Genomic DNA, 57,671 nt, shown 5'->3' with positions numbered 1-57,671 from the left:
GGTAAGGGCGGGCCGGCAATGGCTTTGCATCTGGTCGATGCGGGCCTCGGCAAAGCCTGGATGCACCGCATAGGCCGCGGATAACAGTTCCAGTGCCGAGCGAACGGTGATATTGCCGTTGTCCTGGCTTTCGATCTCGGTGGCGCCGATGACATAACGGCTGTTCTCTCTGGGAACGATATACAGCGGATACCTGGGGTGCATGAGCCGTACCGGCCGGTTAAGACGAACCTCATCTGCGGTGACTCTGATCACTTCGCCGCGCACGGCCCGTAAGCTCGGGATTGCGGCACCGGTGCCTCGACAATCGATAATCAGGTTGAAGGCGTCGCGGCGATGGCGAGGTTCAGGCTTGTGCTCGGTCTGATGAGCCGATACATATCCGTTATCGGTGCTATACACATGCCAGTTGCCATGAAAACGAATACCTGAGGACTGAATGGCCCCCTGGGTACTTTGCAGTAAGCTGCGGTTGCATAGCTGCCCTTCACCGGGAAGCAGTAAGCCTTGCGTGAAACGGCCCGCCAGCTCCGGCTCCCATTGGGCGATGGCCTCGGCGTCGCAGTCTATTGCCTGAAGCCCGACAAAGTGGCGACGTCTGTGAGACAGTTGCTGTCGAAATTGCGCCAGGCTGCCTCTGTCTTGTTGATGGGCTATCACCAGTGAGCCTTTCTGCTGGAAAAATACCGGCTGCGGGAGCGTTGCTAATAGCTCTGACCACAGGGGTATCGCCTTTAGGCCCAGACGAACAACCAGATTGTCGCAGCTCACCGACTCGCTGGCGGGGGCCAGCATACCGGCCGCTACATGGGCGGCGCTCTGCTGACCGTCAAGATCGCCCCGATCATACAGGTGCAATTCAGCGCCGAGTTCCTGTAACGCCAAAGCAGTCAACCGGCCCATAAGGCCGGCGCCAATGACGGCAATGCGGGGGGGCTTCATTGGACCTCGTGGTATAGCTTGGCGCCCGAGCTCCTGAATTCCTGCGCCTTGTCTTCCATGCCCCGGGTAATGTCGGTTACCGGAATGGCCTTGTCATGTTCACCCTGTCTCAGTTCCTGACTGAGTTTCATAGAACAGAACTTGGGACCACACATGGAGCAAAAATGGGCCACCTTGCCCGAAGGCTGAGGTAAAGTCTCGTCGTGGTAAGCGCGGGCGCGTTCGGGATCCAGGCCCAGGTTAAACTGGTCTTCCCAGCGAAACTCGAACCTGGCCTGAGACAGAGCATTATCGCGGATCTGAGCACCGGGATGGCCCTTGGCCAGATCGGCGGCGTGGGCGGCGATCTTATAGGTGATCAAGCCTTCCTTGACGTCTTCCTTGTTGGGCAGGCCCAGGTGCTCCTTGGGGGTCACATAGCACAGCATGGCGCAGCCGTACCAGCCAATCTGAGCTGCACCAATGCCTGAGGTGATATGATCGTAACCTGGTGCAATGTCGGTAGTCAGTGGTCCCAGGGTATAGAACGGTGCCTCATGGCACTCTTCAAGCTGCTTATCCATATTTTCCTTGATAAGCTGCATGGGCACATGGCCCGGGCCTTCAATCATGGTTTGCACATCGTGTTCCCAGGCGATTTTGGTCAGCTCGCCCAGAGTCTTAAGTTCGGCAAACTGAGCCTGGTCGTTCGCATCGTAAATTGAGCCGGGGCGCAATCCATCGCCCAGTGAGAAGGCGACATCATAGGCCTTCATAATCTGACAGATGTCTTCGAAGTGGGTATACAGGAAACTTTCCTTGTGATGGGCCAGACACCATTTGGCAATGATCGCACCGCCTCTTGAAACGATGCCGGTGCAACGCTCGGTGGTCATGGGAATAAAAGGCAGGCGCACGCCTGCGTGGATGGTAAAATAGTCCACGCCTTGTTCGGCCTGTTCAATCAGAGTATCCCTGAACACTTCCCAGCTAAGATCTTCGGGCACCCCGCCAACCTTCTCCAGTGCCTGATACAAAGGTACGGTTCCCACCGGTACCGGGCTGTTGCGGATAATCCATTCTCGGGTTTCGTGAATATAGCGGCCGGTGGAGAGATCCATGATGGTGTCGGCACCCCAACGGGTGGCCCAAACCATCTTCTCTACCTCTTCTTCGATAGAAGAGGTCAGAGCGCTGTTACCGATATTGGCGTTGACCTTGACCAAAAAATTACGACCGATGATCATGGGCTCGGATTCCGGATGGTTAATATTAGCGGGGATAATGGCACGTCCTGCCGCTACTTCCTCACGGACAAACTCGGCAGTGATTTGCTCGGGGATCCGCGCACCAAAGCTTTGTCCCGGATGCTGTTGCTTCAGCACCTGCTGCTTGATTCGTTCCCGGCCCATATTTTCTCGAATGGCGATGTATTCCATCTCCGGGGTGATGATGCCTCGCCTGGCATAGTGCATTTGGGTGACATTTGCGCCCGGTAAGGCTTTGCGAGTGTGGCGTTCACCGGGGAAGCGAAGCTCTTTGAGGTAATCGTCAGTAAGGCGTTCACGGCGATAATCCGACTCGGTCTCTGTTTGCGGTTGAGTGTCCTCACGGGCCTTGATCCATCGCTGGCGCAGCGGCTTGATACCCTGGTAAACATCGAGATGTTGTTCACGGTCGGTGTAGGGCCCAGAGGTATCGTAGACCGGCACGGGGTCAGGCTGATACTGGCCTTCATCGGTTTGCATGGCCGTCAGGTGAATTTCGCGCATACCCACGCGAATGTCGTGCTTAACGCCGGATACGTAGATTTTTTTGGAATTGGGAAAAGGGTTAGCCTTAAGCTGGTGAATATAGGCTTGTGCGGCCTGCCGTTGTTGTCGTCTCTCTGACATGATTGATCCTCAGTTGATGTGAAGATCTTGTCAGAGAGCCGATCGGCGTCTGATTGATAAGAATAGGGATCGATTCCCCAGTCTTGTTCCCTCCGCAGGTGTTAGCCTGTTCAGGTTCAACGGATCCCGCTAATGCGGTCTCAGCCCTTTCGGGCACTCCGACAAGATATGTGTCTTTACCCTAACGTCAGCTGCGTCGGAAAGCAAGTGAAGAGAATCTTACCGGTGGTGAACGGTCCTTATGGAATACTCAGATAGGGCAGACGATGAGTTTGCCATTGGCCATTATGTTGTTGGCAAAGGCCAAATCGAAATGCTGGTGGGATACCAGGCCAATGATAACGCAGATCACTGAACCAAAAGCAGGTTGATGAACCAGCGGGCGAGTGAGGTGGAAGAGGGCCGAGATGATACAGTACCGGGTACTGGGCAAAGTCTCTAAAAGGAGCAAAGTTAGGTTGATGCCAGGCGGCTTTTGCTAAGGCGTTGTCCTTACCAGTATTCGGCCAAAGAGGTTTCCATTGCCAATCCGGACTATGGCTGGGCTGGTAGGTAGTGGTGAAGCCTGACAATCGCTGTGTAGCATCCAGGGGTAATGGGATGAAGTTGGTCCGGTAAAATACTCTCGCCCGCCAGTTACCTTGCGCTTTGTGAGTAATGGCTTGCCACAGCAGAGGCGAAAACGGCTGCGGGAACAAACGTATGTCTGATGGCGTTGTATTCGAAGGTAATTGTTGCGATAGCTCCTGTCGGATCTGTTGCTTGATGCCCACTACGACCAGAAGGTACGCCACAGGGAGGAACCAAACCAGTAGGACACTTTTGCAGGACCGGTGTTTTACTATCAACCACAGACACACCAATAGTATCAGGGTGAAATAACCATCCACGACCAACAGCAGATTTGCACTGACTCGCACATCACTGAATGGCTGAAACCATTGGGTTCCGAAAGGCGTCAGAGCATCAAGAAAACAGTGAGAGAGCACGCCTGCTGTGGCAACAAGCCATAACAGTACGAATGGATAGCGATGCGCTGTCAGAAGGTAAGCCGCAGCGGCGATAGTCAGACTCCACAAGGGTGCCAGGAACAAAGAGTGAGTAAAAGAGCGGTGCCAGTAGGCTAAAAAGGCCAGTGGATCGACCCAAAACAGAAGGTAGTCCAAGTCCGGTATTAATGCTGCGAGAACACCCAGTTGCCACCATAAATGGCTTTCTGAGTGATTTTGCGGTGGCCTGATGACAGAGACACTTCTAGCCAGAGCTGCGCCGACAATACCGTGAGTGATGGGATCCATTAACTATTGGGGCGGAGCTAAAGGTTGCAGTCGCGCTTGCAATTGCGCTTTTAGGTGGGGGGGATTCAGCTTATCGTCCGAAAGAAACCGGCCAAAGGTGATTACGTATACCGAAGTGACACCGAGCTCTGTCACAATGCGGGAGAGGCCTTGTGGTTGCCACCTCGCTGCCGTTAAAAACCACTGCACGGTGCGGCTGATGCGAGTAATACCATGCGCCTGAAGATGAATGTGACCGGGCTCTAATTTGTAGCCCAACATTTCCCGTACCAGAGGTTTGTAGGGGGCCAGTGTCTCAAGCCAGCTCGATATGCAATGGGCTAATCGAGCCTCGGCAGTTTGCTGTATAAAACCGGGCTTCTGAGAGGCATCCAGCATATTGGTATCGGCCCGGTCAAACAAAAGATCAGCAAGATCATCCCGTGAGCGAACACATCGGTACAAATCGCTCAAGCTTATATCAAGACCTATAGCCAGCTCATTGATGTTGAAGTCTTCCCAAGAAGTACTCCTTGCCAGTTCCAAAGCTTTATTCAAAACAGTATCGTCGCTGAGCATGAGAATGTTATGCAAGTTCGTTATTTATTGCAGTATAGACGTTAAAGCGTTGGCTCAGGTCCTGAGCAGCATCAACACTAGATGTGTTGACTCGATTTGCGAGTCATTTTTTGAAACATTTCTCCGTTTGTAATTCTGAATGAAAATACGTCTACTGGCATTATCAAAAAAACAGGAATCCAATATGCTCAGGTTAGTCGCGATCACCGTTTTCACTTTGTCATTGCCAATGGACCTTTGTGCTAAAACAATGACAACCAGCCAGTTTATTGTGCAGAGTAATGAGGTGGTGTTACTGGATATTGATACCATCAACACCTCACTGAAAAAACAAGGGGCTGAAGGAAAGGCACATTCCGTGAGTGTGGATAGAGTAAATGGTGCCAAACTTCGAGGACTGCGCTTCGAGTCTGACAATGCGCAAAGAGAGATCCTGTTCTACCCCGGTAATGGCATGTCATTGGAGCGCGCTCATGGTCTGTTAAGGGCTCTGGCTGCACTTAACGCCAATGTAACCTGGTTTGATCCTAGAGGTCTGGGTGCCAGTGATGCTATTCATCCGATCACTGTTGAGAACCTGAAAGCAGATGCATTGCGGGTCTTTGATGCTGCCAGGAAGGCTTTTTCAGCCGATTTGCCGGTGGTGATATACGGCGTTTCTGTTGGCACAAGTCTAGCCAGCTATGTAGCGGCTCATCGAAACGTTGAAGGCTTGGTGCTGGAAGGCGCGTATGTTTCTGTCAGTGAATTAATGGCTAATCTTGCGCATGTAGGTCTAGACGGCGATCCAAGTCATGAATTGAGCCAGCTCACTCCGGCACCAGCACTAAAACGCTTCGAGGGGCCTCTGTTATTATTGGTAGGCAGCCAGGATGATGTCACGCCAGCGTCCTTTGCATCCCGGCTATTGACTATAGCTGCGAGTAATTACAAGCAGCAAGCAGTAATTACTGCGGCACCACACGCGATGGCGCTAACAAGGCCCTCCGTACTCGACCATTTAATGCCCTTCCTAAACCGGTTATCCGGTAAATGACGCTCTACTAATGGGCCTGCTCGGCGGTTTTTCGGATCTTGGTAACGATAGCGCGCAGGCCGTTACCTCGCGTCGGTGAAATGTGACGCTCTAAGTCCAGTTCGTTAAAGTAAGCGTCGATATCGAAATCGAGAATGTCTTGGGGCGTTTTGTTGTTATACGCGGCCATGACCAGTGCCAGCAGGCCCTGAACGATAATGGCGTCCGAGTCCACTCTAAACTGAAGTTTACCGTCTTGTTGCTCGGTAATCAGCCACACCTGGCTCTGGCAGCCGGGCACCAGCTTATCTTCGGTGCAAGCCTCTTCCGGTAAGCCGGGCAGAGCCTTGCCAAGATCGATGATATACTGGTAACGCTCTTCCCAGTCGTCAAAAAAGCCAATGTCGTCAATGATTTCGTCAGTGGAAGGTAATGGCATTGGAGATCCTACACTCAGTTTCTGGTTACAACAGTGGCCAGGCTAGAAGAACAATCCTGCTTCCAGCTGCGCCTCTTCACTCATCATCTCACGGGACCAGGGGGGATCAAATACCAGCTCCACATTGACCTTGTCCACATTGGGTACCATCGCGACACGGTATTCTACATCACCCACTAAAACCGGACCCATGCCACAGCCAGGCGCGGTTAAGGTCATCTGAATATTAACGGTGCTGTTATCCTGATCGATGGCAACCTCATAAATCAGTCCCAAAGACACCAGGTTAATTGGGATCTCGGGATCATAGATGGTTTCCAGCGCTTGATACACCTGATCTTTGCTGATGGTGTCATCACTCGGTGTCTCGAATTCGAGCTTCTGGGGCTTGCGACCCAGAGCATCGGCGTCAGTACCGTCGATGCGCAGCATATTACCCTGCCAGGTGACGGTAAAATTACCGCCCAGATCCTGGGTCAGGGTCACAAATTCACCGCCGGGAATAGTCTTAGGTTCACCGGAGGGCACGCGACGGGCCATGCAGTCGCGCTCCATCACCACCATTTTCTGCTGCATGCTTAGCCTACGTTAAAGCTTTCACCGCAGCCGCACTCGTCGACCACGTTGGGATTATTGAATTTCACCACGCCGTTGACGCCTTCCTGCACGTAGTCGATCTCGGTATTGCGAACCAAGTCCACCGCTTTGGCTTCCACCGCCAGAGTCAACTTGTCGCTGATAGCGATCTTGGTGTCACCCTCTTCGGCGGTATCGGCGAAGTCCAGCACATAGGCATAGCCGGTGCAGCCGCTGACCTTAGTGGACAGTCGGATGATCTTATCCGGATGGCTGTTCAGTTTGCCTTCAAAATGGCGAATGGCCGCCTCGGTTAAGCTGACCACTGACTGATTGGGTGTAAAAGTTTCGACGGACATAGTACCTCCTCGGTCAGGCCAACATCATCTGGGCTTTTTTCAGCCCTTTAAACAGTTGGTCGACTTCTTCAAGGGTATTGTAAATGGAAAAGCTGGCCCGAGCGGTGCCCGGTACACCTAAGCGCTTCATCAATGGCTGGGCGCAGTGATCGCCGGTGCGAATGGCGATGCCCTGACGATCCAAAATAAATCCGATGTCGGCCGGATGAGCGCTCTGCATTATAAAACTCAGTATGCCGGTTTTATTGGGGGCAGAACCGACGATAGTCAAGCCTTCAAAGGCGTCGGCCTGTTCAGTGGCCGATTGGATCAGAGAGGCTTCATGGGTCTTAACGGCGTCCAGATCCAGTTGGCTGAACCAGCCGATGGCTGCAGCAAAGCCGATGGCGCCAGCAATATTTGGGGTGCCCGCTTCCAGTCTGTTAGGCAGCTCACCCCAGACTGCATCCTGATAGGTCACTCGACTGATCATTTCGCCACCGGTCTGCCATACCGGCCAGTCCTCTAATACGGATTTTTTACCCCAAAGGGCACCAATACCAGTCGGCCCGAAGACCTTATGGCCGGAAAAGGCATAAAAGTCACAGCCGATATCCTGCACATCCACCATGCCATGAGCAATGCCCTGAGCGCCATCTATAAGCACCAGCGCACCCTTAGCTTTGGCGGCAGCGGTCAACTCCTTAACCGGGTTGATGGTACCTAGTGCATTGGAGATATGCGGCATGGCCACAAGCCGGGTGTTTTCGCTGAGCAGGGCCTTAAAGGCATCCACATCCAGCGCACCGTTGTCGAAGATAGGTGCGACTTTGAGCGTTGCGCCTGAGGCTTTGCAGGCTTGCTGCCAGCTCACCAGATCGGCATGGTGCTCCATCTCGGTCACCAGAATTTCATCACCGGCGTTAAGCTGCTGACGAATACCGTTACCCACGATGTTAATGGCTTCGGTGGTGCCACTGGTCCAGATTAATTCTTCACGGGCACTGGCATTGATAAAGCGGGCAATGGTTTCACGGGCCTTTTCAAACCGGCGCGTGGCCTCGTCAGAGAGTTGGTGAGCGCCACGGTGCACATTGGAGTTTGTGGTGGAGTAGTAATCCACCAAAGCATCGATCACCGCCTGCGGCTTCTGCGTAGTGGCAGCATTATCCAAGTACACCAAAGGGTTACCATCCACCTGACGGCTTAAAATAGGAAACTGGGCGCGCAGGGCAGCGACATCAAAACTCATTTGACTTCCATCTCCTCAAAGCGTGCCTTGAGTCTGGGTTGCAACCATTCAGCCAGAGCCTTATTGGGCATCTGGTTGACCAGTTCCTGGATGAAGCCGAAATTCAGCATTACCAAAGCCTGCGAGCGCGGAATACCGCGGGTCATCAAATAATACAGGGATTGTTCGTCAATCTCGGCCACCGTAGCGCCGTGGGCACACTGTACATCGTCGGCATAGATCTCCAGCTCCGGCTTGGTATTGATCTGGCCGCGACGGGATAGCAACAGGTTGCGGTTATTCAGCTCTGCAAGGGTCTTTTGTGCACCGCGATGAATATGGATGCGACCATTGAAAACCGCCTTAGCTCTATCGCCAACAATACCCCGAGCGTTTTCCTCGGTGGTGCCATTGGGCATGGCATGTTCGATGGTGCTGTGCAGATCGAAGTGCTCGCCTTCACCCAGCAGGTAGACATTGTTGAACTTGGCCTTGGCGTGCTCGCCGCGATGAGCAATGTCCACATCCAGCCTCGCCAGCTGGCTACCAAATCCGATCAGCGTGCTGTTAAGACGGGCTTCATCGTAAAGATCGAAATGACTGCCGCCAATGTGCACAGCCTTTTGTGTGTGCATGGCCAGGCGATAATGTTCCAGCTGGGCCTTCTGGCCCAACTGATATTCGGCGAAGCCGGTACTAAAACTGCTGTCTTCACCCAGGCCTTGTTCGATGACGCAGGCTTTTGCTTGGTCACCCAAACGCACGAGTACACGCTGGTGAGACTCTTCTCCGGCGCCGGTAAGATTCACAATACGCAGCGGGGTCGTGAAGGACACACCGGCGTCGATGTCAATAATCAGCCCCTGACGAACCAGGACATCATTAATCAGCCCAAACAGGTGACGACCGGGCTTCACCTGACTGAATACCGCCTCGGCAGTGGCCTGTCCCTGTTTACTGGCATTGGCCAGCGACTCAATGCGCACGCCAGCAGGAAGCTCTAAGCTCGACAAGTCGGTTTTCAGCTCACCATCGGCAAAGACCAGATCAATGCTGTCTAAACCATCGATAACAGGCAGCTCAGGTATCGTGCCTTTGGTCGACAGATCCAAGTCTTCCAGTGGCTTCAAGGAAGTGTATTTCCACGCCTCGGTACGGCGGGTAGGCCAGCTGGTCTGTTTAAGCTCGGCCAGGGCCTTATCTCGAACCGGGCTAAGCCAGTCATTGACCGCACCGCGATCGATGACGTCGGTTAACCATTGGCTCATGCTTCGGCCTCCTCGGTATTCTTATCGCCCAGCCAGGCATAGCCAGAGGCTTCCACTTCTTTGGCCAGTGAAGCGTCGCCGCTTTTGACAATCTTACCCTTGGCCAGAATATGGACATAGTCCGGCTCGATGTAGTCCAGTAGACGCTGATAATGGGTAACCACGATAAAGCTGCGCTCGCTGTTGCGCTGACTGTTCACACCGTCGGCGACGACCTGAAGCGCATCGACATCCAGGCCGGAGTCAGATTCGTCGAGAATGCACAGGCTTGGTTGCATCAGAATCATCTGCATGATCTCATTGCGTTTTTTCTCGCCGCCTGAGAAGCCTTCGTTAACGCCACGTTTCAGAAAATCCAGCGGCAGGTGTACCTGCTTGCAGGCCTCCTTGGCTTTTTTCAGAAACTCGGCCGAGGTATAGGCCTCTTCGCCTTGTTGCTCGCGCACGGCATTGACCGCTTCTTTCATGAACTCCATATTGGAGACACCCGGGATCTCAACCGGGTACTGAAAGGCCAGGAACAGGCCTTCACGGGCCCGCTCTTCCACGTCCATATCCAGCAGGTCCTTGCCGTTAAACTCAACGCTGCCCTGGTCTACTTCGTAGCCATCGCGGCCTGACAGTACATAACCCAGGGTACTTTTACCTGCACCGTTGGGCCCCATGATGGCGTGAACTTCGCCTGGCTTAATCTCAAGGTCCAGGCCTTGTAAAATGGTTTTGTCTTCTACACTGGCGTGCAGATTCTTAATCGTTAACATGGTTTACCCCACTGAACCTTCAAGACTGATTTCAAGCAATTTGCCCGCTTCCACAGCGAACTCCATGGGCAGCTCTTTGAAGACCTCTTTACAGAAGCCATTGACGATCATGGATACGGCCTTCTCCGCGTCCATGCCGCGTTGCTGACAAAGGAAGAGCTGGTCTTCACTCACTTTGGAAGTGGTGGCCTCATGCTCAACTATGGCGCTGGGATTGCGGCTTTCGATATAAGGGAAGGTGTGCGCGCCGCACTGATCGCCGATAAGCAGAGAATCACACTCGGTAAAATTACGCGCACCATCGGCTTTCGGTCCCATCTGAACCAGACCTCGGTAAGCATTGTTACTGCGCCCGGCTGAGATGCCCTTGGAAATGATGGTGGATTTGGTGTTCTTACCCAGATGAATCATCTTGGTGCCGGTATCGGCCTGTTGTCTGCCGCGAGTCAAGGCGACCGAGTAAAACTCGCCGACACTGTTATCACCTTTAAGCACGCAGCTTGGGTATTTCCAGGTCACCGCCGAACCGGTTTCTACCTGGGTCCAACTGATCTTGGCATTGGCTTCGCAGAGGCCGCGCTTGGTCACAAAGTTATAGATTCCGCCCTTGCCGTCTTCGTCGCCCGGGTACCAGTTTTGTACCGTGGAGTATTTGATTTCGGCATCGTCCAGGGCCACCAGTTCAACGACGGCGGCGTGCAACTGATTCTCATCACGTTGCGGTGCGGTACAGCCCTCCAGATAACTGACGTGGCTGCCTTCATCGGCCACGATTAAGGTACGCTCAAACTGACCGGTATTTTGTTCATTAATACGGAAATAGGTAGACAGTTCCATCGGGCAGCGCACGCCCTTAGGTATATAGACAAAGGACCCATCGGTAAACACGGCACTGTTGAGCGCGGCGAAGAAATTGTCGGAGCGGGGCACCACGGTGCCTAAGTATTTTTTTACCAACTCTGGGTACTTGTGCACTGCTTCGGATATGGGGCAGAAAATGACGCCCGCCTCTTCTAACTTTTCCCGAAAGGTGGTGACCACGGATACCGAGTCAAAAACGGCATCAACAGCGACACCAGCGAGCATCTCCTGTTCATGCAGAGGGATGCCCAGTTTTTCATAGGTGCGTAACAGCTCAGGATCGACCTCGTCCAGAGACTTCGGTTTATCCTTCATGCTCTTGGGGGCTGAATAGTAGGAGATATCCTGAAAATCGATTTTCGGATAATGAACATGGGCCCATTCAGGCTCTTCCATTTTCAACCAAGAGCGGTAGGCACGCAGACGCCAGTCGAGCATCCACTCAGGTTCACCTTTAACGGCGGATATCCGGCGGATGACGTCCTCGTCCAAACCGATGGGGAAGGTTTCCGATTCAATTTCGGAGACAAACCCAGCGTCGTATTTGCGGGATAAGGCCTGATCGATCTGTTCGCTCATGATGGTCTCACTCGTTATTCATGCAAATGCAGTGGCGGCTGAGCATAAAACTGCCCAACACGCTAAAAATTCATCTCGATTGTATATTACCTGAGTGTTTTACTCAAGTATTGTTGGCGCAGGGGCAGGAGGGATTGGGTGCCCATAAGTTCGGCGGGCGAAGTCTGCCCGAATGCCGACCAATAATCAATCACTAATCGTTTATTACACAACTTAAAAGAGGCAGTGGCTCAGAGGGGCAAAGGTGAAGCAGGTAGGGTTCGTCAAACTGCCGATAGAGGCGCTGCAATTCGCCATTGGCTTTCATTCGGGTCAGTTGTTGGTCCCAGAGCGCGGCTAAATGTCGGCCTTGGGGGGTGTCGGCAAACCCGGGGTAGAGCGGCAGTAACCCAAACGTGGTGATGGTCAGTCGCGTTGGCGTTGTCGGGCGCTCAGCTAAGAAAGCCTGCAGGGACGATTTGTCGTCGAGGACAAATTTAAGTCGGCCACCTCGCAGCATTCTCAGACCAACCTCAAGGGAGGACAGTGAGTAGATATTGTGTTTAGGAATTTGGGGGTAGTAGGTTTGGTATTCGTAGCCTTTTATCCAGCCCAGGGGGTGATGGAGCAGAGAGTCGGCCAGGTTAAAGGGGGTTTCCTGGAGGTGCAGGGCACTGACTTCATCCACATCGAAAAAGTGATTGGGGTAGAGTGCCTCCGGGACCTCATTTAAATATGAGCCCAGCCAGAGGTCGGCTTTACTCGTTCTAACCGCCTGTACTGAACGATAGTAAGGCAGATAAATGAATTCAATCTCGTGGTCGGGAAAGGCACGGCGAATAATTGCTTCATAAAGGCCATCGCTTTGAGGCGTGGTAAAATGGGGGGGCCAGAGCTCCGAGGTAACCTTGATGGACTGCGCCGAAACGCCCCAACAAAATATCAACAGAAAAAGGCAATAAAAGCGGTAAATTAGTTCATCCCCCAGATTTGCACTTAACCTTATTCTAACACTGTCGGAAAATTTCCCCTAAGCATTAGTCAAAGACACTTTTTTTGCCTATAATCCGCGCTCGATTTTTGTCCCTACTGTTTTGGAGAGTGAAATATGGCGCTGGAGCGTACTTTTTCTATCGTTAAGCCTGATGCCGTAGCAAAGAACGTGATCGGTGCGATCTACAACCGTTTTGAAACGGCTGGCCTGCGCATCGTTGCTTCTAAGATGCTGCACCTGAGCAAAGAACAAGCCGAAGGTTTCTACGCCGAGCACAAAGAGCGTCCTTTCTTCGACGCACTGGTTTCTTTTATGACTTCTGGCCCGGTGATGGTTCAGGTCCTGGAAGGCGAAGACGCTATCCGTAAAAACCGTGAAATCATGGGTGCAACTAACCCAGAAGAAGCGTTGGCAGGTACTCTGCGTGCCGACTATGCTAAGTCAATCGACGAGAATGCAGTACATGGCTCTGATGCGCCTGAGTCTGCGGCTCGTGAAATTGCGTACTTCTTCTCTGACGAAGAAATCTGCCCACGCACTCGTTAAACGAGCGCCTGAGCGGTCAAAAGGGAGCTGAGGCTCCCTTTTTTATATCCAGGGGTGAAGAGCGTTGCGCAAAGCGTACGAGGGGTGACTTAACGTCACGCCGAGAGCGATGAACGCGAGGCCGTGGATGGCCGAGCTGGAATATCGCCCCATGGAAGGGTGACTGTAAAAGTATTAGAAGCGTTGCGCAAAGCGTACGAGGGGTGACTTAACGTCACGCCGAGAGCGATGAACGCGAGGCCGTGGATGGCCGAGCTGGAATATCGCCCCATGGAAGGGTGACCGTAAAAGTATTAGAAGCGTTGCGCAAAGCGTACGAGGGGTGACTTAACGTCACGCCGAGAGCGATGAACGCGAGGTCGTGGATGGCCGAGCTGGAATATCGCCCCATGGAAGGGTGACCGTAAAAGTATTAGAAGCGTTGCGCAAAGCGTACGAGGGGTGACTTAACGTCACGCCGATAGCGATGAACGCGAGGTCGTGGATGGCCGAGCTGGAATATCGCCCCATGGAAGGGTGACCGTAAAAGTATTAGAAGCGGTGCGCAAAGCGTACGAGGGGTGACTTAACGTCACGCCGAGAGCGATGAACGCGAGGCCGTGGATGGCCGAGCTGGAATATCCATCCATGGACGGGTGACAGTGAGAGCCCACAGGAGCAGCTTTAGGCCATCTCTATATCCAGAAGAGAGCCTTTTCCCGAGCAAGAGAAGTTTGCCTTAGACTGGTATTTCTGTTCGAAAAATGTACAATTCGCCGCACATTAATTTAGAGGTAATCGAATGCGCGATCAAAAGACCAATCTGCTGAATCTCAACCGACAGGGCTTGAGAGATTTCTTCGCCGAGATAGGTGAGAAGCCCTTCCGGGCCGATCAGGTGATGAAATGGATCTATCAGCATGGTTGTGATGACTTCGAGCAGATGACCAACTTAAATAAGAAGTTACGTCAAAAGCTCATCGATCGCTGTGAGATCAAGGCGCCGGAAATAGCTCGGCAGCAGCAGGCCAGTGATGGCACAATCAAATTTGCTCTTGAGTTAGAGGGGGGACAGGAAGTAGAAACCGTCTGGATCCCCGACGGCGACCGGGCCACCCTGTGCGTATCGTCGCAGGTGGGCTGTGCTCTGGAGTGTACCTTCTGTTCTACTGCTCAGCAGGGGTTCAATCGTAATCTGACGGTATCTGAAATAATCGGTCAGGTATGGCGAGTGGCAACCACTCTTGGCTTGTCCAATGACTCGGCCAAACGGCCGGTGACCAATGTCGTAATGATGGGCATGGGTGAACCGCTGCTTAACTTAAAGCATGTGGTACCGGCCATGGAGCTGATGATGGACGATTATGGCTTTGGCTTGTCCAAGCGTCGGGTGACGTTAAGTACATCGGGCGTGGTGCCAGCGCTGGATAAGCTGGGTGACCAGATCGATGTGGCGCTGGCTATTTCATTGCACGCCCCCACTAATGAGCTGCGTGATGAGATCGTACCGGTCAATAAAAAATATCCCATCGAAGAATTTTTAGCGGCGGTGAATCGCTATTTGGGTAAGTCCAACGCGAATCACGGTAAAGTCACGGTGGAGTATGTGATGCTAAACGGCATCAATGACTCCATGGAGCAGGCTGAGCAACTGGCCGAAGTGCTTAAAGATACCCCGGCCAAGATCAATCTGATTCCCTTTAACCCATACCCGGGTTCGCCCTACACCTGCTCCAGTAACTCTCGCATGGATCGGTTCGCCAAGGTGTTGATTGAAAAGGGCTTTGTCACCGTTGTTCGGCGCACCCGCGGAGATGATATCGACGCCGCCTGCGGCCAGTTGGTGGGGGATGTTGTGGATCGCACCAAGCGCATGTTGAAAAAACAGATGAAGGGCGAGTCGATTTCGGTAAGAATGACCTCCTAAACGATGGTTTTTGAGGATTGATGATGCGCATTTGTCTGGTCTTGATAGTGAGCGTAATGCTTGCGGCCTGTTCGAGTTCGTCTTCCCTTCAGCAAGGGAATAAAACTGAGGCGGCTAAGGTGCGTCTGTCTCTGGGGTTAACTTACCTGAAAAACGGTAACTTTAAGCAGGCCAAATATAACCTCGACCAGGCATTGAAATTCGCACCCAGAATGGCAGACGTCCACTACAGCCTTGCGTATTACTACCAGCAGGTGGGGGAAACGAGGCAGGCTCAGGAGGCTTTTCAAACTGCACTGAGTAGGGCTCCGGATAATGCCGATATCCTGAATAGCTATGGGGCTTTCTTGTGCCAGCAGGGCGACTATCAGGCTTCGGAAACATACTTTCATCGGGCTCTGGAGCAGCAGGAATACATTAGTGCTGCAGAAACATACGAGAACCTGGCGTTATGTAACGAACGCCAGGGGAAATTGGCCGAGGCCGAAGGCTACCTGGACAAGGCCCTTAAACACCAGCCCCAGCGAGCCAAGAGTCTTATGCTGATGACAGAGTTGTTAGTTCGTCAAGCGCAATGGCAGAAAGCGAAAACCTTGTTAAGCCGTTACGAGAGTACCGGAAATGTGTCTCCCGATATGCTGCTGATGGCGTATAAAATCGAGCAAGGACTGGGTAATCCTGAGCGGGCCGAAAGTTACGGCGATATGCTGGTTAAACTTTACCCTGACCATCGTACAACACAGGAGTTTCGCCGCCAGCGGCTGCCTGAGTCAAAGGTAGAAAATGATCGACCAGCCCTGCAACCGAGTCCCGAGTCAGAGCAGCATGCTGCACCGGCGTCAGAAAAGAGAACCAAGAACAACAACGACTACCATGTTGTGCAAAACGGTGAGAACCTATATCGTATCTCAGTTAAGTATAATATTCGTATTAAAACGCTGATGGAATGGAACGGGCTGGAAAGCGCCGACGATCTCCATGCCGGAATGAAGCTTCGATTGACGCCACCTGAGGCGCGCTAACCATCAGCCCAGATAAAAAGCCCTGAGAGATTATGACCGACGAGCAAACAACCGAGCAGGCCCCACAACTGGGTTTACGCTTGAAACAGGCCCGTGAAGCCAAAGGTTTAACGGTAGAAGAAGTAGCGGAACGCCTGAACCTCAGGGTGGTGAATATTGAGGAAATTGAGGCCGAGCGGTTTGACACTCAGGTGTCCACCACCTTTACCCGTGGTTACGTTAAGCAATACGCCAAGTTAGTGGATGTGCCGGAAGATGAAGCCGTGGCTGCCTTAGATGAGCTGAACGCGGTTAAGCCGGAACCTACAAAGCTACACAGCTTCTCCAGAAAGGTCTCCAGGCAGGCCAGCGACGACCGGTTGATGTTGTTGAGTTACGCGATTCTTGCCGTGATCATTGGCTTGGTTGTGCTGTGGTGGCTCCAGCAAAGTAATGAAGGTAAGACGGTTGGGTCGGCGTTGCCCGACAGCCTGTTGACGTCCGAAACGGAGACGGCTCAGGACAATACCCGATTGGAAAGCCAGAGTCAGCCAGCGGAACCGACAGTCAATCAGTCCGAGGAGCAAGTTGAGCAGTCGCGGCCAGAACCCGTAGAGTTAACCCGTGTTGAGGCAGAGCCGTCGGACACTGAAACCATGACGGAACCGGCCACTTCTGAGGCCGGTGACTCCACGATGGGTGAGGTGCCAGTCAACCAGGTTGAGCCTGATTCTGAACCAGAAAGCCAGAGCTCGTTGAACGCTTCGCAGCCTGAGCAGAGTGCTGGACAGGAAGAACCTGAACCAGTTGAAGAGCAAGCCGCCAGCCCTCTGGCGCAGGAAAACACCCAGCAAGTCGACAACGAAGATGCTCCAGCTGATGAGTCCGTCGTTGATGGGCCGGTTGTGGAAGCGGTGTTTGAATTCTCCGGTGATTGTTGGGTCAATATTGTCGACGCTACCGGAGAGGCTATCGCCTACGGTATTAAGAAAGCCGGACGCACTATGCCGGTTTCCGGAGTGGCTCCTTTTGAAGTGACCCTTGGGGCGCCAGAAACAGTGACCGTGAGCTTTGATGGTGAGCCGGTGGATATGTCCGATTTCCGAGCTGGACGAACGGCGCGCTTCACCTTACCCAGACAGTAACGACAACGGCATTAAGCAGAGAACTTTCTATGTTTGCTGAATCTCCCATACTACGACGGCCCTCGACCCGTATTCATGTCGGTGATGTGCCCATCGGCGACGGCGCGCCTATCGCCGTGCAGTCGATGACTAATACTCAGACCACGGACGTGGCAGCAACGGTGGCCCAGATCAAACGCATCCAGGCCGTTGGCGCGGATCTGGTGCGGGTTTCTGTGCCTACCATGGATGCGGCAGAAGCCTTTAAGCAAATTAAACAGCAGGTGGATATTCCACTGATCGCCGACATTCATTTTGACTATCGTATTGCGCTCAAAGTCGCGGAGTACGGCGCCGACTGTCTGCGCATCAACCCTGGCAATATCGGGAAGGAAGAACGAATCCGCGCAGTAGTGGATTGTGCAAGGGATAAGAACATTCCCATCCGTATTGGGGTGAATGGCGGGTCGCTGGAAAAAGACTTGCAGGAAAAGTACGGCGAACCGACCCCAGAGGCACTGCTGGAGTCGGCCATGCGTCATGTGGATATTCTGGACAGGCTTAACTTTGACCAGTTTAAGGTCAGTGTTAAGGCATCCGATGTGTTTTTGGCGGTCGGAGCTTACCGGTTGCTGGCTAAACAGATTAAACAACCGCTGCACTTAGGTATTACTGAGGCCGGTGGTCTTCGCACGGGGGCAGTAAAGAGCTCCGTAGGTCTGGGTATGCTGTTGGCCGAAGGTATTGGCGATACACTGAGGGTATCGCTGGCGGCCGACCCTGTAGAAGAGATAAAAGTTGGCTTTGATATTCTTAAGTCGCTGCGTATTCGCAGTCGGGGCATTAACTTTATCGCCTGCCCCAGTTGTTCCCGGCAGGAGTTCGATGTAATCGGTACCGTCAATGCGCTGGAAGAGCGGCTTGAAGACGTGCTTACCCCCATGGATGTCTCCATCATTGGGTGTGTGGTCAATGGGCCCGGCGAAGCCGAAGTATCCCATCTTGGGCTCACCGGCGCGCGCAATATGAGTGGCTTTTACCTCGATGGTCAGCGTCAAAAGGAACGGCTGGCTAACGATAGTCTGGTGGATGAGCTTGAGCAGCGTATCCGGGCCAAGGCTGCAGTGTTGGATGAGCAGAATCGAATTCCGGTGGATGTAAAACATAACTGAGGCTGGTGAATTTACCTTTTCCTTCGAAGTCCCTATAATCCGGCGCTTTATGGTGCCGAATGACGGCGTGTAACTAACCTAGATTGAGAGTCCAAGTGGCAAAGCAGATTCAGGCAATTCGCGGTATGAATGATTGTCTGCCGGAGCAGTCCGGTAAATGGCAATGGGCCGAGCAAGTCATTCGAGAAGTTGTAGCCAGCTATGGCTATGAAGAGATTCGCACCCCCATCGTAGAGAGTACCGACCTGTTTAAACGCTCTATTGGTGAAGTGACCGATATTGTCGAGAAGGAAATGTACACCTTTGAGGACCGCAATGGCGATATGCTGACGTTGCGCCCAGAGGGGACAGCCAGTTGCGTCAGGGCCGGTAATCAGGCCGGTTTGCTCTATAACCAGCAACAGCGCCTGTGGTATATGGGGCCCATGTTCCGCCATGAGCGCCCGCAAAAAGGCCGTTATCGTCAGTTCCACCAGTTTGGTGTTGAGGTGTTTGGTCTGGACGGGCCGGATATTGATGTTGAGGTGATACTGATGAGCGCCCGCTTATGGCAGCGCTTCGGCATGTCGGATAAGGTCACCCTGGAGCTGAATTCGCTGGGGTCGAACGAGGCCAGAGCCGAATACCGGGATGCTCTGGTGGCTTATCTGGAGCAGCATCAGGATAAGCTGGATGAGGACTCCTTGCGCCGCATGCAGTCCAACCCACTGCGCGTTCTGGACAGTAAGAATCCAGAAGTGCAGCAGATACTCACCGATGCGCCGGCGCTGGAAGATTATCTGGATGACGAATCCAAAGAACATTTTGCCCGTCTTTGTGAACAATTGACCGCCCTGGGCATCGAATACCGGGTCAATCCTCGTTTAGTGCGAGGTCTGGACTACTACAACCGCACGGTATTCGAGTGGGTTACCGAGAGTCTGGGCGCTCAGGGAACGGTTTGTGCGGGTGGTCGTTACGACGGACTGGTGGAGCAACTGGGCGGTAAGGCCACCCCTGCGGTGGGCTTTGCTATGGGCATGGAGCGGCTGATCCTGCTTTTGGAGACCCTGGAACTGATCAGCGATGTGCCTGCCCCCGTTGATGTGTACCTGTCTATCATGGGCAGCCAGTGTCAGGGCTACGCCATGCAACTGGCAGAATGGCTCCGCAGTGAATTGCCCGGACTAAGGTTGCAAAGCCATTGCGGTGGCGGCAATCTGAAAAAACAAATGAAGCGAGCGGACAAGAGTGGCGCTCGGCTGGCGCTGATTGTCGGTGATGACGAAGCTAACCAGCAGCAAGTGACATTGAAGTATCTGCGCGATAATAAGCCTCAGCAAACCCTGGCCCGGGAAGACGTGGCTGACGTGGTGATGCAGACCCTTATCGCAGACAAAACCTATTAAGAGGACAACATGGCACGTTACGAGACGGAAGAACAACAAGTCGAAGCGATCAAGCAGTTTTGGAAAGAAAATGGCACCGTGATCGTACTGGGGGCGGTGTTAGGACTGGGCGGTCTTTGGGGCTGGCGCTATTACAACACCCAGCAACTGCAAGCCCAGGAGCAGGCTTCCTCGGCTTATCAGCAGAAGATTGAACAGCTAGAGCAGGACAACGGTTTCTCCACAGTGAAGCAATTTGTCGAGCAGCAAGGTGAGTCAGATTACGCGGTACTGGCAGCGTTGCATCTGGCACAGGAAGCAGTGGACAGAGACGACCTCAGTGAGGCTGCCAAACAGCTCAGCTTTGCCGCTGACCACTCTTCGGTGGAGGCGGTGGCTCATGTGGCGCGTTTACGATTGGCTCGCGTGCAGTTGCAACAAGAGCAGCCCGATGCCAGCCTGAAGAGCCTGCAGAGTATTCCTGCAGAGCAGTTTGTGGCTCAGGTGGAAGAGCTGAAAGGCGATATTTATCGCCAGCAAGGCAACTTTGAGCAGGCTCGGGTGGCCTATCAAGCCGCGTTAGAACAGTCTGCGGGCAACCGTTTGCTGCAGATGAAGCTGGATAACCTGAGTGCCGAAGCCAATGCTTAAGTTTTCAATGACGACAATCCGAACCGCACTGGTAGGGGCTGCGGCACTGGTTATGAGCGGCTGTTCCTTAATGCCCGATAGCTTCGCACTGGAAGATGATGAACTGGCTATCAAGCAACTGGCGCCCATTGAGGAAAAGTTTCGCCCTGAGATCCTCTGGCGCCGCTCGGTAGGAGATGGTGTTGAAGACCATTTTTCACGCCTTTCTCCGGCGGTAGCCTATGACAAGGTTTATGCGGCCAGTCGCCATGGTGTGGTTAAGGCGTTTGAGCAATCAACCGGTAAGCAGCTATGGTCGGTGAACCTGGCTGACAGCGATAACGGTTGGTTCAGTGGCATTTTGAGCGATGGCGACTCGGCTAAGATTGCCGGCGGCCTAACCGTCGTGTACGGCACTGTCTACCTTGGGACTGAAAATGGTAACGTCGTAGCCCTGGATGCCGAAACCGGTGAGGTTCAATGGCAGACCTTTGTGAAAGGTGAAGTTCTCGCCCGTCCGGCGGTGGAGAGCGGCATTGTGGTAGTGAATACCGGCGCCGGAACCCTGTTTGCGCTGAGTGCTGAAGATGGTAGTGAGCTTTGGACCGCAGAAGCAGAGGTCCCACCCTTATCCCTCAGAGGCGTATCTGCGCCATTGGTGGCCAATGGTGGTGTCATTTATGGCGCACCAACAGGCAAGTTATCGGTGCTGATCTTAGAAAACGGTCAGGCGGCCTGGGAGCAGCCTATCGGCAAGCCTTCCGGAGCGACTGAGTTAGAGCGTTTGGTGGATATTGATTCCGAGCCCTTGATTCTGGGGGGCACCATCTATGTCATTTCCTATGATGGCACTCTGGCCGCTGTGGAACTGCGTTCTGGTCGTGTGGTCTGGAACCGCGAATACGCTTCTTATCGTCGTTTGGCGTTGGATGGCAACACACTGTTTGTTTCAGATAACAACGGCGTGCTCTATGCCCTGGATCGTCGTAACGGTGTGGAGTTATGGAGTAAAACGAACCTCAAGCAGCGAGAGCTGACCTCAGTGGTGCCGGTGGGAGACTATGCGGTCGCCGGTGATAAGTACGGTTATCTGCATTGGTTCGCACAAAATAATGGCGATATAGTGGCCCGGCTCGCCGTGGGCGGTAATGATCAGGACGAGGGTATCTACGTGGCTCCGGTTGTGGAGGGGAATATTCTCTACGCCCAGACTCGAGATGGTCAACTGGTCGCCGTGAAAACGCCTTAGTTGTATTAAATACAACAAGTTAATCAGAGCGGCCCTCTTAGAAGGGCCGTTCGTGTTAGAAGAGAGAAATTATGTTACCTGTGGTAGCTCTGGTCGGTCGGCCCAATGTCGGCAAGTCGACTCTGTTTAATCGATTGACCCACAGTCGGGACGCACTGGTTGCGGATTTTCCCGGTTTAACCCGTGACCGTAAATACGGTCAGGCCAAATATGAGGGACTGCAATTTATTGTGGTGGATACCGGCGGTATCACCGGTGATGAGCAGGGCATAGACGCGGCTATGGCTCAGCAATCGCTGCTGGCAGTAGAAGAAGCGGACGTGGTATTGTTTCTGGTGGATGCGCGGGCCGGGCTGACAGTGTCTGATGAAGCCATCGCCCGGCATCTTCAGCAGCAGAATAAGCCAGTTTATTTGGTCGCTAATAAGGTCGATGGTATCGACGGCGACAGTGAATCGGCCGAGTTTTACGCCTTGGCCCTGGGGGAAGTGCATCAGATAGCGGCCGCCCACGGTCGCGGTGTCAGCCAGTTGATTAAAAAGACACTGGAGCCTCTGGCCAAAGACTACCCTGAATTAAAACAAACGCCCAAAGACGAGCCGGAGCTGGACGATGAAGCTGCCGCTCAGGCCCAGCAGGAATGGCTGCGTTCGCAGCCGGTGCGATTGGCCATTGTCGGTAAGCCCAACGTGGGTAAGTCGACGCTGACCAACCGTATCCTGGGCGAAGAGCGCGTGGTGGTGTATGACCAACCGGGCACCACCAGAGACAGCATCGATATTCCTATGGAACGGGATGGCAAAGAGTATGTATTGATCGACACCGCCGGAGTGCGTCGCCGTAAGAAAGTCAGCGACGCGGTGGAGAAGTTCTCCATCGTCAAGACTTTGCAGGCGGTGGAAGACGCCAATGTGGTACTCATGGTCATCGACGCCCGTGAGGGCATCACCGATCAGGACTTAAGTTTGTTGGGCTTTGTGCTCAACTCGGGCCGTTCGCTGGTATTGGCGGTAAATAAATGGGACGGACTGGATAAAGACATTAAGGATGAGATCAAGCAGGATCTTGACCGCCGTCTGGGCTTTATCGATTTTGCCCGACTGCATTTTATCTCGGCACTGCACGGCACCGGAGTCGGTCATCTGTTTGAGTCGGTTCAGGAAGCGTATGCATCGGCCACCAAGCGGGTAAACACCTCCATGTTAACCCGTATCATGGAAATGGCGCAGGAAGATCATCAGCCTCCTTTGGTACGGGGTCGTCGGGTGAAAATGAAATACGCCCATGCCGGCGGTTACAACCCGCCGATAGTGGTGATCCACGGCAACCAGGTGCAGGACTTACCGGACTCCTACAAACGTTTCCTGATGAATTATTTCCGCCGCTCGCTGAATACTATCGGCACGCCAATTCGCATTGAATTCAGGGAGAGTGATAACCCCTACGAGGGGAAGAAAAATAAGCTGACTCTGTCCCAGCAGCGCAAGCGTAAACGGATGATGGCCTTTCATAAGAAGAAAAGTTAACACTTTTTAGTCGAATAAGCAGGCAGCCCGGAGGCTGCCTGTTTTGTTATTGGCTCGACGTTCCTACCGACTTTACGGTACTGACGATCTCGCCGTCCTTGAGTTTCGTGGTCAGTGAATGGCCCACATCAACTTCATCTACCGAGCGGAGCACTTTATCTTGCTGGAAGCTGATGCTATAGCCCCGCGCCAGAGTGGCCAGCGGGCTAACTGTATCCAGTAAGTGGGCATTATGGGCCAGTCTTTCTTTGCCGGCCCGCAACTGCTGTTGGGTACTTCTGAGTAGCTGCAGATGATACTGCTTCAGACGCTCTTTGGTTTGCTCTATACGCTTGTCCGGTGACAAATGAGACAGCTGCTGCCGGGCGATCTGATAGCGATGGCGCTGCCCGGTCAGGGTAGCTTGCATCTGCCGCTGCAGGCGCACCTGTAGCTGATCCATTCGCTGGCTTTGCTGTTGCAACTGGATTTCCGGATGTAACTGCCTCAGGTGATGGCGAGCCAGCTGGAATTGGTGGCGGGCGGTCTGGACGCGCTGAGCCATGCCGCGTACCAGTCGTTGATATTGTTGGTGCAACTGACGCAACAATTCACTACTGTCCTGACTGACCAATTCGGCGGCGGCCGACGGGGTGGGCGCTCTGAGATCGGCCACCAGATCGGCGATACTGACATCCACCTCATGGCCGACGGCGCTGACCACCGGTAGGCTGGATTGGACGATTGCCAGTGCCAGCTGCTCGTGATTAAAGCACCAGAGATCCTCCAGCGATCCGCCGCCTCGACCCACGATCAGTACATCCACCTCTGTGCGCCGATTAGCGGTTTGAATCGCCTGTATAATCTGTTGATGAGCGTTCTCACCTTGCACCTGGGTCGGATAGATGACCACCTCGATAGCCGGGTTGCGCCTGTGTAAAACGGTAAGAATATCCTTGATGGCGGCTCCGGTGGCGGAGGTGACCACTCCTACGCGTCTTATGGCATCGGGCAGGGGGCGTTTGCGGGCCTGATCGAATAAGCCCTGAGCCTGAAGCTTGGCCTTAAGCTGCTCAAACTGCTGCTTTAGCAGGCCTTCGCCTTCCGGCTCAAGATGCTCGACAATCACTTGGTAATCGCCCCTTGGCTCATACAGACTTAAATTGGCACGAGCCAGAATGCGGTCCCCTTCCTTGGGACGCTGTCCGGTTAACCGGTTGGCGTTCTTAAACATCGCCGCCCGTACCTGGGCGTATTCATCCTTGATGGTGAAGTACCAGTGACCGGAGCGGGCGGCGACAAAGTTGGATATTTCGCCGCGGATCCAGACCTGGCCGATCTCGGATTCCAGTACCTGACGGGCTTGTCGGTTCAGTCGACTGACGGTATAAATTCGTTGCATGGTCCGGGGTTATAATCCGCGTGGAAAAATATAGCATTTGAGCAAGGAATTCAGTTTACCGCAAGGGGGAAAACAGCTACAATTGCGCCGCAACTAGACCCCCATTCTATAGGTGCTGTTGCGATGCTCAGAGTTGAAAAAGAAGCCCTGACTTTCGACGATGTGTTGTTGGTTCCCGGGCATTCCTCCGTCCTTCCCCATCAAGCGGATTTAAAAACCAAGCTGACCCGAGGTGTTGAACTCAACATCCCGTTGGTGTCCGCGTCTATGGATACCGTGACCGAGGCCCGTCTGGCCATTGCCATGGCGCAGGAAGGCGGCATGGGTTTTATCCACAAAAACATGAGCGCGGAAGAACAGGCCGCTCATGTACGTCAGGTTAAGAAATACGAAAGCGGTGTGGTGTCCGATCCCATTACCGTTACCCCCGATGCTACCATCGGTGAAATCAACCAGTTGAGTCAGATCCACGGTTACTCCGGTTTCCCGGTGGTGGACAAAGACAATAATCTGGTGGGTATCGTCACCGGGCGCGATCTGCGCTTTGAAAATCATCACGATAAACCCATCAGTGCAGTGATGACCAAGAAAGAGAATCTGGTCACCGTGAGAGAAGGTGCCAGCTCAGAAGAAGTACTGGGTTTGATGCACGAACACCGGGTCGAAAAGATTCTGGTGGTGGACGATCACTTCAAGCTTAAAGGTCTTATCACCGTCAAGGATTTCCAGAAGGCGGAAAGTAAGCCCAATGCCTGTAAAGACAAACTGGGCCGTTTGCGGGTCGGTGCTGCTGTTGGTGTAGGTGCCGGTACTGACGAGCGCATCGAAAAGCTGGTAGAGGCTGGTGTTGATGTGTTGTTGATCGACACCTCTCACGGCCACTCCCAGGGTGTGCTTGAGCGGGTGCAATTTGTACGCAAAAACTATCCGGACCTGCAGCTGATAGCTGGTAACGTCGCTACTGCCGAAGGTGCCAAAGCACTGGTAGATGCGGGTGTTGATGCGGTGAAAGTCGGTATTGGCCCGGGCTCTATCTGTACTACGCGGATTGTGACAGGCTGCGGTGTGCCTCAGATTACCGCCATTTCTGATGCGGTTTCGGCACTGGAAGGGACCGGTGTCCCAGTGATTGCCGATGGCGGCATTCGTTTCTCCGGTGATATCGCCAAGGCCATTGTCGCCGGCGCAAGCTGTGTCATGGTGGGCAGTATGTTGGCGGGTACCGAAGAGTCTCCCGGTGAAGTAGAGCTCTACCAGGGGCGTTACTACAAAGCATACCGGGGCATGGGCTCCATGGGCGCCATGAACCAAAACCATGGTTCTTCGGATCGTTACTTTCAGGATACTAAAAATGCGGAGAAGCTGGTGCCTGAAGGTATCGAAGGTCGGGTTGCTTACAAGGGACCCATTGCCGCGATCATCCATCAGCAAATGGGTGGATTGCGCTCGGCCATGGGCCTGACCGGTAGTGCCAATATTGACGAGATGCGCACCAAGCCCAAGTTTGTGCGGGTTACCGCCGCCGGTATGGGTGAGTCCCACGTGCATGATGTCTCCATCACCAAGGAAGCCCCCAATTACCGCATGGGCTAATCGCAAGCCCTGATAGTTCAGTTCATTTCGCGGGAGGCAGAGGTCTCCCGCATTAATTTGAGAAAGCCTTAAATTATGACCACAAATATTCATCAACACCGCATCCTGATTCTGGATTTTGGCTCCCAATACACTCAATTGATCGCTCGTCGTGTGCGTGAAATCGGCGTTTATTGTGAGCTTTGGGCCTGGGATGTGACTGAAGAGCAGATCCGCGAATTCGATCCTACGGGGATCATTCTGTCCGGTGGTCCGGAGTCGGTACCGGAGCCTGGTTCACCTCGGGCTCCCCAGTACGTCTTTAAGGCTGGCGTGCCGGTATTGGGGATCTGCTATGGTATGCAGACCATGGCCGCGCAGTTGGGTGGCGCCGTTCAGGGCTCGGACATGCGAGAATTTGGTTATGCTCAGGTGGAGGTAGTGGAAGATTCCGGCCTGTTCCATAACATCGAAGATCATGTGGGCGACAACGGCAATGCGTTGCTGGACGTCTGGATGAGTCATGGTGATAAAGTCAGTGAGATCCCTAAAGGCTTTACTACCATCGCTCGTACCAACAGTTGTCCCTTTGCCGCGATTGCTGATGAGTCACGGCATTTCTACGGCATCCAGTTCCACCCTGAGGTGACCCACACCCGTCAGGGCCAGCGCATGCTGGAGCACTTTGTGCTGGACGTGTGTCAGTGCGAGAAGCTGTGGACACCAGCGACCATTATCGAAGACGCCGTCGAGCGGATTCGTGAACAGGTGGGCGACGATCGAGTGATTCTGGGTCTGTCCGGCGGGGTGGATTCATCGGTCACGGCCATGTTGCTGCACCGCGCCATTGGTGACCAACTTACCTGTGTGTTTGTGGACAACGGCCTGCTGCGCTTAAACGAAGGCCAGCAAGTAAAGGAAATGTTTGGCGATCATTTCGGTCTGAACATCGACTATGTGGATGGAGTGGACCGCTTTATGGATGCACTGGCCGGTATTGACGAGCCAGAAGCCAAACGTAAGACCATCGGTCGGGTGTTCGTGGAAGTTTTCGACGAAGAGTCCAGGAAGCTGCCCAATGTGAAATGGCTGGCTCAGGGCACCATTTATCCCGATGTGATCGAGTCGGCCGGCTCCAAGACCGGTAAGGCTCATGTGATTAAGTCGCACCATAACGTGGGTGGTCTGCCCGAAGATATGAAGATGGGTCTGGTAGAGCCGCTGCGTGAACTGTTTAAAGACGAAGTGCGTAAGATTGGTCTGGAGTTAGGCTTGCCTTATGACATGCTGTATCGACATCCGTTCCCGGGGCCGGGCTTAGGTGTACGGGTGCTGGGCGAGGTAAAGAAAGAGTATTGTGACCTGCTGCGCCGTGCCGATGCCATCTTTATCGAAGAGTTACATAACGCCGACCTCTACCACAAGGTCAGTCAGGCTTTTGCTGTCTTCCTGCCGGTACGTTCCGTAGGGGTAATGGGCGATGCCCGTAAGTATGACTGGGTGGTTTCCTTGCGAGCGGTCGAAACCATCGACTTTATGACGGCTCACTGGGCGCAGCTTCCCTATGATCTGCTGGGTAAGATTTCCAATCGTATTATCAATGAGGTCGACGGCATTTCCCGAGTGGTGTACGACATCTCCGGGAAGCCCCCTGCAACTATCGAATGGGAGTAACTCTCAGGTTGACTTCAGCCAGTCAGAGAATTGTCTAAGGCGCCTCAGGGCGCCTTTTTTGTGTCTATAGCGTGGCAAGTTTCGCAAACCCCTCTACTATTTGGTCAGGTCCTATGTTCGGGAATCGAATATTTGGAATGGCTACCGGTGCTAACTCGAGGTCCTGCATGAAAATTCCATGGAAATTAAAGTCTCAGATCTTTTTAGTTGTGGAGCAGTTAAAAGCTTACCGGCTGCTGTACCTGCTGCAGAAATATCTCACTGGCCGCTCACGCATTGCACTGGATACAGTGGCCGAATGGCGTAAGCAACTTAGCGAGCTGAAGGAGCAGAACGTCGGCGGTATTATGTTTGAGTTTGGTGCGGGTAAGAATCTGGGACAAAACCTGCTTCTTTCGCCACTGTTTGAACAGCAATATGTGGTGGATTTGAATCCGATGTTGGATTTTGATTTAGTGAACCGCACCGGATTGGCGCTGGCTGAGGTTCAGCCGGAATTTCGTTATGACAGCGTGCATGACAAGGCACAGCTCAACAAACGCTACGGGATCAATTACCAGGCCCCCTATGATGCCCGGCATACCCACTTTAAAGACAACAGTGTGGATGTGTGTGTGTCCACCAACACCTTAGAGCACATTCCGCGTCAGGATATTGAGGCCATTTTTACCGAAGTATACCGAATTCTAAAGTTCGGCGGTGTGGTTTCCGCCATCATCGACTACTCCGATCATTATGCACATACCGACCCCAGCATCGGCTTGCTGAACTTTTTACAATATTCAGATGAACAGTGGCAGCGCCATAACCCCGGTTGTCATTATCAGAATCGGTTACGCCATTACGATTTCGAAGTCTTGTTTCAGTCTGTGGGGTTTGAGGTTGTCAAAAATGAGCCCAGTTATGCTGAACCCCATCCGCCGGAATATATCGCTCCGTGTTTCAATACACAAGCACCGAGCCTGACGGCGACCCAAGGCTATTTTCTGTTGCGCAAGCCCGATACGAATCAGGCTCAACCCGACTAACCAAAGGAATCCCGGGGTAGGTTAATCTTTCAGGTTGTCGAATTCTTTTTTCAGATCGTAATTCTGATCGGTTACGATCTTCTCCAGCACCTGCACACGCTCTTGCAGTTGGTGGACACTCTGCTGCATCTGCTCAAGGCGCAGGTTGTCTTGTTTGTGTGTCTTCTTGTTGCGAAAGCCGGTAACCAACTCGACGATGGCCCAGCACACAATCGCAACGATGGCGATAGCGGTAATATTCATCGGCTTACTCCATAATGACGGGTCCATATACGGACCGATATTAATCCTAACGGAAACTGTTGCGATGTCATCTGGTAACTGACCTCATGAATAGAATAAAATGTGACATTTCTTAACATTGAGGCGTAAGTCGATGGCCCATGACAAATGGATGGCGCGCGCTTTGACGCTGGCCGAACAGGCGGCCGAGCAAGGTGAAGTGCCGGTTGGTGCCGTGCTGGTGCGAGACAATCAGGTGCTGGGTGAAGGCTTTAATCAGTCCATCACCCTCAGCGACCCGTCCGCCCACGCCGAGATGCAAGCGATTCGTCAGGCAGGAAAAACGGTGAAAAATTACCGCTTTCCAGGCGCTACTCTGTATGTGACGCTGGAGCCTTGTCCCATGTGCGCGGGACTCTTGGTACACAGCCGTATCGAACAGCTGGTGTTTGGTGCCAGCGACCCTAGAACCGGCGCCTGTGGTTCGGTGATGGATCTGGCGCAGCACCCAGCTCTAAATCATCGCTATCAGGTAGTGTCAGGAGTGATGGAACAAGAGTGCGGGGAGATTTTAAAACGGTTTTTTAGGTTGCGGCGGGAGCAGCAAAAAGCCCGGAAGTCCTGCTAGCCAGAGCTAGCTCGGTGCATGGATGCACCGTCATTTTTAATGCGTGGTAACGCTATAAAAATGAGAGGAAAATGGAAATCGCACTTTTCATTTTCCGTTCCAGAATAAGGGCAGGAGCCCGTTTCTGGATGAAAGTTAACTAGCTTGCCCGGGCCATGCTTTGACATTCCACATCGAAGGAATGGTAGTGTTGTCGACGTAATTGAATCTTACGTTGTACGCGTTTTAACAGCAGGCGTCGGCGGCTGTTGGGGCGCAATACCCGCTTTCGTTTTATCAGGTTTCGTTTCATAACAACTCCTTCTCGTATTCTCATGCAACAAAGATAACACAGCAGTGTGTCACCGCTGTGAAACTTAGATTGCATTTATTTAGATGGGGCAATAACGAAGAAATTCAATCGCTATCGCTAATCTGGCGATCTTCTACCCCTTGGCGAGCGGCTGGGATCACTTCCTGCTCATCCAGCCAAACCAGAGTATCATAGTAACGGCGAATATTGGATACGTAAGTGACAGCTTCGTCGCCACGGGCGTACCCATAGCGGGTGGTGCGGTAGTACTTTTTCTGCCGTAGCAGTGGCAGACGCTGCTTAACATCGACCCATAGATCCGGGTTGCCGCCCTGACGCTCGGTAAGCACCCGGGCGTCTTCCAGATGGCCCAGGCCAACATTGTAGGCGGCTAGAGTAAACCATAGCCGGTCCGGGTCCTCGATACGGGCCGGTATTCGCCGGTACAATTCCCTTAAATACTGAGCACCGCCTCGAATATTCTGTTCGGCATCCAATCGGGAGCGAACATTCATATCTCTGGCGGTGGGAAGGGTTAGCATCATGATACCGCGAACTCCTGTGGGGCTTTTGGCTCTGGGATCCCAGTGACTCTCCTGATAGCTGAGCGCGGCCAGTAAGCGCCAATCCAGATCGTCGGCATACTGCTCAAACCAATGACGATAGTCAGGCAGGGTGTTCTCCACAGCTTTAATAAATAAACGGGTGTCCACATAGTTAAACTGCCGCACATGACCGAAGTATTTATCTTCCAGTGCCGCCAGACGACCATCGTCCTGCAATTGACCGAAGTAATCCAACAGGGCGCCACGCAGGGAATCATCGCCTTGCTGGTTGAGGGCCCAGGCCACCGGCTGGGTTGAGTGTATGGTAAAGCCGATGGACAGTCCGGGATAACGGCGACGCATCAGGGCGAGAATATTAGAGTCTGCGACGGTGTAGTCATAGTCACCTCGCATGACCGCTTCGAGCAGTTCTTCGTTATCCATCTCAGTGGTTTCCTGCCATTCCAATTCAGGATACTGCTTTTTGAGTTGTTGCAGAGTTTCTGAGTGACTGCTATCGGCCACCACAATCAGATTGCCACTGAGGTCGCTGGGGTCTCGCGGGCGCTCTTGACCCTGTTTAAATACCAGCTTTTGGGTGACGCTCTGGTAGCCTGGTCCAAAGTTGACCCGCTTGAGGCGCCGTTCGGTGACACTCAGACCTGCGGCAATGAGATCCAACTGACCGGCTTCTAGCTGCTCAAATGCGGTTTGCAGATTGTAATAGGGCAGTACTTCGAGTCGTACATCTAAATAATCAGCGAAGCCTTTGACCAGCTCGTATTCAAATCCCTGTTCACCGTTGGCACCGTGATAATAGGTGGTTAATCCGTACAGGGTGCCCACTCGTAATACATCCTGTTCCAGCACCTGACCAAGTTGCTGGCGCTGCTGGACCGGTTCACAACCGCCAGCAAGAAAAAGGGTTAAAGCCAGAATTAGCCACAGTGTCCGTTGCTTTAAGTCAGAAGTCAGAGACATTCGCTCATTGAATTGCTAAACGAGTGTTCATTCTGACGAAAATCAGCACAGACTGCCAGCTTTGATATAATGAAATGCCGTTGCGCGTCAGTGGAGGTAGTATGAAGTCGCACGATCAGTCTAATGCGTTTTCCGAAGCCATGAGTGATGTCACGCCACTTAAGCAGGATGACAAGGTATGGCCATCGTCAGGTGATAAAGACTCTCTGGCTAAGCGTCTTAAGCGGGAGGCACTGGAGCGGCAACAGCAGGAAGATGCTAACTATCTGCGTGTGGAAGCAGTGGACCCCATCGACCCCTATGATTTTATTTGCTTCAAAAAAGACGGGGTACAGGAAGGGGTGTATAAGAATCTGCGTACCGGGAAGTACCCCATCGATACGGTGATCAATCTGCGCCAGCAATCCTATGATAAGGCACGACAGGCTCTGTTTGAGCAACTCAGGTTAGCTCATGAACGCGGCATCCGGACCCTGCTGGTTCATCACGGCCTGGGACTGCAGGCCAAGCCTTTTCCCGGAGTGTTAAAGAGTTATGTGAATCAGTGGCTGCGCCAAATGCCGGAAGTGATCGCTTTCCATACGGCGCTAAAAGCCCATGGCGGCCAGGGAGCCACCTATGTGCTACTGCAGAAAAATACGGTGCAGAAGCAGACTAATCGGGAACGACACGCCAAGCGCTAACTGTTCTGCTCTTGCTCGACTTGCGTTTGATTATTGGTTGATTGGTTGTCGGCGCGGGCGGCCACAAAAGCCGTCAGTGCCATGACGATGACCACCAGTAAGATACTACCGAGTCCGAAACCTCGAGAAGCGCGATTCATAAACCGTCTCTTTTATTGTTATTGTCTTGTCTATAAATCCATCCTGAACCTGGCGACTGTCCTTGTTGATTGTTGTATTGCCAAGCTGTAGAAATAATAAGCACAGAATGATTATTTAACAACAAGTTAGCCTAAAAAAGCCCACTTTTTTTGAAAAATAACCACATTTTCCGGTCTCAGCATAAAAAAACGGGCATTTTCTCTTAAAATGCCCGTCTGATCATAGCTTCTCACTCTTTAGAGTTACATTATTCCACAAACACCCGAGCGTTGCGGAATAAACGCATCCATGGGCTGTCTTCCTGCCAGTCATCCGGGTGCCAGGAGTTAGCCACGGTGCGGAACACCCTTTCTGGATGCGGCATCATAATGGTGGAGCGACCGTCTTTACTGGTCAATCCGGTAATGCCTTGAGGCGAGCCATTGGGGTTGGCCGGATATTGCTCCGTGACTTGTCCGTAATTGTCCACGTAACGCAGGGACACAAGTTGTTCCTCCAGGACTTGCTGTGGAGTGGCCGCTTTAAATTCGGCGCGACCCTCTCCGTGAGACACTGCTACCGGCATCTGTGAGCCCGCCATTCCTTTAAGCAGCACCGAGGGTGATTCGGGTACTTCCACCAGTGAGAAGCGTGCCTCGAAGCGCTCAGAGCGGTTGGTGACAAAGTGTGGCCAGTGTTCGGCGCCGGGGATCAGGGATTTTAAGTTCGACATCATCTGACAGCCGTTACACACCCCCAAAGAGAAGGTATTGTCGCGGTGGAAGAAGCGTTGGAACTGATCTCTGGCCTGACCGTTAAACAGGATGGACTTGGCCCAACCCTCACCAGCGCCCAATACGTCACCGTAGGAGAAGCCGCCACAGGCCACGAGGCCCTGGAACTGGTCAAAGTCGATTTGACCGCTCAGGACGTCACTCATGTGCACGTCGATAGCCGCAAAACCGGCGCGGCTGAAGGCGGCGGCCATTTCCACATGGGAGTTAACACCCTGCTCACGCAGAATAGCCACCTTAGGCTTCTCACCCTTGACGATATAGGGCGCGGCCACATCGTCGTTCAGATCGAAGGTGAGCTTGGCGCTTAAGCCCGGATCCTGGTTGTCGGCCTTGGCATCCAGTTCCTGCTGAGCGCACCCCGGGTTATCCCTTAGCGACTGCATCTGATAGGTGGTTTGCGCCCACAGAGTGCGGAAATGGGTACGGCTGTTGTCTACCAGTACCTGCTCGCCGTGGCGAACGATAAGCTTGTCATCGGTGACTGGTTGACCTATATCGAAGTAACAGCCCCCTAAGCCCTGTTGCTCCAGTACCTGCGTCACGGCTTTGAGTTTATCGGCTGGCACCTGAAGCAGCGCGCCTAATTCTTCGTTAAACAGGGCCGCGATGGCGTCCTCGCCCAGTGTCTGAATGTCGATGTCAGCACCGCAGTGACCGGCGAAGGCCATTTCCGCCACTGTGGTGAATAAGCCACCATCGGAGCGGTCATGGTAGGCCCACAGCAGGCCCTCCTGATTCAATTTCTGAACGGCGTTAAAGAAGCCTTTGAGTAATTCGGGGCTGTCCAGATCCGGTGTCTCCTGGCCCAACTGCTGATAAACCTGTGTCAGACAGGAGGCACCCATGCGGTTTTGACCCCGGCCCAGATCAAGCAACAACAGACGACTGTCACCTTTATCGGTTCTCAGCTGAGGCGTAAGGGTGCGACGAATATCCTGCACCCGGCCAAAGGCGGAAATAACCAGCGATAATGGTGAGGTGACCGACTTGTCTTTGCCATTATCCTCCCAGCGGGTTTTCATGGACATGGAGTCTTTACCCACCGGGATAGTCAGGCCCAGTGCCGGGCACAGCTCTTCGCCTACAGCCTTCACTGCCTCGTACAAGCCAGCATCTTCGCCAGGGTGACCGGCGGCGGCCATCCAGTTGGCAGACAGCTTAATGCGTTTAAGGTCGCCGATATCGGCGGCGGCAATATTGGTGATCGCCTCGCCCACCGCCATGCGGGCAGACGCGCCATAGTTCAGCAAGGCCACTGGCGTGCGTTCACCCATGGCCATCGCTTCGCCATGGTAGGTGTCGTAACCGGCGGCGGTCACCGCTACATCGGCTACCGGCACCTGCCAGGGGCCAACCATCTGATCGCGGTTAACCAAGCCGGTTACCGAGCGGTCACCGATGGTGATCAGGAAGGTTTTCTCCGCTACGGTGGGCAATTGCATGATACGTTCGGCAGCTTCGGCTGCATCCATATCCAGCGACAGTGGCTGGCCTTTCGCCTTACGGGATTTGACATTGCGCTGCATCTTGGGAGCCTTACCGAGCAGCACCTCCAGCGGAATATCAACAGGGTCATTGCCAAAGTGTCGGTCGCTGACTCTCAGGTGTGCCTCTTCGGTAGCTTCCCCGACGACTGCATAGGGTGCGCGCTCACGGCGACAAATCTGATCAAACAGCGCCAGATTTTCAGGACTTACGGCCATGACATAACGTTCCTGAGATTCGTTACACCAAATCTCCAGCGGCGACATACCGGGTTCATCGTTAGGTACTTCGCGCAACTCGAAGTTACCGCCACGACCGCCGTCGTCAACCAGCTCCGGGAAGGCGTTGGACAAACCACCGGCACCCACATCATGGATAAACTGAATCGGGTTTTTGTCGCCCAGCTGCCAGCATTTGTCGATCACTTCCTGACAGCGGCGCTCAATCTCCGGGTTGTCACGTTGCACCGAGGCAAAATCCAGGTCTTCGTTGGACTGACCGGAGGCCATGGACGAAGCAGCGCCGCCGCCCAGGCCGATATTCATGGCCGGGCCGCCTAGCACGATCAGCTTGGCGCCCACAGGAATCTCGCCTTTCTGAGTGTGCTCGGAACGAATGTTACCCATGCCCCCCGCCAGCATAATGGGCTTGTGATAGCCGCGCACCTCGTTACCAGCGCCGGTTTTTACTTCCTGCTCAAAGGTACGGAAATAACCCAGGATATTGGGGCGGCCAAATTCGTTGTTAAAGGCTGCGCCACCCAGAGGGCCGTCGATCATGATATCCAGTGCGGTGACGATATGGTCCGGCTTGCCATAGTCAATTTCCCAGGGTTGCTCGTAGCCCGGAATGCGCAGGTTGGATACGGAGAAGCCAACTAAACCAGCCTTGGGTTTGGCCCCACGACCGGTGGCCCCTTCGTCGCGGATCTCACCGCCAGAACCGGTGGCTGCGCCAGGGAAAGGAGAAATGGCAGTTGGGTGGTTATGGGTTTCCACCTTCATCAGAATGTCGATCTGCTCATGTTTGTAATCGTATTCCCGCGATTCACCTTGAGGGAAGAAACGACCGGCAAAAGAGCCGTCCATTACGGCCGCGTTATCTTTATAGGCCGAGGTTACATAATCCGGGGTGACTTCGTAGGTATTTTTGATCATCTTGAACAGCGACTTTGGCTGTGCCTCGCCGTCGATGATCCAGTCGGCATTAAAAATCTTGTGGCGGCAATGTTCGGAGTTGGCCTGCGCGAACATATACAACTCAATATCGTGGGGATTGCGGCCTAACTTAGTGAAGTTCTCTACCAAGTAGTCAATCTCATCGGCGGCCAGAGCGAGCCCCATGCTGATGTTAGCTTCCTGCAGGGCTTTTTTCCCTTTACCTAATACGTCGATGCTGTTGAGGGGTTTCGGAGTATCGGTCTGAAACAGCACATCGGCACTGTCGAGGCTGCCGAGCACCGATTCTGTCATGCGGTCATGCAGCAACGAAGCGATCTCGTCCAGATCGTCGTTATCGGCACCTTCAATATAGTAGGCGATGCCTCGCTCTAAACGGGTGACCTTATCCAGACTGCAGTTGTGGGCGATATCGGTGGCCTTAGAACTCCACGGCGAGATGGTTCCGGCGCGTGGGACCACCAAAATTAACTGGCCTTCAGGTTCATGGGCGGTCATCTCAGGTCCGTAGACTAGCAGTTGTTTTAGCACCTGATGTTCATCATTGCTCAGATCGTCATTCAAGTGGGCAAAATGCACGTATTCGGCATAGAGGGTGTCCACCGAAATATCATGGCTGGCAAATTGTTTCAGCAACTTAGAGGTTCGAAAATCGGACAGAGCAGGTGCACCGCGTAGGACTAACATAGAGATTGTCACCAAAGATTTGAGGGAGCGAATGACGCCCCGTTGGAACGGATACTTGGGCGCGGATTATAGTCGAATTTTACTCGCTTGATAAGCGCCAGAGACAACCTATGCTCAGGTTTTCAAAGCTGAGAAAGCGGTCTGTCAGGAAACCGCTCAGAGACGGTTTTCAAATAAATATGCATTAGTTATGCATAAATTGCCTCTGTTCGTCGCAGGTTATGCACCAACGGTCTGTTGTGTTTTACGATCTCACATGGTACTTATCAAAGCATCATTCATCACAGCCAAATAACAATGAATTCAGAGGTTTCTGCGCTACTGGCCGATGCGGGCATGTTGATGCTAACCGGAATGTCGGTGGTGTTTATTTTTCTGGTGCTGGTGATCGGCGCCATCCATCTTATTGGTGTTGTCCATCGGTTATTACCTGCCACCGAAAGCGATGAGGCACCGGCAATGCGCAGTCCGGCGCAATCGGCCACCACCGGCAAACCCTCCCAGGCTGTGATTGCGGCGATCAGCGCCGCGATCCACCAACATCGAAATAAATCATAATCAGGAGTCTCCATGTCTAACCCACTCAAGTTAACTGACGTTGTTCTCAGGGATGGTCATCAGTCTTTGCTGGCGACCCGTATGCGCCTCGACGATATGCTGCCCATTGCTGAAAAGCTGGATCAGATCGGCTATTGGTCTTTGGAGTCCTGGGGCGGGGCGACCTTTGACTCCTGTATTCGTTACCTGGGAGAAGATCCCTGGGATCGGATTCGCGAATTGAAAAAAGCCATGCCCAATACCCGCCAGCAGATGTTACTCAGAGGTCAGAACTTGCTGGGCTACCGCCATTATGCCGATGATGTTGTACGTAAGTTTGTCGAGCGGGCGCATACCAATGGAGTGGATGTCTTTCGTATTTTCGATGCAATGAACGATATGCGCAATCTACAGACCGCCATCAAGGCGGCGGTGGATAGCGGTGCCCATGCCCAGGGCACTATTTCTTACACCGTCAGTCCGGTTCATTCGACAGAACTGTGGGTCAATATGGCCCGTGAACTCGAAGACATGGGCGTTCACTCTATCTGCATCAAGGATATGGCGGGCCTGCTTAAACCCTATGATTGCGAGGAGCTGGTCACTCAGCTTAAAGACGCAGTTGCAGTGCCCATTACCATGCAGTGTCATGCGACTACCGGACTGAGCACGGCGACCTATCAGAAGGCCATCGATGCGGGTATTGATATGCTGGATACCTCCATTTCTTCCATGAGTATGACTTATGGTCACTCCGCTACCGAAACTTTGGTGGCTATGGTGGAAGGCACCGAGCGTGATACCGGTTTGGATCTGGTCAAACTGGAAGAGATCGCGGCTTACTTCCGCGAAGTGCGTAAGAAATACGCCCGCTTCGAGGGCAGCCTCAAAGGGGTAGATTCTCGTATTCTGGTAGCCCAGGTGCCCGGCGGTATGCTGACCAATATGGAAAACCAGCTACGTGAGCAAGGCGCAGAAGACAAGTTGGATGATGTGTTGCAAGAGATCCCCGCGGTGCGCAAGGATCTGGGCTACATTCCACTGGTGACGCCCACCTCACAGATCGTCGGTAGCCAGGCGGTGTTGAACGTATTGACTGGCGAACGTTATAAGAGCATCACTAAGGAAACGGCAGCCGTACTCAAAGGTGAGTATGGTGCGACTGCCGGTGAAGTGAATAAAGAGTTACAACAGCGAGTATTGGAAGGCGCTGAGCCAGTAACCTGTCGTCCGGCCGATCTGATTGACGATGAGCTGGACAGTCTGCAACAAGAGCTAGATGGAGTGGCCGAAGAGAAGGGCATTCAACTGGCCAAGGACAAGATTGATGATGTGCTGACCTACGCACTCTTCCCTCAAGTCGGCCTTAAATTCCTGCAAAACCGGGGCAATGCCGATGCCTTTGAGCCCGTACCTACGGCCGAAGGCACTTCTGCCAGTCCGGCGCCGTCGGCTAAAGAAGCGAAAACCAGCGGTACTCAGGGCGCAGCCAGTTACTCGGTCCGTGTGGACGGTAAGGTTTATCAGGTTGAAGTGGCCGAAGGTGGCGAACTGGAAAGCATCACTCCCAGTGGTGGAGACGATGCGGAACCCGTGCCTCAGAGCACGTCAGTGCAGGGTGCTGAAACCCTGAATGCGCCTCTGGCGGGCAATGTGATCAAACTTAAGGTCTCTACTGGCCAGCAAGTGCAAAAAGGCGATGTGGTCATGATCATGGAAGCTATGAAAATGGAAACAGAAGTACGCGCTGCTCACAATGGCACCGTGGCTGAGATTCTGGTGAAAGAAGGTGATGCCGTTCAATCTGGCCAGCCTTTGTTGACCGTAGGGTAATCGGCCATGGAGAAGTTGCAAATACTGTGGGAATCCACCGCCTTAGCTAATTTTGAGGGTGGTCAGTTAGTGATGATGGCGGTGGGGCTTTTGTTGCTCTACCTCGCCATTGTGAAGAAGTTCGAGCCATTATTGTTGGTGCCCATCGGTTTTGGCGCCTTGTTGACCAACATTCCATTGGCGGGATTTACTGACCCGGGCGGTTTATTGTATTACGTTTATGAGGTGGGGATCGATACGGGCGTGTTTCCCTTGCTGATCTTCATGGGCGTAGGCGCGATGACCGATTTTGGCGCGCTGATTGCCAACCCCAGAATGCTACTTTTGGGGGCGGCGGCGCAGTTTGGTATCTTTGCCACTCTGTTTGGTGCTATTGCGCTGAATTTTATCCCCGGCTTCGAGTTTACGCTTAAGGATGCCTCGGCTATCGCTATTATTGGTGGGGCAGACGGACCCACGGCCATTTTCCTGGCGTCCCGGCTCGCACCGGATTTGCTGGGGGCCATTGCGGTAGCAGCTTATTCCTATATGGCACTGGTGCCTATTATTCAGCCACCGATTATGAAAGCACTGACCTCACCCGAAGAGCGTGAGATCCAGATGCAGCAACTGCGCACCGTATCCAAGCGGGAAAAGATTCTTTTTCCGCTGGGCGTGGTAGTTCTGACCATTTTGTTCCTGCCCTCGGCAACGCCACTGGTGGGCATGTTCTGTCTGGGCAACCTGATGCGTGAAAGCGGCGTAGTGGACCGGTTGAGCAAGTCGGCTCAAAACGAGTTGATTAATGTAGTGACCATCTTTCTGGGTCTGGCGGTGGGCTCTAAGTTGTCGGCAGATAAATTTCTGACGCTGGAAACCTTAGGCATTCTGGCACTTGGGGCGCTGGCCTTTGCCATTGGCACAGCAGCAGGCATTCTGATGGCTAAGCTGATGAATCGCTTAAGTAAGGATGCTATCAACCCGCTTATCGGTGCGGCAGGCGTCTCTGCAGTGCCGATGGCCGCGCGGGTGGTAAATAAGGTCGGTCTTCAGTCGAATCCTCATAACTTCCTGTTGATGCATGCCATGGGCCCGAATGTGGCCGGAGTACTCGGCTCGGCCGTAGCTGCCGGCATATTGTTGGCGCTGGTGGGCTAACGACTCGGCTTTGGGCGCTCTTAGAAAGGGCGCCACTCAATCAAAGACTCGCCGCTTCCCCTTATGGGCTGCCCCGTTGCGGCTCTTGGCTGTGAACGGCGAGTCCCTTTGCTGTTTCGAGACGCTCCGATTCACTCCAGGTGAGTCACCCAGAGCATAAAGCTGTAGAAGGCAGCGATCACCGCCGACACAATCAGAATATACAGATAGCCTTTCTTGCCCTGCTCAAAGCTGTAGCCGTTGTGGCGCAGGTAAAGAAACCAGATAAAACAGAGCACCACAGGGATAAGAAATAAAAGCCTAATCAAGGAGCCTTTCCTTTTGGTTTTGAATCAGTCTCACCGACTGATTTAAGTTTATGACATTGATTCTATGCGAACTCTTACGCATGACAAGGGGCGATGGATTGTCATGGGATAGACATGATTCTGCAATATGATTGTCATTGTCGGCCTGTTCAATAGGCCTATTGTGAAACTTTCCTGTTAACAGAGATCATGACCGCCGCTCAGCAGACCCACCCTGCACTCAATGCTCGCTCCATCGACTATGCCCGTCAACTAATCCGTCGCCGCTCTATTACGCCAGAGGATGCCGGTTGCCAGAAATGGCTGGCGGATAAGCTGTCGAAGATTGGCTTCGAGTGTTTTCACCTGTCCATTGAAGGGGTCAGCAACCTGATTGCCAGTATTGGTCACGGGCCCAATGCAGTGGCTTTTGCCGGGCATACCGATGTAGTGCCACCCGGACCGCTGGATAAATGGTCGTCGCCGCCCTTTGAGGCCAGGATTCAGGGGAACGAACTCATCGGTCGGGGGGCTGCCGATATGAAAACCGGTGTCGCGGCTATGTTAGCCGCTATTGAGCGTCATCTGGAACAAGGCCTGCCGGTGAATCGGCGATTTCTGTTTCTAATCACCAGTGACGAAGAAGGCGAGGCCGAATTCGGGTCTAAGGAAATCAAAGCCTGGCTGGATGACCATCAGGTGAACCTGGATTACTGTATTGTCGGCGAGCCCACGGCCAGTGAGCAGACCGGCGACACCGTGAAAGTGGGCCGTCGTGGTGCCATTTCCGGCCGTATTTGGGTTAAGGGGAAACAAGGCCATGTGGCCTATCCTCAGTACTCCGAGAATGCCATTCATGGCATGGGCGACGTGCTTAACACTTTAAACAGCATATCCTGGGATAAAGGCAGTCAGGACTTCCCCGGCACCAGCTTGCAGGTCACTCACATTGACTCGGGGGCGTTTACCGACAATATCGTACCCGGGCAGTGTTCATTGTGCTTTAACGTGCGCTACAGCGATCGTTACGATGAGATCGCCATCATTGGACTGATCGAAAAACGTCTAGCGGAGCTAGCCGTAGAGCACACGCTCACATGGGAGCGACCCTGCATGCCGTATTTGACCCCTACCCATTATGAGGATGGGTTGATTACGGTAGTGGAACAGGCCATCCATAAAAATACGGGCCGCTTCCCGGCGTTATCCACCTCAGGCGGCACTTCCGATGGGCGTTTCTTTGCTAGCGGCGATACCCAGGTTGTGGAACTGGGCGTACCCAATAAAACCATTCATCAGGTGAACGAGCGCATTCATATTGGCGACTTGGCCACGCTGGAAGACATTTATACCGATCTGCTTGAATCGCTGCTGGTTTAGTTCTAGGCTGACAGCTTAAGATGACAAGGAGTAAGCATCATGAAGGTTGTCTTGGTGTCCGTCGCCATTTTCATTAGCGGCTGTTCAACCCAGTCTCCGGTGTGGAAGCAGGTAGCAGGTAATGCTTTGGGCAACGCCAGCGGCCAGACCATTAGCTATAACGGCAGCCGCTGTGTCAGTATTCGCCAGAGCTGTCCGGCGCATTTGTACAGCGAATGGCAACAAGCGCACGGAGAGTTGGCGTGTAGCTGCGACAATGACAGAGATTAAGTCAGGTTAGCGTTAAATCCTGCCTGAGGTTGTCAGGCAATATAACGCTTACGCTTTTTCTCTTTCAGCCTGGTGATGTCTACCAACACCAGGCCATCCACACAATCGTTAAAATCCGGGTCCACGCCAAAGCTTAAAAACTGCACGCCCCCGGGCTCGCAAAGCTCGGTATACTGCTTATAAAGGGTAGGGACCGAGGTGCCCATATTGGCAAGCAGGTGTTTGAGCTTTTTAAAGTCTTCCTTGTAATCTTCTCCGCTGAACGCATCTTTAAGTTCTTCCGGCAGAGAATAGGGCTGATTGGATACGGCGACATCGTTATCGCCACCGAAGTAAAGCTGGTAAAACTGCACCAGCAGATCTTTGGCTCCTGCAGGGAAGGCGCCGCTGATACTAACCGGGCCAAACAGGTAACGGTAATTGGGGTTTTGTTTTAAAAATGCGCCGATGCCATACCACAGGTAATCGAGACTGCGCTTGCCCCAGTATTTAGGTTGGACAAAGCTGCGGCCGAGCTCCAGCCCCTGGTCCAGATAGGGGGTCATACGCTCGCCAAAATGGAACAGGCTAGCCGAGTAGAGTCCGCAGGGGTGGCCCGTCTCGGCTAACCTGGCGGCATTGCCAAAGCGGTAGGCCCCAACGATCTCCAGTTCACCCTTATCCCACAGCACCAGATGGTGATAGTAACTGTCGTAATGTTCAATATCCCGGCGGCGGTTGCTGCCTTCGCCCACGGAGCGAAAGGCGACCTCCCGCAGGCGGCCAATTTCCCGCATGATCGGGGAGCTGCCGCTGTAGTTATACAGATAGATGTCTTTGCCATCGGCAGTGTGGCCCAATAGCTGACACTCTTTGTGAATGGCTTTTTGCAGGTGCTGGCGATCTTCGGGCAGCGCAATGGCTTTTTGAGTGGCGAAGATACTGGCTTTGCCATGGCCGATGCGGTACAAGTGTTTTTTCATCAGCTTGACTTTTTGGGGAACCGACAAGCCCGGCTGATTATAGGCCTCATAGGGGATCATCTCGCCAACCCGCATGGGCAGGTGTTGTTTGCGGTGCTTGAACATCTCTGTTACCAGCAGCATCGTAGCCAGTGGCTTATAGAGCATGGATGCGCCGTAAAACAGAGGCGAGTTTTTACCATCGATAAAGATAGGCACAATGGGTGCCTTGGCCGAGGCCGCGATCCGCAAAAAGCCGCTGCGCCAACGGGTGTCTCTGACCCCTTGCGGTCTGAGACGGGATACCTCGCCGGAAGGGAATATAATTACTACCCCTTCGCTTCGCAGATGGTGTTGGATCCTGGCAAGGTGGTCCTTGGCGGTGCCACCGTGCATATTGTTCACCGGCAGTAGCATCTCATGCAGCGGCTCAATAGCCATCAACATTTCATTGGCGATAATCTTAATGTCGCTGCGAACTTCGCTGATCATCTTGAGCAGCGCCAGCCCATCCAGCGAGCCGATGGGATGATTGGCGATGATCACAACCCGACCCTGAGTGGGGATGCGCTCCCGTTCACTGGCCCGACAGGAGTAGCTGAAATTAAAATACTCCAATACCTGCTCGACAAATTCCAGTCCCTGTAAATAGGGGTATTCTTTAGCGAAGTCCTGACATTCCTGCTCATGCAGCAGGTGGCGTAATACAAAGCTTAGCGACTTAAACAACCAGGGGCGGTTGTTCAGCTGAGGATAGTGTTTCTGTAATACATCGTTAACGGTAAACATGGTCGACGGTATTACCTTTAAAGTAAGCCATTTGTCGAACAGTGTAGGGGGCTCGAATGACGGTTTTGTGAGGCTTTTATGGCGGTTTTATGACGCCCTCGTCCAGTGTGGCTCAGGCCGCTTCCTGACGTTGTTTGTTTCTCTGTATGTCCACGGGGGCATGCTGTTGGCGCACCTCTGTCCAGTAAACCAGTTCCAGACTGCCCTGGTGATCTTCGGTCAGAGCCGAACAGTTTTCGATCCAGTCGCCGTCATTGCAGTACAGGATCCCATTTTGTTTAACCACTTCCGGATGGTGGATGTGTCCGCACACGATGCCATCGAGTCCCATTTCTTCGGCCCGTCGGCAACCGATGTCACGGTAGCGTGCGATGGCTTCATTGGCGCCTTTAACCCGTCCTTTTATGTAGCCAGCCAGAGACCAGTAGGGGTGATTGAACGCGCTGCGGACTTTGTTGTACCAGCGGTTGGTAAACAATAGTAGGTCGTAGAGCTTATCGCCCATCCAGGCGTGTAGTGGACCGAAACACACTTCCTGATCGAACTGATCGCCGTGCAGCAATAACAGCTTCTTTCCTTGCGCTGTGGTGTGAATGTACTGGCGGTGAACTTCAATATCGCCAAAGGCCATGCCGTCGTACTTTTGACAGGGTTCGTCGTGATTGCCGGGTAGGTAAATAACACGGGTGCCTTGCTCGGGCAGCGTCAGTAAACGGTGAAACAGGCGGTTATGAGAATCCGGCCACAGGAACTGTCGGCTCATGGACCACATATCCACAATATCTCCCACCAGATACAGGGTATCCATGGTGTGATGATCGAGGAAGTTGAGCAGGTATTCGGCCTTGCAGTCTTTATAGCCGAGATGGATATCGGATAACCAGATTGTGCGGTAGTGAGTCATGAGTTGCGCCCGTATCAGTCGTATTCGGATATCAGGCTAGGCAGTGGTTTTTACGCTTTGTTGACCGATTGTTGAACATCCGGTGACAGAATGTCACGGTTTGATGACAATGGATAAATAGCGGACACAAAAAAAGCGCCCTCGGGCGCTTTTTTCATCGAAGCTGGAATTAGGCCAGGGCTTTGATCTTAGCAGCAAGACGGCTCTTATGGCGGGCTGCCTTGTTTTTGTGGATCAAGCCTTTGGTTGCCATGCGGTCCAGCAGAGGCGCAGCATTCTGGAAAGCTTCTTGCGCAGCAGATTTGTCACCGGTTTTGATCGCGGCTACGACTTTTTTCATCGCGGTACGCGTCATTGAACGACGGCTGGCATTGTGCTTACGACGCTTTTCAGCCTGGATGGCGCGCTTCTTAGCAGACTTGATGTTAGCCAAGGTATAACTCCCAAAAAATTCTAGTCAAAATTTAAGGTGCGGGATTATTCCAGTATTGACAGCTTACGTCAACCGTTTTGCTGGATTATTGGACAGCGGTTTTCCTGCCTTAGCGTCTCTCTGGGCTTCTACATTGTACGCTTATCCCGCATAATGGATAAATCCAACCAACATTCAGAGAGTTAGCTTGTCGTCCTCACGCCTATTAAAATCCGGCCTAGTGGTCAGTGTGATGACTTTCCTGTCCCGCATCCTCGGTTTGGTGCGCGATGTGGTGATAGCCAATCTGATGGGCGCTGGTGCGGCAGCCGATGTCTTCTTCTTTGCCAATAAAATTCCTAACTTTTTACGGCGCTTGTTTGCCGAAGGGGCGTTCGCTCAAGCCTTTGTGCCTGTGCTGAGCGAAGTCAACGAGATAGAAAACCTCACTCGTCAGCGACAGTTTATTGCCAGGGTGGCAGGCACCTTGGGCAGCATCGTACTGGTGGTAACATTGCTGGGTGTTATCGGTTCGCCGGTATTGGCAGCCCTGTTTGGTACCGGCTGGTTTGTGGACTATCTCAACGACGGGCCTCAAGGCCATAAGTTTGAACTGGCCGCGTTGATGCTGAAGATCACCTTCCCGTATTTGTTTTTTATTACCTTAACCGGATTATCCGGCGCGATACTTAACACCTTAAACCGCTTTGCAGTGGCGGCTTTTACCCCGGTATTACTCAATGTGGCCATTATCAGCGCTGCACTTTGGTTGGCTCCGGGTATGGCTGAGCCGGGTATCGGTTTGGCCTGGGGCGTGTTTGTCGGCGGTGTGATTCAACTGTTGTTTCAACTGCCTTTTCTGTGGCGGGCCGGGGTATTGGTCAAACCTCGCTGGGGCTGGAAGGACCCAGGTGTGACTAAGGTGCGTAAGCTAATGATCCCAGCCTTATTTGGGGTCTCGGTCGGCCAGATCAATTTGTTGTTCGATACCTTTATCGCCAGTTTTCTGATGACCGGGTCAATCAGTTGGCTGTATTACTCTGATCGTTTGCTGGAGTTCCCCCTTGGTCTTTTCGGTATCGCTATCGCCACGGTGATTCTGCCCGCGCTTTCACGCAATCATGTTCAGGCAGACAGCCGTCGGTTTGCGATGAATATGGACTGGTCGGTGCGTATGGTCTCAGCATTGGGCATTCCCGCAGCAGCAGGGTTGATGGTTCTGGGCTACCCGATTTTAATGGTGTTGTTCGAAGGCGGTGCCTTTACCCCCGACGATGCCCGCATGGCGTCCTACAGTTTGCTGGCTTATGTCAGTGGCCTGTGGGGACTGATGTTGGTTAAGGTACTCGCGCCCGGCTTTTTCTCACGTCAGGATACCAAAACGCCGGTGCGCTACGGCATCTGGTGCATGGCGTTGAATATGGTATTTAATGCCATGCTGGCGATCCCTTTTGGGTATGTAGGCCTGGCCATGGCGACGGCTTTGTCCGGCACCTTAAATGCGGTCTTTTTGTACCAAAAGTTACATCGACTGGAGGTGTATCGTTTGAGTCGCCGCAGTATTTGGTTTTTGGTACGCATCCTGTTGGCCTCTGCTGCCATGGTGGCTGTTCTGTTATGGCAGCGCCCTCAGGAAGACGCCTGGCAGCACTGGGACCTGACTGCTCAGATATGGCAACTGACCGAAATGATCGGCCTTGGTTTTATCAGTCTGGTCATCATGGCGCTTGTCTTAGGCATTCGGTTGGCTGACTTTCGAACTCGCCCCTGAATCATCACTCAGGAAGACAGGATCACAGGTACAACTCTTTTATTCGCTCCCCAGTCAGTTATAATCGCGGGATTTTTACAATGCGGCGCGCCACTCGTTTAAAAAGGGGAATCCGTTGGAACTGATCCGGGGCTTGCACAATATCCGACCTCGACACTCTGGCTGCGTGTTGACCATCGGTAAGTTTGATGGGGTGCACCTGGGGCATCAGGCGGTGGTGAAAAACCTCCTGGCGAAGGCCAGAGAATTACAGCTACCGGCCACCGTGATGGTGTTTGAACCGCAGCCCGAAGAGCTGTTTACTCCGGATTCGGCGCCGGCGCGATTGAGTCGTCTGCGGGATAAGTATCGCCAGTTAAAGAAATTAGGCGTGGACAGGTTGTTGTGCGTGCGTTTCAACCGTCGTTTTGCCAATCAGTCGGCCTCCTTTTTCATCCAGGATCTGCTGGTGAAACAATTGGGCGTGCGTTTTTTGGTGGTAGGTGATGATTTCCGTTTTGGTCATGGCCGGGAAGGCGATTTTTCCATGCTGCAGCGCGCCGGAGAGGAATTTGGTTTTGACGTCGTCAGCACCGACAGTTTCCGGGTGTTTGATCGGCGCATCAGCTCTACCGCAGTGCGTGAGGCTCTGGCTAAAGGGGATCTCAAGCGTGCCGAGGCTATGTTAGGCCGTCCCTACAGCATTGAGGGGAAAGTGGTGCATGGCGATAAGCGTGGGCGGCAATTGGGGTTTCCCACCGCTAATGTGCTGCTTAACCGGTGTAAGGCGCCGGTGAAAGGTGTCTTTGCGGTCAAAGTGCACAACGCAGAGAAAAGCTGGTCTGGGGTGGCGAACATCGGCACCCGCCCGACCATTAACGGCGAGCGCTCACAACTGGAAGTGCATCTGTTTAATTTTAGTGGCAGTCTCTACGGACAGACGATCAGTGTCGAGCTGGTCAGTTGGATCCGGGATGAGATTAAGTTTGACTCTCTGAGTCAGTTACAACAGCAAATCGAGGCGGATGCGCAGCAGGCGCGTGACCGTTTGGCAGTCGAACAATGATAGCGCGCGAAGCGCGATTAACTGGAAAAGAGGATCGATGAGCGATTATAAGCACACCCTGAATTTGCCGGAGACCGAATTTCCCATGCGTGGCAACCTGGCCAAGCGGGAACCGGGTATGTTGGAACAGTGGACTCAGGACGGGCTCTATTACAAAATTCGTGAAGCCAAAAAGGGCAAAACGCCTTTTGTGCTGCACGATGGCCCTCCCTATGCCAATGGCAATATCCATATTGGTCACGCGGTAAATAAGATCCTCAAAGACATTATCGTTAAATCCAAGACCCTGTCGGATTTCGATGCCCCCTATGTGCCCGGTTGGGATTGTCATGGTCTACCCATCGAATTACAGGTAGAAAAGAAAGTCGGCAAGCCGGGTAAGAAGGTCACCGAGGCCGAGTTTCGTCAGAAGTGCCGTGAATATGCTGAAAAGCAGATTCAGGGGCAGAAAACCGATTTCATTCGCCTGGGCGTGCTGGGCGAGTGGGATAAACCTTACAAGACCATGGAATTCCAGTCCGAGGCCGATATCATTCGGGAGCTGGGCAATATCATCAAGGCAGGGCATCTTGAGAAAGGCTTTAAGCCGGTGCACTGGTGCACTGACTGTGGTTCGGCGCTGGCCGAAGCCGAAGTTGAGTACAAAGACAAAGTCTCGCCCTCCATTGATGTGGCTTTCCCTGTTGTTGATGAGGCTACGTTTGTTGAGGCCTTTAAACATCCTGAAGGTCATACTGGTGAAGGGCCGGTGTCGGTGGTGATCTGGACCACCACCCCCTGGACCTTACCGGCCAATCAGGCCATTGCTGTCAGTCCCAAACTTGAATACTGTCTGGTTCAGGCCGAGACCGAGCAGGGCAAGCAGCGCTTTATCCTGGCCTCGGAGCTGGTGAAAGACTGTATGGACCGCTTCGGTATCGATCATTACCACGCGCTGGGCTATTGCAAAGGCGCGGCGCTGGACAAGCTCAAAGTGGAGCATCCCTTCTATGATCGCCATTCGTTGATGATTCTGGGCGATCACGTCACTACAGATTCAGGTACGGGTTGTGTACATACTGCGCCCGGCCATGGTGTGGACGACTTTAACGTGGGTCGTCAGTACGGCTTGCCGACGGTCAATCCTGTGGGCGCTAATGGTGTTTATCTGGACGATACGCCACTACTGGCTGGTCAGCATGTGTTCAAAGCCAATGACAATATCGTTGAGCTGCTAAAAGAAAAGGGCCGCCTGGTGCATCACCACGCCTATGAGCACAGCTACCCGCACTGCTGGCGCCATAAGACGCCGATCATCTTCCGCGCCACACCTCAGTGGTTTATCTCCATGGATAAGAATGGTCTGCGCGAGCAATCCCTGAAAGAAATTGCTAAGACCAAGTGGATCCCCGACTGGGGTGAAAACCGCATCAAGAGCATGGTGGAAGGTCGTCCCGATTGGTGTATTTCACGACAGCGCACCTGGGGTGTGCCGATCGCCTTGTTTGTGCATAAAGACAGCGGCGAGCTGCACCCCAATTCGCTGGAGCTGCTGGAGAGGGTCGCTCAGGAAGTAGAGAGAGGCGGCATTCAGGCTTGGTGGGATCTGGACGCTAAAGAGCTGCTGGGGGATGATGCCGATACCTATGTGAAGGTGAAAGACACTCTGGATGTATGGTTTGACTCCGGCGTGACACATTATTTTGTGGTGGATCGTCGCGACGACATTCCGGCCAGCGCTGACCTTTACTTAGAAGGCTCAGACCAGCACCGTGGCTGGTTTATGTCTTCCCTGATGACCTCTACTGCCGCTAAAGGCCACGCCCCCTACAAAGAGGTGTTGACCCACGGCTTCACCGTGGACGCTCAGGGCAAGAAAATGTCCAAGTCCCTGGGCAATGTGGTGGCGCCTCAGGATGTGATGAACAAGCTGGGTGCCGATATTCTGCGTTTGTGGGTAGCCTCCACCGACTATCGCGGTGAGATGACCGTATCCGATGAGATATTGAAACGCTCAGCCGATGCTTACCGTCGTATTCGTAACACCGCGCGTTTCCTGCTCGCTAACCTTAACGGCTTCGACCCTGAGCAGCATCTGGTACCTATGGAGGAGATGGTGGCGCTGGATCGCTGGGCTGTGGGTCGGGCTAAGGCGTTACAACAAGAGCTGTTGACCGCATACGAGCAATACGATCTGCTGGTGGTAGTGCAGAAGCTGATGCATTTCTGTTCCATCGAACTGGGAAGTTTCTATCTGGATATCATCAAGGATCGTCAGTATACGGCTAAGGCCGACAGTGTGGCCCGCCGAAGCTGTCAGACGGCGCTGTATTACATCGCCGAAGCCCTGACCCGCTGGATGGCGCCGATCATGAGCTTTACTGCTCAGGAAATCTGGCAACAGTTACCGGGTGAGCGTGATAAGTATGTCTTTACCGGTACTTGGTATCAGACTTTGGAGAACCTGAATACTCAGGATGAGTTTGGTAATGCCTACTGGCAGCAGGTTCTGGATGTGAAAGAAGCGGTTAATAAGGCGCTGGAGCAGGCCCGTCGCGAAGATGTGATAGGTGGCTCGCTACAAGCCGAGCTCACGCTCTACGCAGACAATGAACTGGCTCAGTCGTTGGCTAAACTGGAAGACGAATTGCGATTTGTCTTGCTGACATCAAAAGTTACGGTTCTGAATAGCGCTGACAAACCAGCTTCAGCCACCGAGACCGAGGTAGAGGGACTGTGGCTGACAGTGGCGAAATCTGATGGCGACAAGTGTGTGCGCTGCTGGCACTATCGTACCGATGTGGGGCAGCAACAGCAGCATCCTGAGTTGTGTAACCGTTGTGTGACCAACGTGGACGGTGAAGGTGAGCAGCGCCATTATGCCTAATGTGTTCCAACAAACTGGTTTGCGCTGGTTGTGGATCGCGCTGCTGGTATTGGTGGCCGATCAGGTCACTAAGCAGATGGTGGTTAAGTATATGGATCTCTACCAGACCATCGAAGTGATCCCGATGTTTAACCTGACCTATGTGCATAACTATGGCGCCGCGTTCAGCTTTTTAAGCAACGCAGGTGGCTGGCAGCGCTGGTTGTTCACCCTGATTGCGGTGGTGATCAGCGGTCTTATTTTATACTGGCTGAAACAAAGCCGTCGTGAACAGGCCCTGTTGCCCTGTGCCTTTACTCTGATTTTAGGCGGAGCACTGGGTAACGTAGTTGATCGGCTTATGTTTGGTTATGTGATCGATTTTCTGGATTTTTATTATCAGCAGTGGCATTGGCCGGCCTTTAATATTGCCGACAGTGCTATTTGCGTCGGAGCGGTGTTACTGGTGATCGATGCTTTCCGCAATAATGGGGTACAGACGGATGACTGAAAATATCATTGGGGCCGACAGTGAAGTGATCCTACACTTTGATCTGAAATTGGAAGACGGCTCGGCCGCAGACAGTACCCGGGTGAATAACAAACCCGCCAAGATGCGTATGGGCGATGGCAGTCTGACCGCCAATTTTGAAGCCTGCTTACTCGGGCTCAAAGCCGGCGATAAGAAAGCTTTTACCCTGGAGCCGGAGGATGCCTTCGGTCAACCCAATCCAGACAATGTTCATCATATGGATCGCAGTAACTTTGATGCGCAGACGGCCAAGCCGGGAATGATTGTGGCCTTTACCCAGCCTGGCGGTGCGGAAATTCCTGGCATTGTCAGGGAGGTCACCGGCGACTCGGTGACCGTGGACTTTAACCATCCACTGGCGGGTCATAAAGTCACCTTTGACGTAGAAATTATCGAGGTTAAATAGTTTTATGCAGCTACATCTGGCCAACCCAAGGGGCTTCTGCGCCGGTGTCGACCGTGCCATCACTATTGTCGAGCGGGCTCTGGAAATATTCGCGCCGCCCATCTATGTGCGCCATGAAGTGGTGCACAACAAGTTTGTGGTTAACGGTTTACGTGAGCGGGGCGCGCGCTTTGTCGATGAGCTCAATGAGGTGCCGGATGACAGCATCGTGATCTTCTCAGCCCATGGCGTGTCCCAGGCGGTTCGCAGAGAGGCCGAGCGTCGTGGCCTGAAGGTCTTTGATGCCACTTGTCCCTTGGTGACTAAGGTGCATATGGAGGTGACTCGTGCCAGTAAAAAAGGGGTGGAGTGTATCCTTATCGGCCATCAGGGGCATCCCGAAGTCGAGGGCACCATGGGCCAGTACGATAACCCGGTGGGCGGCATCTATCTGGTGGAGTCACCTGAGGATGTCAGCGCGTTGAAGGTTAAAGATCCCAGCCAGCTTTATTACTGTAGCCAGACTACATTATCGGTGGACGATACCGCCGATGTGATCGATGCGCTGCGAGCCAAATTCCCAAACATCGAAGGTCCACGGAAGGATGATATCTGTTATGCCACCCAAAACCGTCAGGATGCGGTGCGGGAGCTGGCCTCCAAAGTGCAAGTGCTCTTGGTCGTCGGGGCTCAAAATAGCTCTAACTCTAACCGTTTGCGCGAACTGGCTGAGAAAATGGGCGCTCAGGCGTATCTGATTGATGGCGCCAGTTGTATTCAGAGTCAGTGGCTTGAGGGTGTTCAGCATGTTGGGGTTACAGCCGGTGCCTCGGCCCCTGAGGTATTAGTTCAGGGGGTCATTGAACGGCTGAAGCAACTGGGAGCCAGCGAAGTGACAGAAACGCCGGGAAGAGAGGAAACCATCGAGTTCGCTGTTCCTAAAGAATTGCGTGTGCGTCAGGTCGGTTAGTCCCAACAATCCGCGGGAGCCTTGTTTTGGGATTGATCCAGAGTCAAGGGAGTACAGGCGGAGTCCGCGCTGGATTGTCCCGATTTAGCGGTAGCGGTCAGGGTATAGGTATTGGCCGAAACATTGGATATTGAGAAGCTGTAGTAGTCGCTGGTTGGCAGGGTTAGATCCGCATCATCCCCGTAGCTGGCGTTTTCCAACCTGTAGCCTTCCTGTTGCATTTGCAATTGCAATAATTGCTTGATGGCGTCGCCGCGCCGACTCTCGGCAATAAAACTTTGATAGGAGGGGACGGCCAAGGTTACCAGAATGCCGGCGATTGCCACCACGATCATTAATTCCAGCAGCGTTACCCCTCGAATACGTTTTCTCATTGTTGCATACCTTAGTCTTTGTCTGGATCGTCTACTATGTATGTAGCGCGAAAGCGTGTCCAAGTCGATATTAAATGGGTATGTAATTTGTTTACAAAGTACCGCCAGTCGGGTATTTCACTGCTGGAACTTATGATCACTGTGGCCATCATCAGTATTGTCGTGATGCTGGGCGCTCCGTCGTTTGTGACCGCTTTTCAGACACAACATTTGAAGGGAGCCAGCGAGGCGACCTATTTCACCCTTCGTTTTGCCCGATCCGAGGCCATTAGTCAGGCCAGTGATATCACTGTGGACTTTAACAGTGGAGCCAACTGGTGTGTCGGAGTGAGTGACACCGGTAGCTGTGACTGTACTGCGGCTAACAGTTGTCAGGTGCGTGGCGTGGAGCAGGTGGTTAAGGCTGCCGACTATGGGGATGTGGCGATGCAGAATATGACCTTTGTGGGCGGCGAATCCCAGTTCGATGGTATGCGAGGCACGTCGGCCGGTAACGCCGGTAGCCTGGAGTATACTCTGGGCGGCAGTACTTTCAGAGTCATACTCAGCAATTTAGGCCGGGCAAGAATCTGTTTGGTGTCGGGTAATATGACCGGGTATGACTCATGCGCTTAGTCCGTCGATATGAACGCGGTGCGAGCCTGGTTGAGCTGCTGATTGCTCTGGCGCTGGGATTGGCGTCTTTGTCCATCCTCGCCTCATTAGTCGGGTTTGGAATCGGCAGTAACGCCAAACTGATGCAGCAATCTCACCTATCCGAAGAGCTTATCTCGGCTATGTCATACATGGCGGGGGATATTCGCCGGGCGGGTTTTAATGGCACTACCTTAGAGATGGTGACTGACCCGGCAACCAGTCCCTCATCTTTTGCTAATTCCATCAGCATTGGTGCCTATGCCGGTGAGGCGGCTGACAGCTGTATTGAATACGCCTATGACGCCGATGCCGATGGTACTTTGGATAACACAACGCCAAATGAAAATTATGGTTTCCGCCTGCGTGATGGTGCCATCGAGGTGCGTCAGGGGGGAGCGCTTTGTACCGATGAAGGTTGGCAGGACCTGACCGATGCTTCCCGAGTGACAGTTACAGCGCTGAACTTTGCTGAACAAACGTTGGTCAGTGGTGGTGTCACCAGTCGGGAGATCACCATCACTATGGTGGGGGTATTGCCCTCGGATACGGACATCAGCCGGCGTTATCAGGAAATTGTATTGGTACGCAGTTATGATTAAGTCCTTATCCTCCATGCGGCGTCAGCGCGGCGCTCTTATTCTGGTATCGTCGGTGTTACTGTTAACCATAGTCACCAGTGCCACCCTCTATACTGGGCGGGTTAAAACCCTGGAGCACCGCATACTGCTTAATCAGCAAAATCATCGCCTGGCCTTTTCTGCTGCCGAGGCTGGTGTAATGCGGGCCTTGGGAAGACTATCCAGAGAGCCTCAGTGGACTGCGGATACCAATGGTAATCTGGACAATAATGCCCAGTTTCAAATCACCCAAAGCCGCCAGGATATCGATCGTGAAAGCTCTACGGTGACGTTGGTGACTCTGACCTCAAGTGGAAGCTCGCCAGACGGTCAGGCCAATGTGACCATCTCGGAGCAGGCGTTAATCTACAGCATTCTGGCTAATCCACCCGATGCGCCCTTGATTGTTGCCGGCGGTATGAATGTCAGCGGTAGTTTTGAGGTGACGGCGAACCCTAACGGCGGTGGCACCGGTGTGCCTCTTTCCATCTGGACCGACTCTCTTGTGGATATGAATAATGGCAGCGGTACCACCTGCGGTCTGCAGGAGTTTCAGGATGGCAATTGCAGCACTGATCCCTATTCGGAGAAGGGCTTTAAAAACCTGGATATTGTCGACGAGGATCCGGACTTTCCTGACGACCTCATGGAATATCTGTTTAACGTGCCTGAGGACCAGTGGACACAACTTTTGGCCGAAGCGGATCTGGTGGTTAGCAGTTGCGCTGGACTGGATGCTAATACAACGGGGTTAGTCTGGGTAAACGGTGATTGCAGCATTAACAGTAATACCCAGGTGGGCAGTTCCGATGATCCTGTGATTCTGATTGTGACCGACGGGGATATCACCATGAACGGTGGTGCGTCCCTCTACGGTATCTTGTTTTCCTTCCGCAAACCGGGTGTGACTGCAGACTTTGAGATCGATATGGCCGGTGGTGCATACACCTATGGTTCAGTCGCCTCCAACCACCCAGTTGGCAACTCAAGCGGGACCTATAACGCGGTCTATGACGCTGATGTGCTGGCCACCATCGATCAGCACGACGCTTTTAAGCGAGTGGCTCGAGTGCCCGGCAGCTGGCGAGATTTTTAGGGCCCTAGGCTCTGGGAGATAAATATGAAAGCACGTGGTTTTACTTTAATTGAAATGCTGGTGGCCTCACTGATTATCATGCTGGGGGTCACGGGGTATGTCAGCCTGCAGAATCTGTATATCAAGAAAGACTCGCAAACCAACCTACGCGCCATCGCCGTTAAGGCGGCTCAGGAAAAACTGGAAGACTTACGGAGTTTTACCTCCCTCAATGACGATCCTAATGCCTTTGATTATGGCGATATCGGGGATAACAGCGGCGGAGACCTGGCCGCAGGCGATATAGCAATAGAACTCACCGATGAGCAGGGGAACAGCTACACGTTTAACCGGACCTGGACGGTGACTGATCAGTATTTTGTCGATACCGATGGCGATGATCAGGATGATACCTGGCTGGATGCAGGCGATCCGGATCTGCCACAAAACCTCCCTTCCTGGCCAACCCAGAAGATGGTCACCGTCACTATCGGCTGGAAGGATAATCAGGGGGAGTCCCACAGCCTGTCACTGGAAGGTACAGTGGCACCGGTTCTGCAAAGTGACAGCCGACAGGCGATGAACGAATCGGCCAATGCCAAAAAGTCTCCTGAAGTGGAATATGTGCCTGGTCAGGCTCCGGATGTGATCTCCTACGATTTGGGGAATAACGAGAAAGTAGAAACCAGTAAGCCGGTTCCGGATGTGAAAAAACAAGGGGATAACATCGAAGTCCAGTTCGAGACCATCAAATACATCGAACAGGATGAAGTCAGCAAGCTGGAGCAGGAAGACTTTCTGACCGTTAATTGTCGCTGCCAACTGGCGGGTACGGCAGAGGGCATGACACCCTACCGGACCGTGCTGGAGGATGACGAGCTGCAGGTGGAGCCCGGCCAGACGGTTTCAAAAATGACCGGTAAGCCGGCCGACAGCCAACAGCCTGCGTTGTGCGATGCCTGCTGTCAGGATCATCATGATACGGTAACCATGATTAGCGAGGGCAATTACTATCGTGCCGAGGATGGCGGTCCCCATAAGCATTATAACTACTCTGGGGGGAGCTATTCGTTGGCTTCATCGGTGGGCGATACCTACGTAGAAGCGTGTCGGTTCAAACGGGTGGATGGTTTATTTAAGCTCTACCCTGACTGGCGTCTGGTGGATATTGTCGCCTTTGACGATACTTATTTATTCAGTGATGCCAACCTTAACGCCTATAAGAGTTTCACCGAGTCAGCAGTGAAAAATTCGATAAAGGGACTGACGTCGCCCGCTAAGCCCTCAGGGCGGGACATTGTTGTGCCCCCCGGTGGCTATCAGATCATCGCTCGTGGTATCTATGTGGACCGGATGACCAACAGCCATCAACAAGCCGTTATCAATAAAATTAATGCCGGTGATGAGACCTGGAAGGCCATTACGCCTTTTTACGACATTAATCTGACACTACTGGCCAATTGGTCCACTGGCGATCCCAGTGTGGCCAGTATCACACAGGAAGCGGTGTCTACGATTGTCGATCCCGAGAATGATTTCTATGGTACTTACAGTCGGGGGCGTCTTGAGGCGCTGACCGATGGGAGCACCAATATTTCGGTAACCTCATATCCCTATAATGCCGGTATCACGGCAACCACACCGGTATCGCCAGATGAAAACGACAACACCAGAACCGATGATAGCATGCAGGTGGAAGTGGATGGTCAGGCCACCAGTGAGAAATTCTTCGGCCTGATCGGCGATATCAAGTGTACCGCCATGGTGACCAAAAATAACACCACTGTCGAAGAAACCTGTGAAACCAACAATACCCAGAAAGCCAGTTACGTGGATCTCAGCAGCATGAGCATTGTTGCCGATCCCAATAACTTTAAGTGCTCTGTTTCAGTGCCTAAAGGGAACTCTACTCCCTTCTACAGTTGTGACAAAGTATCGGAGAACTGGAACGGCAGCATCACCTTCAACTTTAGCTCGGCGAAGTACACAGTGACCATGAAGCTGGAGTATCCAGATGGCTCAATTGTCGAGTCTGACACCCTGACGTTCATAGAACCACTGAACGCCACGTCGAATCGCGAATACAACCTGATCCTTAAGTTAGAGTAATGCCGGTCGCCGGGGAGGAGAGCAGTACTTCCCCGGCATCAGCTTAAAAAGCCAGAGAAAATACAGCATTAGGCTGTATTTTTTTTTATCATAGGGGCACATCTGTGCAAACAAGGTACGCTATGGACGCCAACGTCATTATTCAGGAGATGCGGGTTGAGCCCAGCATCGATGTGAAATACGAAATCACCCGCCGGGTGAATTTTATGAAGTCCCATCTGCGTCGCTCCGGTCTGAAGAATCTGGTTTTAGGCATCAGTGGCGGCATCGATTCCTGCACATTGGGCCGTCTGGCTCAGATTGCTGTGGATGAGA

The 57,671-nt window shown here is 53.1% G+C and carries 54 protein-coding genes and 1 riboswitch (2 of these 55 cut by a window edge); of the genes, 31 read left to right on the top strand and 23 right to left on the bottom strand.

Annotated elements, in window-relative coordinates:
- The 4 genes from HMF8227_RS11255 to HMF8227_RS11240 form a co-directional block, all read right to left on the bottom strand.
- Positions 1-942, bottom strand: partial view of an FAD-dependent oxidoreductase gene (locus HMF8227_RS11255; RefSeq protein ID WP_109340265.1) — the 5' portion only. It extends 204 nt beyond the left edge of the window; only the first 942 of its 1,146 coding nucleotides appear in the window; the start codon lies at positions 940-942; its stop codon lies off the left edge, out of view.
- The gene (gene thiC, locus HMF8227_RS11250) at positions 939-2,816 is read right to left on the bottom strand and encodes a phosphomethylpyrimidine synthase ThiC (protein WP_109340264.1); all 1,878 of its coding nucleotides are present in this window, start codon (positions 2,814-2,816) and stop codon (positions 939-941) included. The genes HMF8227_RS11255 and thiC overlap by 4 nt, the downstream gene beginning before the upstream one ends.
- A gap of 70 nt (positions 2,817-2,886) precedes the next feature.
- Positions 2,887-2,987: riboswitch (TPP riboswitch) on the bottom strand.
- Between the two features lie 68 nt (positions 2,988-3,055).
- On the bottom strand, positions 3,056-4,114 hold the full coding sequence (locus tag HMF8227_RS11245; protein WP_109340263.1) for a metal-dependent hydrolase: 1,059 nt from the start codon (positions 4,112-4,114) through the stop codon (positions 3,056-3,058).
- A 3-nt stretch (positions 4,115-4,117) separates the two neighbouring features.
- A complete protein-coding gene (locus tag HMF8227_RS11240; protein ID WP_162558583.1) occupies positions 4,118-4,687 on the bottom strand; it encodes a TetR/AcrR family transcriptional regulator in 570 nt (189 codons plus the stop codon).
- A 169-nt stretch (positions 4,688-4,856) separates the two neighbouring features.
- Here HMF8227_RS11240 and HMF8227_RS11235 point away from each other — a divergent pair, with 169 nt between their 5' ends.
- Entirely contained in the window at positions 4,857-5,708 is an 852-nt protein-coding gene (locus HMF8227_RS11235) for an alpha/beta fold hydrolase (RefSeq protein ID WP_162558582.1), read from the top strand.
- Between the two features lie 7 nt (positions 5,709-5,715).
- On the opposite strand, the gene HMF8227_RS11230 is transcribed toward HMF8227_RS11235, so the two are convergent.
- The 8 genes from HMF8227_RS11230 to HMF8227_RS11195 all read right to left on the bottom strand — a co-directional run bounded on the left by HMF8227_RS11230 (position 5,716) and on the right by HMF8227_RS11195 (position 12,665).
- Complete coding sequence (locus HMF8227_RS11230; RefSeq protein ID WP_109340260.1) at positions 5,716-6,126, bottom strand: SufE family protein; 411 nt, start codon at positions 6,124-6,126, stop codon at positions 5,716-5,718.
- 42 nt (positions 6,127-6,168) lie between these two features.
- Positions 6,169-6,702, bottom strand: coding sequence for a putative Fe-S cluster assembly protein SufT (sufT, locus tag HMF8227_RS11225; protein ID WP_109340259.1), 534 nt, complete (start codon positions 6,700-6,702; stop codon positions 6,169-6,171).
- A gap of 2 nt (positions 6,703-6,704) precedes the next feature.
- Positions 6,705-7,061, bottom strand: coding sequence for a HesB/IscA family protein (locus HMF8227_RS11220; RefSeq protein ID WP_109340258.1), 357 nt, complete (start codon positions 7,059-7,061; stop codon positions 6,705-6,707).
- A 13-nt stretch (positions 7,062-7,074) separates the two neighbouring features.
- Positions 7,075-8,292, bottom strand: coding sequence for an aminotransferase class V-fold PLP-dependent enzyme (locus tag HMF8227_RS11215; RefSeq protein WP_109340257.1), 1,218 nt, complete (start codon positions 8,290-8,292; stop codon positions 7,075-7,077).
- Entirely contained in the window at positions 8,289-9,539 is a 1,251-nt protein-coding gene (gene sufD / locus HMF8227_RS11210; protein WP_109340256.1) for a Fe-S cluster assembly protein SufD, read from the bottom strand. The genes HMF8227_RS11215 and sufD overlap by 4 nt, the downstream gene beginning before the upstream one ends.
- Positions 9,536-10,300: a Fe-S cluster assembly ATPase SufC gene (gene sufC, locus HMF8227_RS11205; protein WP_109340255.1), complete on the bottom strand. Its 765-nt coding sequence runs from the start codon at positions 10,298-10,300 to the stop codon at positions 9,536-9,538. The genes sufD and sufC overlap by 4 nt, the downstream gene beginning before the upstream one ends.
- Before the next feature lie 3 nt (positions 10,301-10,303).
- The gene (sufB, locus tag HMF8227_RS11200; RefSeq protein ID WP_109340254.1) at positions 10,304-11,740 is read right to left on the bottom strand and encodes a Fe-S cluster assembly protein SufB; all 1,437 of its coding nucleotides are present in this window, start codon (positions 11,738-11,740) and stop codon (positions 10,304-10,306) included.
- A gap of 193 nt (positions 11,741-11,933) precedes the next feature.
- Positions 11,934-12,665 (bottom strand): substrate-binding periplasmic protein, encoded by a 732-nt coding sequence (locus HMF8227_RS11195; RefSeq protein ID WP_162558581.1) that lies wholly within the window; start codon positions 12,663-12,665, stop codon positions 11,934-11,936.
- Positions 12,666-12,827: 162 nt separating this feature from the next.
- On the opposite strand from HMF8227_RS11195, the gene ndk reads away from it, so the two are divergent.
- From ndk to der, 9 genes are all read left to right on the top strand, one after another.
- Positions 12,828-13,259, top strand: coding sequence for a nucleoside-diphosphate kinase (ndk, locus tag HMF8227_RS11190; RefSeq protein ID WP_109340252.1), 432 nt, complete (start codon positions 12,828-12,830; stop codon positions 13,257-13,259).
- A 781-nt stretch (positions 13,260-14,040) separates the two neighbouring features.
- Positions 14,041-15,165: a dual-specificity RNA methyltransferase RlmN gene (gene rlmN, locus HMF8227_RS11185; RefSeq protein ID WP_109340251.1), complete on the top strand. Its 1,125-nt coding sequence runs from the start codon at positions 14,041-14,043 to the stop codon at positions 15,163-15,165.
- A 20-nt stretch (positions 15,166-15,185) separates the two neighbouring features.
- On the top strand, positions 15,186-16,187 hold the full coding sequence (gene pilW / locus HMF8227_RS11180; protein ID WP_239421288.1) for a type IV pilus biogenesis/stability protein PilW: 1,002 nt from the start codon (positions 15,186-15,188) through the stop codon (positions 16,185-16,187).
- Positions 16,188-16,219: 32 nt separating this feature from the next.
- The gene (locus HMF8227_RS11175; RefSeq protein ID WP_109340249.1) at positions 16,220-17,311 is read left to right on the top strand and encodes a RodZ domain-containing protein; all 1,092 of its coding nucleotides are present in this window, start codon (positions 16,220-16,222) and stop codon (positions 17,309-17,311) included.
- A 29-nt stretch (positions 17,312-17,340) separates the two neighbouring features.
- A complete protein-coding gene (gene ispG, locus HMF8227_RS11170; protein ID WP_109340248.1) occupies positions 17,341-18,462 on the top strand; it encodes a flavodoxin-dependent (E)-4-hydroxy-3-methylbut-2-enyl-diphosphate synthase in 1,122 nt (373 codons plus the stop codon).
- 95 nt (positions 18,463-18,557) lie between these two features.
- Positions 18,558-19,850, top strand: coding sequence for a histidine--tRNA ligase (gene hisS / locus HMF8227_RS11165; protein WP_109340247.1), 1,293 nt, complete (start codon positions 18,558-18,560; stop codon positions 19,848-19,850).
- A gap of 9 nt (positions 19,851-19,859) precedes the next feature.
- A complete protein-coding gene (locus tag HMF8227_RS11160; RefSeq protein WP_109340246.1) occupies positions 19,860-20,480 on the top strand; it encodes a YfgM family protein in 621 nt (206 codons plus the stop codon).
- A gap of 7 nt (positions 20,481-20,487) precedes the next feature.
- Positions 20,488-21,708 (top strand): outer membrane protein assembly factor BamB, encoded by a 1,221-nt coding sequence (bamB, locus tag HMF8227_RS11155; protein WP_109341091.1) that lies wholly within the window; start codon positions 20,488-20,490, stop codon positions 21,706-21,708.
- Between the two features lie 71 nt (positions 21,709-21,779).
- Positions 21,780-23,234: a ribosome biogenesis GTPase Der gene (der, locus tag HMF8227_RS11150; protein ID WP_109340245.1), complete on the top strand. Its 1,455-nt coding sequence runs from the start codon at positions 21,780-21,782 to the stop codon at positions 23,232-23,234.
- 46 nt (positions 23,235-23,280) lie between these two features.
- Here the strand turns inward: der and xseA are convergent, their stop codons facing one another.
- Complete coding sequence (gene xseA, locus HMF8227_RS11145) at positions 23,281-24,615, bottom strand: exodeoxyribonuclease VII large subunit (protein ID WP_109340244.1); 1,335 nt, start codon at positions 24,613-24,615, stop codon at positions 23,281-23,283.
- A gap of 123 nt (positions 24,616-24,738) precedes the next feature.
- On the opposite strand from xseA, the gene guaB reads away from it, so the two are divergent.
- From guaB to HMF8227_RS11130, 3 genes are all read left to right on the top strand, one after another.
- On the top strand, positions 24,739-26,208 hold the full coding sequence (guaB, locus tag HMF8227_RS11140; protein WP_109340243.1) for an IMP dehydrogenase: 1,470 nt from the start codon (positions 24,739-24,741) through the stop codon (positions 26,206-26,208).
- Between the two features lie 75 nt (positions 26,209-26,283).
- Positions 26,284-27,861: a glutamine-hydrolyzing GMP synthase gene (guaA, locus tag HMF8227_RS11135; protein ID WP_109340242.1), complete on the top strand. Its 1,578-nt coding sequence runs from the start codon at positions 26,284-26,286 to the stop codon at positions 27,859-27,861.
- Positions 27,862-28,028: 167 nt separating this feature from the next.
- Entirely contained in the window at positions 28,029-28,889 is an 861-nt protein-coding gene (locus HMF8227_RS11130) for a class I SAM-dependent methyltransferase (RefSeq protein ID WP_162558580.1), read from the top strand.
- Between the two features lie 21 nt (positions 28,890-28,910).
- Here the strand turns inward: HMF8227_RS11130 and HMF8227_RS11125 are convergent, their stop codons facing one another.
- On the bottom strand, positions 28,911-29,132 hold the full coding sequence (locus HMF8227_RS11125) for a hypothetical protein (protein WP_109340240.1): 222 nt from the start codon (positions 29,130-29,132) through the stop codon (positions 28,911-28,913).
- 133 nt (positions 29,133-29,265) lie between these two features.
- Here HMF8227_RS11125 and tadA point away from each other — a divergent pair, with 133 nt between their 5' ends.
- The gene (gene tadA, locus HMF8227_RS11120; RefSeq protein ID WP_109340239.1) at positions 29,266-29,739 is read left to right on the top strand and encodes a tRNA adenosine(34) deaminase TadA; all 474 of its coding nucleotides are present in this window, start codon (positions 29,266-29,268) and stop codon (positions 29,737-29,739) included.
- 139 nt (positions 29,740-29,878) lie between these two features.
- Here tadA and HMF8227_RS15125 read toward each other — a convergent pair whose 3' ends face one another.
- Positions 29,879-30,031, bottom strand: a complete 153-nt coding sequence (locus HMF8227_RS15125; protein ID WP_204101052.1) for a hypothetical protein — start codon at positions 30,029-30,031, stop codon at positions 29,879-29,881.
- Positions 30,032-30,135: 104 nt separating this feature from the next.
- Positions 30,136-31,557: a membrane-bound lytic murein transglycosylase MltF gene (gene mltF / locus HMF8227_RS11115; RefSeq protein WP_109340238.1), complete on the bottom strand. Its 1,422-nt coding sequence runs from the start codon at positions 31,555-31,557 to the stop codon at positions 30,136-30,138.
- A gap of 101 nt (positions 31,558-31,658) precedes the next feature.
- Between mltF and smrA the strand changes: the two genes are divergently transcribed.
- Positions 31,659-32,240: a DNA endonuclease SmrA gene (smrA, locus tag HMF8227_RS11110; protein ID WP_109340237.1), complete on the top strand. Its 582-nt coding sequence runs from the start codon at positions 31,659-31,661 to the stop codon at positions 32,238-32,240.
- Here smrA and HMF8227_RS15075 read toward each other — a convergent pair.
- Both HMF8227_RS15075 and purL read right to left on the bottom strand, forming a co-directional pair.
- Complete coding sequence (locus HMF8227_RS15075; protein WP_162558579.1) at positions 32,237-32,380, bottom strand: hypothetical protein; 144 nt, start codon at positions 32,378-32,380, stop codon at positions 32,237-32,239. The two genes, smrA and HMF8227_RS15075, sit on opposite strands and share 4 nt — an antisense overlap.
- A gap of 248 nt (positions 32,381-32,628) precedes the next feature.
- A complete protein-coding gene (purL, locus tag HMF8227_RS11105; protein WP_109340236.1) occupies positions 32,629-36,507 on the bottom strand; it encodes a phosphoribosylformylglycinamidine synthase in 3,879 nt (1,292 codons plus the stop codon).
- Positions 36,508-36,804: 297 nt separating this feature from the next.
- Between purL and HMF8227_RS11100 the strand changes: the two genes are divergently transcribed.
- The 3 genes from HMF8227_RS11100 to HMF8227_RS11090 are packed head-to-tail and all read left to right on the top strand — an operon-like array spanning position 36,805 to position 40,014.
- Positions 36,805-37,065 (top strand): OadG family protein, encoded by a 261-nt coding sequence (locus tag HMF8227_RS11100; RefSeq protein ID WP_109340235.1) that lies wholly within the window; start codon positions 36,805-36,807, stop codon positions 37,063-37,065.
- Positions 37,066-37,077: 12 nt separating this feature from the next.
- The gene (oadA, locus tag HMF8227_RS11095; protein ID WP_109340234.1) at positions 37,078-38,877 is read left to right on the top strand and encodes a sodium-extruding oxaloacetate decarboxylase subunit alpha; all 1,800 of its coding nucleotides are present in this window, start codon (positions 37,078-37,080) and stop codon (positions 38,875-38,877) included.
- Between the two features lie 6 nt (positions 38,878-38,883).
- Positions 38,884-40,014 carry a sodium ion-translocating decarboxylase subunit beta gene (locus HMF8227_RS11090; protein ID WP_109340233.1) on the top strand — a complete coding sequence of 377 codons (1,131 nt, stop codon included), beginning with the start codon at positions 38,884-38,886 and terminating at the stop codon, positions 40,012-40,014.
- Between the two features lie 131 nt (positions 40,015-40,145).
- On the opposite strand, the gene HMF8227_RS15120 is transcribed toward HMF8227_RS11090, so the two are convergent.
- Positions 40,146-40,322 (bottom strand): hypothetical protein, encoded by a 177-nt coding sequence (locus HMF8227_RS15120; protein ID WP_204101051.1) that lies wholly within the window; start codon positions 40,320-40,322, stop codon positions 40,146-40,148.
- A 189-nt stretch (positions 40,323-40,511) separates the two neighbouring features.
- On the opposite strand from HMF8227_RS15120, the gene dapE reads away from it, so the two are divergent.
- Positions 40,512-41,681: a succinyl-diaminopimelate desuccinylase gene (gene dapE, locus HMF8227_RS11085; protein ID WP_109340232.1), complete on the top strand. Its 1,170-nt coding sequence runs from the start codon at positions 40,512-40,514 to the stop codon at positions 41,679-41,681.
- Positions 41,682-41,720: 39 nt separating this feature from the next.
- A complete protein-coding gene (locus HMF8227_RS11080) occupies positions 41,721-41,951 on the top strand; it encodes a hypothetical protein (protein WP_109340231.1) in 231 nt (76 codons plus the stop codon).
- Between the two features lie 32 nt (positions 41,952-41,983).
- Here HMF8227_RS11080 and olsF read toward each other — a convergent pair whose 3' ends face one another.
- The 3 genes from olsF to rpsT all read right to left on the bottom strand — a co-directional run bounded on the left by olsF (position 41,984) and on the right by rpsT (position 45,018).
- Positions 41,984-43,681, bottom strand: coding sequence for a bifunctional ornithine lipid synthase OlsF (gene olsF, locus HMF8227_RS11075; RefSeq protein ID WP_109340230.1), 1,698 nt, complete (start codon positions 43,679-43,681; stop codon positions 41,984-41,986).
- A gap of 112 nt (positions 43,682-43,793) precedes the next feature.
- Complete coding sequence (locus HMF8227_RS11070) at positions 43,794-44,585, bottom strand: UDP-2,3-diacylglucosamine diphosphatase (RefSeq protein WP_109340229.1); 792 nt, start codon at positions 44,583-44,585, stop codon at positions 43,794-43,796.
- A 169-nt stretch (positions 44,586-44,754) separates the two neighbouring features.
- Positions 44,755-45,018: a 30S ribosomal protein S20 gene (gene rpsT, locus HMF8227_RS11065; RefSeq protein WP_109340228.1), complete on the bottom strand. Its 264-nt coding sequence runs from the start codon at positions 45,016-45,018 to the stop codon at positions 44,755-44,757.
- A 187-nt stretch (positions 45,019-45,205) separates the two neighbouring features.
- Here rpsT and murJ point away from each other — a divergent pair, with 187 nt between their 5' ends.
- From murJ to ispH, 6 genes are all read left to right on the top strand, one after another.
- Positions 45,206-46,768, top strand: coding sequence for a murein biosynthesis integral membrane protein MurJ (gene murJ / locus HMF8227_RS11060; protein WP_275425505.1), 1,563 nt, complete (start codon positions 45,206-45,208; stop codon positions 46,766-46,768).
- A gap of 115 nt (positions 46,769-46,883) precedes the next feature.
- Positions 46,884-47,813 carry a bifunctional riboflavin kinase/FAD synthetase gene (gene ribF, locus HMF8227_RS11055; RefSeq protein ID WP_109340226.1) on the top strand — a complete coding sequence of 310 codons (930 nt, stop codon included), beginning with the start codon at positions 46,884-46,886 and terminating at the stop codon, positions 47,811-47,813.
- A gap of 37 nt (positions 47,814-47,850) precedes the next feature.
- Positions 47,851-50,679 (top strand): isoleucine--tRNA ligase, encoded by a 2,829-nt coding sequence (ileS, locus tag HMF8227_RS11050; protein ID WP_109340225.1) that lies wholly within the window; start codon positions 47,851-47,853, stop codon positions 50,677-50,679.
- The gene (gene lspA, locus HMF8227_RS11045) at positions 50,672-51,169 is read left to right on the top strand and encodes a signal peptidase II (RefSeq protein WP_109340224.1); all 498 of its coding nucleotides are present in this window, start codon (positions 50,672-50,674) and stop codon (positions 51,167-51,169) included. The genes ileS and lspA overlap by 8 nt, the downstream gene beginning before the upstream one ends.
- Positions 51,162-51,596: an FKBP-type peptidyl-prolyl cis-trans isomerase gene (gene fkpB / locus HMF8227_RS11040; protein WP_109340223.1), complete on the top strand. Its 435-nt coding sequence runs from the start codon at positions 51,162-51,164 to the stop codon at positions 51,594-51,596. Before lspA ends, fkpB begins: the two co-directional genes overlap by 8 nt.
- A 4-nt stretch (positions 51,597-51,600) precedes the next feature.
- Positions 51,601-52,545 (top strand): 4-hydroxy-3-methylbut-2-enyl diphosphate reductase, encoded by a 945-nt coding sequence (gene ispH, locus HMF8227_RS11035; RefSeq protein ID WP_109340222.1) that lies wholly within the window; start codon positions 51,601-51,603, stop codon positions 52,543-52,545.
- Here ispH and HMF8227_RS15265 read toward each other — a convergent pair.
- Entirely contained in the window at positions 52,542-52,919 is a 378-nt protein-coding gene (locus tag HMF8227_RS15265; protein WP_109340221.1) for a type IV pilin protein, read from the bottom strand. The genes ispH and HMF8227_RS15265 overlap by 4 nt on opposite strands.
- An 87-nt stretch (positions 52,920-53,006) precedes the next feature.
- On the opposite strand from HMF8227_RS15265, the gene HMF8227_RS11025 reads away from it, so the two are divergent.
- The 5 genes from HMF8227_RS11025 to nadE all read left to right on the top strand — a co-directional run.
- Positions 53,007-53,534, top strand: coding sequence for a GspH/FimT family pseudopilin (locus HMF8227_RS11025; RefSeq protein WP_162558578.1), 528 nt, complete (start codon positions 53,007-53,009; stop codon positions 53,532-53,534).
- On the top strand, positions 53,525-54,154 hold the full coding sequence (locus HMF8227_RS11020; protein WP_109340219.1) for a hypothetical protein: 630 nt from the start codon (positions 53,525-53,527) through the stop codon (positions 54,152-54,154). The genes HMF8227_RS11025 and HMF8227_RS11020 overlap by 10 nt, the downstream gene beginning before the upstream one ends.
- Positions 54,147-55,268: a hypothetical protein gene (locus HMF8227_RS11015; protein WP_109340218.1), complete on the top strand. Its 1,122-nt coding sequence runs from the start codon at positions 54,147-54,149 to the stop codon at positions 55,266-55,268. The genes HMF8227_RS11020 and HMF8227_RS11015 overlap by 8 nt, the downstream gene beginning before the upstream one ends.
- A 24-nt stretch (positions 55,269-55,292) precedes the next feature.
- On the top strand, positions 55,293-57,356 hold the full coding sequence (locus tag HMF8227_RS11010; protein ID WP_109340217.1) for a prepilin-type N-terminal cleavage/methylation domain-containing protein: 2,064 nt from the start codon (positions 55,293-55,295) through the stop codon (positions 57,354-57,356).
- A 122-nt stretch (positions 57,357-57,478) separates the two neighbouring features.
- Positions 57,479-57,671, top strand: partial view of an ammonia-dependent NAD(+) synthetase gene (nadE, locus tag HMF8227_RS11005; RefSeq protein WP_109340216.1) — the 5' portion only. The gene runs 644 nt beyond the window's last position; only the first 193 of its 837 coding nucleotides appear in the window; it begins with the start codon at positions 57,479-57,481; its stop codon lies off the right edge, out of view.

The sequence above is a fragment of the Saliniradius amylolyticus genome, from assembly GCF_003143555.1.
GTDB lineage: Bacteria > Pseudomonadota > Gammaproteobacteria > Enterobacterales > Alteromonadaceae > Saliniradius > Saliniradius amylolyticus.
The sequence above is the reverse complement of the archived record's forward strand: the minus strand, read 5'-3'. Positions and strand labels throughout refer to the sequence as shown.

Excerpts from the sequence above, each read along its gene's own strand:
- thiC (WP_109340264.1), bottom strand. The coding sequence starts at position 2,816 with ATGTCAGAGAGACGACAACAACGGCAGGCCGCACAAGCCTATATTCAC.
- HMF8227_RS11245 (WP_109340263.1), bottom strand. The coding sequence starts at position 4,114 with ATGGATCCCATCACTCACGGTATTGTCGGCGCAGCTCTGGCTAGAAGT.
- HMF8227_RS11235 (WP_162558582.1), top strand. The coding sequence starts at position 4,857 with ATGCTCAGGTTAGTCGCGATCACCGTTTTCACTTTGTCATTGCCAATG.
- HMF8227_RS11230 (WP_109340260.1), bottom strand. The coding sequence starts at position 6,126 with ATGCCATTACCTTCCACTGACGAAATCATTGACGACATTGGCTTTTTT.
- sufT (WP_109340259.1), bottom strand. The coding sequence starts at position 6,702 with ATGCAGCAGAAAATGGTGGTGATGGAGCGCGACTGCATGGCCCGTCGC.
- HMF8227_RS11220 (WP_109340258.1), bottom strand. The coding sequence starts at position 7,061 with ATGTCCGTCGAAACTTTTACACCCAATCAGTCAGTGGTCAGCTTAACC.
- HMF8227_RS11215 (WP_109340257.1), bottom strand. The coding sequence starts at position 8,292 with ATGAGTTTTGATGTCGCTGCCCTGCGCGCCCAGTTTCCTATTTTAAGC.
- sufD (WP_109340256.1), bottom strand. The coding sequence starts at position 9,539 with ATGAGCCAATGGTTAACCGACGTCATCGATCGCGGTGCGGTCAATGAC.
- sufC (WP_109340255.1), bottom strand. The coding sequence starts at position 10,300 with ATGTTAACGATTAAGAATCTGCACGCCAGTGTAGAAGACAAAACCATT.
- sufB (WP_109340254.1), bottom strand. The coding sequence starts at position 11,740 with ATGAGCGAACAGATCGATCAGGCCTTATCCCGCAAATACGACGCTGGG.
- ndk (WP_109340252.1), top strand. The coding sequence starts at position 12,828 with ATGGCGCTGGAGCGTACTTTTTCTATCGTTAAGCCTGATGCCGTAGCA.
- rlmN (WP_109340251.1), top strand. The coding sequence starts at position 14,041 with ATGCGCGATCAAAAGACCAATCTGCTGAATCTCAACCGACAGGGCTTG.
- pilW (WP_239421288.1), top strand. The coding sequence starts at position 15,186 with ATGATGCGCATTTGTCTGGTCTTGATAGTGAGCGTAATGCTTGCGGCC.
- HMF8227_RS11175 (WP_109340249.1), top strand. The coding sequence starts at position 16,220 with ATGACCGACGAGCAAACAACCGAGCAGGCCCCACAACTGGGTTTACGC.
- ispG (WP_109340248.1), top strand. The coding sequence starts at position 17,341 with ATGTTTGCTGAATCTCCCATACTACGACGGCCCTCGACCCGTATTCAT.
- HMF8227_RS11160 (WP_109340246.1), top strand. The coding sequence starts at position 19,860 with ATGGCACGTTACGAGACGGAAGAACAACAAGTCGAAGCGATCAAGCAG.
- bamB (WP_109341091.1), top strand. The coding sequence starts at position 20,488 with ATGACGACAATCCGAACCGCACTGGTAGGGGCTGCGGCACTGGTTATG.
- der (WP_109340245.1), top strand. The coding sequence starts at position 21,780 with ATGTTACCTGTGGTAGCTCTGGTCGGTCGGCCCAATGTCGGCAAGTCG.
- xseA (WP_109340244.1), bottom strand. The coding sequence starts at position 24,615 with ATGCAACGAATTTATACCGTCAGTCGACTGAACCGACAAGCCCGTCAG.
- guaB (WP_109340243.1), top strand. The coding sequence starts at position 24,739 with ATGCTCAGAGTTGAAAAAGAAGCCCTGACTTTCGACGATGTGTTGTTG.
- guaA (WP_109340242.1), top strand. The coding sequence starts at position 26,284 with ATGACCACAAATATTCATCAACACCGCATCCTGATTCTGGATTTTGGC.
- HMF8227_RS11130 (WP_162558580.1), top strand. The coding sequence starts at position 28,029 with ATGAAAATTCCATGGAAATTAAAGTCTCAGATCTTTTTAGTTGTGGAG.
- HMF8227_RS11125 (WP_109340240.1), bottom strand. The coding sequence starts at position 29,132 with ATGAATATTACCGCTATCGCCATCGTTGCGATTGTGTGCTGGGCCATC.
- tadA (WP_109340239.1), top strand. The coding sequence starts at position 29,266 with ATGGCCCATGACAAATGGATGGCGCGCGCTTTGACGCTGGCCGAACAG.
- HMF8227_RS15125 (WP_204101052.1), bottom strand. The coding sequence starts at position 30,031 with ATGAAACGAAACCTGATAAAACGAAAGCGGGTATTGCGCCCCAACAGC.
- mltF (WP_109340238.1), bottom strand. The coding sequence starts at position 31,557 with ATGTCTCTGACTTCTGACTTAAAGCAACGGACACTGTGGCTAATTCTG.
- smrA (WP_109340237.1), top strand. The coding sequence starts at position 31,659 with ATGAAGTCGCACGATCAGTCTAATGCGTTTTCCGAAGCCATGAGTGAT.
- HMF8227_RS15075 (WP_162558579.1), bottom strand. The coding sequence starts at position 32,380 with ATGAATCGCGCTTCTCGAGGTTTCGGACTCGGTAGTATCTTACTGGTG.
- purL (WP_109340236.1), bottom strand. The coding sequence starts at position 36,507 with ATGTTAGTCCTACGCGGTGCACCTGCTCTGTCCGATTTTCGAACCTCT.
- HMF8227_RS11100 (WP_109340235.1), top strand. The coding sequence starts at position 36,805 with ATGAATTCAGAGGTTTCTGCGCTACTGGCCGATGCGGGCATGTTGATG.
- oadA (WP_109340234.1), top strand. The coding sequence starts at position 37,078 with ATGTCTAACCCACTCAAGTTAACTGACGTTGTTCTCAGGGATGGTCAT.
- HMF8227_RS11090 (WP_109340233.1), top strand. The coding sequence starts at position 38,884 with ATGGAGAAGTTGCAAATACTGTGGGAATCCACCGCCTTAGCTAATTTT.
- dapE (WP_109340232.1), top strand. The coding sequence starts at position 40,512 with ATGACCGCCGCTCAGCAGACCCACCCTGCACTCAATGCTCGCTCCATC.
- HMF8227_RS11080 (WP_109340231.1), top strand. The coding sequence starts at position 41,721 with ATGAAGGTTGTCTTGGTGTCCGTCGCCATTTTCATTAGCGGCTGTTCA.
- olsF (WP_109340230.1), bottom strand. The coding sequence starts at position 43,681 with ATGTTTACCGTTAACGATGTATTACAGAAACACTATCCTCAGCTGAAC.
- HMF8227_RS11070 (WP_109340229.1), bottom strand. The coding sequence starts at position 44,585 with ATGACTCACTACCGCACAATCTGGTTATCCGATATCCATCTCGGCTAT.
- ileS (WP_109340225.1), top strand. The coding sequence starts at position 47,851 with ATGAGCGATTATAAGCACACCCTGAATTTGCCGGAGACCGAATTTCCC.
- lspA (WP_109340224.1), top strand. The coding sequence starts at position 50,672 with ATGCCTAATGTGTTCCAACAAACTGGTTTGCGCTGGTTGTGGATCGCG.
- fkpB (WP_109340223.1), top strand. The coding sequence starts at position 51,162 with ATGACTGAAAATATCATTGGGGCCGACAGTGAAGTGATCCTACACTTT.
- ispH (WP_109340222.1), top strand. The coding sequence starts at position 51,601 with ATGCAGCTACATCTGGCCAACCCAAGGGGCTTCTGCGCCGGTGTCGAC.
- HMF8227_RS15265 (WP_109340221.1), bottom strand. The coding sequence starts at position 52,919 with ATGAGAAAACGTATTCGAGGGGTAACGCTGCTGGAATTAATGATCGTG.
- HMF8227_RS11020 (WP_109340219.1), top strand. The coding sequence starts at position 53,525 with ATGCGCTTAGTCCGTCGATATGAACGCGGTGCGAGCCTGGTTGAGCTG.
- HMF8227_RS11015 (WP_109340218.1), top strand. The coding sequence starts at position 54,147 with ATGATTAAGTCCTTATCCTCCATGCGGCGTCAGCGCGGCGCTCTTATT.
- HMF8227_RS11010 (WP_109340217.1), top strand. The coding sequence starts at position 55,293 with ATGAAAGCACGTGGTTTTACTTTAATTGAAATGCTGGTGGCCTCACTG.